General features: G+C 63.0%; 54 protein-coding genes and 3 pseudogenes (1 of these 57 only partly in view). 21 read left to right on the forward strand and 36 right to left on the reverse strand.

Annotated features, from left to right (window positions below):
* Positions 1–928: molybdopterin cofactor-binding domain-containing protein (locus tag IVB32_RS09110; protein ID WP_247410230.1), on the forward strand; the 928-nt coding region annotated here is incomplete at its 5' end.
* The gene (locus IVB32_RS09115) at positions 925–1623 is read left to right on the forward strand and encodes a substrate-binding domain-containing protein (RefSeq protein WP_346731098.1); all 699 of its coding nucleotides are present in this window, start codon (positions 925–927) and stop codon (positions 1621–1623) included. The genes IVB32_RS09110 and IVB32_RS09115, both read left to right, overlap by 4 nt.
* Before the next feature lie 9 nt (positions 1624–1632).
* Here IVB32_RS09115 and IVB32_RS09120 read toward each other — a convergent pair whose 3' ends face one another.
* The 4 genes from IVB32_RS09120 to IVB32_RS09135 form a co-directional block, all read right to left on the reverse strand.
* Positions 1633–2439 (reverse strand): SDR family oxidoreductase, encoded by an 807-nt coding sequence (locus IVB32_RS09120; protein ID WP_247372927.1) that lies wholly within the window; start codon positions 2437–2439, stop codon positions 1633–1635.
* A 23-nt stretch (positions 2440–2462) separates the two neighbouring features.
* The gene (locus IVB32_RS09125) at positions 2463–3755 is read right to left on the reverse strand and encodes a TRAP transporter large permease (RefSeq protein ID WP_247335160.1); all 1293 of its coding nucleotides are present in this window, start codon (positions 3753–3755) and stop codon (positions 2463–2465) included.
* A complete protein-coding gene (locus tag IVB32_RS09130) occupies positions 3746–4294 on the reverse strand; it encodes a TRAP transporter small permease (protein ID WP_026232817.1) in 549 nt (182 codons plus the stop codon). Before IVB32_RS09130 ends, IVB32_RS09125 begins: the two co-directional genes overlap by 10 nt.
* A gap of 86 nt (positions 4295–4380) precedes the next feature.
* A complete protein-coding gene (locus tag IVB32_RS09135; RefSeq protein ID WP_247335162.1) occupies positions 4381–5352 on the reverse strand; it encodes a TRAP transporter substrate-binding protein in 972 nt (323 codons plus the stop codon).
* Positions 5353–5675: 323 nt separating this feature from the next.
* On the opposite strand from IVB32_RS09135, the gene IVB32_RS09140 reads away from it, so the two are divergent.
* Positions 5676–6452, forward strand: a complete 777-nt coding sequence (locus IVB32_RS09140) for a cyclase family protein (protein ID WP_247335165.1) — start codon at positions 5676–5678, stop codon at positions 6450–6452.
* Here the strand turns inward: IVB32_RS09140 and IVB32_RS09145 are convergent.
* Both IVB32_RS09145 and IVB32_RS09150 read right to left on the reverse strand, forming a co-directional pair.
* The gene (locus IVB32_RS09145) at positions 6449–7177 is read right to left on the reverse strand and encodes a Crp/Fnr family transcriptional regulator (protein ID WP_018454810.1); all 729 of its coding nucleotides are present in this window, start codon (positions 7175–7177) and stop codon (positions 6449–6451) included. The two genes, IVB32_RS09140 and IVB32_RS09145, sit on opposite strands and share 4 nt — an antisense overlap.
* A gap of 497 nt (positions 7178–7674) precedes the next feature.
* Entirely contained in the window at positions 7675–8385 is a 711-nt protein-coding gene (locus tag IVB32_RS09150) for a helix-turn-helix domain-containing protein (protein ID WP_247372922.1), read from the reverse strand.
* 148 nt (positions 8386–8533) lie between these two features.
* Here IVB32_RS09150 and IVB32_RS09155 point away from each other — a divergent pair.
* Positions 8534–8847, forward strand: a pseudogene (locus IVB32_RS09155) (cytochrome c).
* Between the two features lie 6 nt (positions 8848–8853).
* Here IVB32_RS09155 and IVB32_RS09160 read toward each other — a convergent pair.
* The 5 genes from IVB32_RS09160 to IVB32_RS09180 all read right to left on the reverse strand — a co-directional run bounded on the left by IVB32_RS09160 (position 8854) and on the right by IVB32_RS09180 (position 15561).
* Positions 8854–9957, reverse strand: a complete 1104-nt coding sequence (locus IVB32_RS09160) for an MlaD family protein (protein WP_247335185.1) — start codon at positions 9955–9957, stop codon at positions 8854–8856.
* Positions 9958–9960: 3 nt separating this feature from the next.
* Positions 9961–10728 carry an ATP-binding cassette domain-containing protein gene (locus tag IVB32_RS09165; protein WP_247335188.1) on the reverse strand — a complete coding sequence of 256 codons (768 nt, stop codon included), beginning with the start codon at positions 10726–10728 and terminating at the stop codon, positions 9961–9963.
* 2 nt (positions 10729–10730) lie between these two features.
* Positions 10731–11867 (reverse strand): MlaE family lipid ABC transporter permease subunit, encoded by a 1137-nt coding sequence (locus tag IVB32_RS09170; RefSeq protein WP_247372918.1) that lies wholly within the window; start codon positions 11865–11867, stop codon positions 10731–10733.
* 103 nt (positions 11868–11970) lie between these two features.
* Positions 11971–14664 carry a bifunctional acetate--CoA ligase family protein/GNAT family N-acetyltransferase gene (locus tag IVB32_RS09175; RefSeq protein ID WP_247372915.1) on the reverse strand — a complete coding sequence of 898 codons (2694 nt, stop codon included), beginning with the start codon at positions 14662–14664 and terminating at the stop codon, positions 11971–11973.
* Positions 14665–14730: 66 nt separating this feature from the next.
* Positions 14731–15561: a universal stress protein gene (locus IVB32_RS09180; RefSeq protein ID WP_085394644.1), complete on the reverse strand. Its 831-nt coding sequence runs from the start codon at positions 15559–15561 to the stop codon at positions 14731–14733.
* 191 nt (positions 15562–15752) lie between these two features.
* Here IVB32_RS09180 and IVB32_RS09185 point away from each other — a divergent pair, with 191 nt between their 5' ends.
* Both IVB32_RS09185 and IVB32_RS09190 read left to right on the forward strand, forming a co-directional pair.
* Entirely contained in the window at positions 15753–17285 is a 1533-nt protein-coding gene (locus tag IVB32_RS09185; RefSeq protein WP_247361481.1) for a bifunctional aminoglycoside phosphotransferase/ATP-binding protein, read from the forward strand.
* Between the two features lie 12 nt (positions 17286–17297).
* Positions 17298–18269, forward strand: a complete 972-nt coding sequence (locus IVB32_RS09190) for a CHAD domain-containing protein (RefSeq protein WP_247335197.1) — start codon at positions 17298–17300, stop codon at positions 18267–18269.
* 36 nt (positions 18270–18305) lie between these two features.
* Here IVB32_RS09190 and IVB32_RS09195 read toward each other — a convergent pair whose 3' ends face one another.
* From IVB32_RS09195 to IVB32_RS09205, 3 genes are all read right to left on the reverse strand, one after another.
* The gene (locus IVB32_RS09195) at positions 18306–18770 is read right to left on the reverse strand and encodes a RidA family protein (RefSeq protein ID WP_247335199.1); all 465 of its coding nucleotides are present in this window, start codon (positions 18768–18770) and stop codon (positions 18306–18308) included.
* 12 nt (positions 18771–18782) lie between these two features.
* Complete coding sequence (locus IVB32_RS09200; RefSeq protein ID WP_247335200.1) at positions 18783–20474, reverse strand: benzoate-CoA ligase family protein; 1692 nt, start codon at positions 20472–20474, stop codon at positions 18783–18785.
* 145 nt (positions 20475–20619) lie between these two features.
* Positions 20620–21138: a MarR family transcriptional regulator gene (locus IVB32_RS09205; RefSeq protein WP_204511875.1), complete on the reverse strand. Its 519-nt coding sequence runs from the start codon at positions 21136–21138 to the stop codon at positions 20620–20622.
* 249 nt (positions 21139–21387) lie between these two features.
* On the opposite strand from IVB32_RS09205, the gene IVB32_RS09210 reads away from it, so the two are divergent.
* A complete protein-coding gene (locus tag IVB32_RS09210) occupies positions 21388–22563 on the forward strand; it encodes an ABC transporter substrate-binding protein (RefSeq protein ID WP_247384078.1) in 1176 nt (391 codons plus the stop codon).
* Between the two features lie 29 nt (positions 22564–22592).
* Positions 22593–23048, forward strand: coding sequence for a cupin domain-containing protein (locus IVB32_RS09215; protein ID WP_247361477.1), 456 nt, complete (start codon positions 22593–22595; stop codon positions 23046–23048).
* A 9-nt stretch (positions 23049–23057) separates the two neighbouring features.
* On the opposite strand, the gene IVB32_RS09220 is transcribed toward IVB32_RS09215, so the two are convergent.
* From IVB32_RS09220 to IVB32_RS09235, 4 genes are all read right to left on the reverse strand, one after another.
* Positions 23058–24308, reverse strand: coding sequence for a flavin-dependent oxidoreductase (locus tag IVB32_RS09220; RefSeq protein ID WP_247369609.1), 1251 nt, complete (start codon positions 24306–24308; stop codon positions 23058–23060).
* Positions 24309–24363: 55 nt separating this feature from the next.
* Positions 24364–26715: a bifunctional salicylyl-CoA 5-hydroxylase/oxidoreductase gene (locus IVB32_RS09225; RefSeq protein WP_247361473.1), complete on the reverse strand. Its 2352-nt coding sequence runs from the start codon at positions 26713–26715 to the stop codon at positions 24364–24366.
* Positions 26716–26809: 94 nt separating this feature from the next.
* Complete coding sequence (locus tag IVB32_RS09230; protein WP_247361471.1) at positions 26810–27646, reverse strand: enoyl-CoA hydratase family protein; 837 nt, start codon at positions 27644–27646, stop codon at positions 26810–26812.
* Positions 27647–27689: 43 nt separating this feature from the next.
* On the reverse strand, positions 27690–28451 hold the full coding sequence (locus tag IVB32_RS09235) for an SDR family oxidoreductase (RefSeq protein WP_247361470.1): 762 nt from the start codon (positions 28449–28451) through the stop codon (positions 27690–27692).
* A 198-nt stretch (positions 28452–28649) separates the two neighbouring features.
* Between IVB32_RS09235 and IVB32_RS09240 the strand changes: the two genes are divergently transcribed.
* The 5 genes from IVB32_RS09240 to IVB32_RS09260 are packed head-to-tail and all read left to right on the forward strand — an operon-like array spanning position 28650 to position 34374.
* Positions 28650–29465 carry an alpha/beta hydrolase gene (locus IVB32_RS09240; protein WP_247410231.1) on the forward strand — a complete coding sequence of 272 codons (816 nt, stop codon included), beginning with the start codon at positions 28650–28652 and terminating at the stop codon, positions 29463–29465.
* Between the two features lie 12 nt (positions 29466–29477).
* Positions 29478–30767: an acyl-CoA dehydrogenase family protein gene (locus IVB32_RS09245; RefSeq protein WP_247361466.1), complete on the forward strand. Its 1290-nt coding sequence runs from the start codon at positions 29478–29480 to the stop codon at positions 30765–30767.
* Positions 30768–30769: 2 nt separating this feature from the next.
* A complete protein-coding gene (locus IVB32_RS09250) occupies positions 30770–32293 on the forward strand; it encodes a long-chain-fatty-acid--CoA ligase (RefSeq protein WP_247361465.1) in 1524 nt (507 codons plus the stop codon).
* Positions 32290–33378: an NAD/NADP-dependent octopine/nopaline dehydrogenase family protein gene (locus IVB32_RS09255; protein WP_247361463.1), complete on the forward strand. Its 1089-nt coding sequence runs from the start codon at positions 32290–32292 to the stop codon at positions 33376–33378. The genes IVB32_RS09250 and IVB32_RS09255 overlap by 4 nt, the downstream gene beginning before the upstream one ends.
* Positions 33379–33381: 3 nt before the next feature.
* On the forward strand, positions 33382–34374 hold the full coding sequence (locus IVB32_RS09260) for a 3-hydroxybutyryl-CoA dehydrogenase (RefSeq protein WP_247361462.1): 993 nt from the start codon (positions 33382–33384) through the stop codon (positions 34372–34374).
* Here IVB32_RS09260 and IVB32_RS09265 read toward each other — a convergent pair.
* From IVB32_RS09265 to IVB32_RS09290, 6 genes are all read right to left on the reverse strand, one after another.
* A complete protein-coding gene (locus tag IVB32_RS09265; protein ID WP_247361459.1) occupies positions 34371–35417 on the reverse strand; it encodes a peptidase M29 in 1047 nt (348 codons plus the stop codon). The two genes, IVB32_RS09260 and IVB32_RS09265, sit on opposite strands and share 4 nt — an antisense overlap.
* A gap of 36 nt (positions 35418–35453) precedes the next feature.
* Positions 35454–36221: an ABC transporter permease subunit gene (locus IVB32_RS09270; protein ID WP_247361456.1), complete on the reverse strand. Its 768-nt coding sequence runs from the start codon at positions 36219–36221 to the stop codon at positions 35454–35456.
* Positions 36218–37003 (reverse strand): ABC transporter permease, encoded by a 786-nt coding sequence (locus IVB32_RS09275; protein ID WP_247361454.1) that lies wholly within the window; start codon positions 37001–37003, stop codon positions 36218–36220. The genes IVB32_RS09270 and IVB32_RS09275 overlap by 4 nt, the downstream gene beginning before the upstream one ends.
* Positions 37000–37845: an ABC transporter ATP-binding protein gene (locus IVB32_RS09280; RefSeq protein ID WP_247361452.1), complete on the reverse strand. Its 846-nt coding sequence runs from the start codon at positions 37843–37845 to the stop codon at positions 37000–37002. Before IVB32_RS09280 ends, IVB32_RS09275 begins: the two co-directional genes overlap by 4 nt.
* 115 nt (positions 37846–37960) lie before the next feature.
* Complete coding sequence (gene ilvD / locus IVB32_RS09285) at positions 37961–39655, reverse strand: dihydroxy-acid dehydratase (RefSeq protein ID WP_247361450.1); 1695 nt, start codon at positions 39653–39655, stop codon at positions 37961–37963.
* Between the two features lie 78 nt (positions 39656–39733).
* A complete protein-coding gene (locus IVB32_RS09290) occupies positions 39734–40717 on the reverse strand; it encodes an ABC transporter substrate-binding protein (protein WP_027566680.1) in 984 nt (327 codons plus the stop codon).
* A gap of 177 nt (positions 40718–40894) precedes the next feature.
* Here IVB32_RS09290 and IVB32_RS09295 point away from each other — a divergent pair, with 177 nt between their 5' ends.
* Positions 40895–41821, forward strand: coding sequence for an NAD(P)-dependent oxidoreductase (locus tag IVB32_RS09295; protein WP_247361448.1), 927 nt, complete (start codon positions 40895–40897; stop codon positions 41819–41821).
* Between the two features lie 25 nt (positions 41822–41846).
* Here IVB32_RS09295 and IVB32_RS09300 read toward each other — a convergent pair whose 3' ends face one another.
* The 5 genes and pseudogenes from IVB32_RS09300 to IVB32_RS09320 form a co-directional block, all read right to left on the reverse strand.
* Positions 41847–42392: a flavin reductase family protein gene (locus IVB32_RS09300; protein WP_247361445.1), complete on the reverse strand. Its 546-nt coding sequence runs from the start codon at positions 42390–42392 to the stop codon at positions 41847–41849.
* A 9-nt stretch (positions 42393–42401) separates the two neighbouring features.
* On the reverse strand, positions 42402–43631 hold the full coding sequence (locus IVB32_RS09305) for an acyl-CoA dehydrogenase family protein (protein WP_247361443.1): 1230 nt from the start codon (positions 43629–43631) through the stop codon (positions 42402–42404).
* 185 nt (positions 43632–43816) lie between these two features.
* The gene (locus tag IVB32_RS09310; RefSeq protein ID WP_247361441.1) at positions 43817–45085 is read right to left on the reverse strand and encodes a CoA transferase; all 1269 of its coding nucleotides are present in this window, start codon (positions 45083–45085) and stop codon (positions 43817–43819) included.
* Between the two features lie 234 nt (positions 45086–45319).
* Positions 45320–45745 (reverse strand): annotated as a pseudogene (locus tag IVB32_RS09315) (GNAT family N-acetyltransferase).
* A gap of 62 nt (positions 45746–45807) precedes the next feature.
* Complete coding sequence (locus tag IVB32_RS09320) at positions 45808–46107, reverse strand: hypothetical protein (protein ID WP_085384722.1); 300 nt, start codon at positions 46105–46107, stop codon at positions 45808–45810.
* Positions 46108–46459: 352 nt separating this feature from the next.
* Here IVB32_RS09320 and IVB32_RS09325 point away from each other — a divergent pair, with 352 nt between their 5' ends.
* The 3 genes from IVB32_RS09325 to IVB32_RS09335 all read left to right on the forward strand — a co-directional run bounded on the left by IVB32_RS09325 (position 46460) and on the right by IVB32_RS09335 (position 48869).
* Entirely contained in the window at positions 46460–46660 is a 201-nt protein-coding gene (locus tag IVB32_RS09325; protein ID WP_247361438.1) for a hypothetical protein, read from the forward strand.
* 81 nt (positions 46661–46741) lie between these two features.
* On the forward strand, positions 46742–47086 hold the full coding sequence (locus IVB32_RS09330; protein ID WP_085384639.1) for a response regulator: 345 nt from the start codon (positions 46742–46744) through the stop codon (positions 47084–47086).
* A 244-nt stretch (positions 47087–47330) separates the two neighbouring features.
* Positions 47331–48869, forward strand: coding sequence for an FAD-dependent monooxygenase (locus IVB32_RS09335; RefSeq protein ID WP_247369599.1), 1539 nt, complete (start codon positions 47331–47333; stop codon positions 48867–48869).
* A gap of 261 nt (positions 48870–49130) precedes the next feature.
* Here the strand turns inward: IVB32_RS09335 and IVB32_RS09340 are convergent.
* Positions 49131–49613: pseudogene (locus tag IVB32_RS09340) on the reverse strand (transposase); the annotation flags it as partial.
* Positions 49614–50205: 592 nt separating this feature from the next.
* On the opposite strand from IVB32_RS09340, the gene IVB32_RS09345 reads away from it, so the two are divergent.
* Positions 50206–51324, forward strand: a complete 1119-nt coding sequence (locus tag IVB32_RS09345) for an acyltransferase (RefSeq protein ID WP_247361434.1) — start codon at positions 50206–50208, stop codon at positions 51322–51324.
* 488 nt (positions 51325–51812) lie between these two features.
* Here IVB32_RS09345 and IVB32_RS09350 read toward each other — a convergent pair whose 3' ends face one another.
* Complete coding sequence (locus IVB32_RS09350) at positions 51813–52127, reverse strand: hypothetical protein (RefSeq protein WP_247361431.1); 315 nt, start codon at positions 52125–52127, stop codon at positions 51813–51815.
* Between the two features lie 38 nt (positions 52128–52165).
* Between IVB32_RS09350 and IVB32_RS09355 the strand changes: the two genes are divergently transcribed.
* Positions 52166–52603 carry a hypothetical protein gene (locus IVB32_RS09355; RefSeq protein WP_247361429.1) on the forward strand — a complete coding sequence of 146 codons (438 nt, stop codon included), beginning with the start codon at positions 52166–52168 and terminating at the stop codon, positions 52601–52603.
* Positions 52604–52864: 261 nt separating this feature from the next.
* On the opposite strand, the gene IVB32_RS09360 is transcribed toward IVB32_RS09355, so the two are convergent.
* Both IVB32_RS09360 and IVB32_RS09365 read right to left on the reverse strand, forming a co-directional pair.
* Positions 52865–53245, reverse strand: coding sequence for a DUF1629 domain-containing protein (locus IVB32_RS09360; RefSeq protein WP_346731097.1), 381 nt, complete (start codon positions 53243–53245; stop codon positions 52865–52867).
* A gap of 383 nt (positions 53246–53628) precedes the next feature.
* On the reverse strand, positions 53629–54405 hold the full coding sequence (locus IVB32_RS09365) for a DUF4261 domain-containing protein (RefSeq protein ID WP_247361426.1): 777 nt from the start codon (positions 54403–54405) through the stop codon (positions 53629–53631).
* A gap of 474 nt (positions 54406–54879) precedes the next feature.
* On the opposite strand from IVB32_RS09365, the gene IVB32_RS09370 reads away from it, so the two are divergent.
* Both IVB32_RS09370 and IVB32_RS09375 read left to right on the forward strand, forming a co-directional pair.
* Complete coding sequence (locus IVB32_RS09370; protein ID WP_018454858.1) at positions 54880–55080, forward strand: hypothetical protein; 201 nt, start codon at positions 54880–54882, stop codon at positions 55078–55080.
* Positions 55077–55283, forward strand: coding sequence for a hypothetical protein (locus tag IVB32_RS09375; RefSeq protein WP_085361080.1), 207 nt, complete (start codon positions 55077–55079; stop codon positions 55281–55283). The genes IVB32_RS09370 and IVB32_RS09375 overlap by 4 nt, the downstream gene beginning before the upstream one ends.
* On the opposite strand, the gene IVB32_RS09380 is transcribed toward IVB32_RS09375, so the two are convergent.
* The 3 genes from IVB32_RS09380 to IVB32_RS09390 all read right to left on the reverse strand — a co-directional run.
* Positions 55277–55546: a hypothetical protein gene (locus IVB32_RS09380; RefSeq protein WP_247410232.1), complete on the reverse strand. Its 270-nt coding sequence runs from the start codon at positions 55544–55546 to the stop codon at positions 55277–55279. The two genes, IVB32_RS09375 and IVB32_RS09380, sit on opposite strands and share 7 nt — an antisense overlap.
* Positions 55547–55741: 195 nt before the next feature.
* Positions 55742–55963, reverse strand: coding sequence for a hypothetical protein (locus tag IVB32_RS09385; protein ID WP_247410233.1), 222 nt, complete (start codon positions 55961–55963; stop codon positions 55742–55744).
* 570 nt (positions 55964–56533) lie between these two features.
* Positions 56534–56644: the 3' portion of a hypothetical protein gene (locus IVB32_RS09390; protein ID WP_247410234.1), read on the reverse strand. Its footprint extends 66 nt past the window's final position; 111 of the gene's 177 nt are visible here — the last part of the coding sequence; the start codon falls outside the window, past its right edge — the gene reads right to left on this strand; its stop codon occupies positions 56534–56536.

Raw genomic sequence — 56644 nt, forward strand, 5'->3', positions numbered from 1 at the left:
GGCGATGGCGATCGAGATCGAGGCCGATCTCGATGCGGACAACGAGATCGTCGGTTGGCGCCACGCGATCTGGAGCAACGGTCACGCGGCGCGGCCGGGGCGCGCGGCGCAGCCCGCGCTGCTCGCCGCAACCGAGATCACGAACCCCTACCCGCGCTTGATCTCGACCAATCCGCCCCCAGCCAATGGCGGCGGCGGCGACCGCAACTCCGTTCCGCTCTACGACCTCAAGGCCTGGACGGTCACGAGCCACCGGCTGCTGACCATGCCGGTGCGGACCTCGGCGCTGCGCACACTCGGCGGACAAGGCAATGTGTTCGCCATCGAGTCCCTGCTCGACGAGGTCGCCGCCCTGCGCGGCGAAGACCCGATCGCGTTCCGCTTGCGCCATCTGCGCGACGAACGCGCGAAGGACGTCATCCGGGCGGCGGCACGACGCGCGCAGTGGAAACCGGAGAAGCAGGCCGGCATCGGTCATGGCGTGGGCTTCGCCCGCTACAAGAATACGGGGGCCTATTGCGCCGCCATTGCGGAGGTCGAAGGCACTGAAGACATCCGCGTCAAGCGGCTGACGCTGGCGGTCGATGTCGGCGAGGCCATCAACCCGGACGGCGTCATCAACCAGATCGAGGGCGGCGCGATCCAGGCGACGAGCTGGGTGCTGAAGGAGCGCGTCCGCTTCGACCGCACGCGCGTCACATCGACGTCCTGGATCGACTATCCGATCCTCACCTTCAGCGAGGTGCCAATGGTGGATGTCGAGATCGTGCAGCGGCCTGAGATCGAGCCCGTCGGCGCCGGCGAGGCCGCCCACGGCCCGGTGACGGCCGCGATCGCAAATGCCGTTTACGATTGCCTCGGCGTGCGCGTGCGCGACCTGCCGATCACCCGCGACAAGATCATTGCAGCCATGGAGCTGGCATGGTGACGACACTGAGCATTTTGAGCGGAGGCGCGGCGCAAGGCCTGGTGCGCGGCCTCAGCGATCCCTTCAAGACGCAGACCGGCTTCGGCATCGACGGCGAGTTCGGCGCGGTCGGCATCATGGCCGACAAGCTGCGCGCGGGGACGGCGGCCGATCTGGTGATCCTGACGCAGGCGCTGCTTGCAAAGCTTGCCGAAGAGCAGCTCGTCAGTCCCGCCTCGATCTCGGATGTCGGGCGAGTCGAAACCGCGCTGGCGGTCCGCAGCCGCGATCCCAGGGTGACAGTGAAGACTGAAGCCGATCTGCGCGAAGTACTGCGCAGCGCCGATGCGATCTACGTCCCGGACACGAAAGCCTCGACCGCCGGACAGCATGTCGCAAAGGTCCTGGATCAGCTCGGCATCGCCTACGAGGTCGCCTCGCACCTCAAGATCTTTTCCAACGGCGCGACCGCGATGCGGGAGCTTGCGGCATCCAGCGCCGCGCATCCGATCGGCTGCACGCAGGCCACCGAAATCATCGCGACCGACGGCATCGCACTGTCAGGAGCGCTGCCGCCGGGCTGCGAGCTCGTGACGATGTACACGGCCGGCGTGACCACGCGGGCCGCACATCCGCGAGAGGCGGCCGCGCTGATCGCGTTGCTGACCGGCGCAGACCGCAAGGATCTGCGCCAGCGCGCAGGCTTTACCGGCTAGATAACCGCCCTATGTGTGCAACTGGGTGAGGCCGGTCGGCGGCCCGTCGACGGCGGTCCAGCCACCATCCACAAACAGCGTGCTGCCGCTGACATAGCTCGCGGCGTCCGAGGCGAGATAGGCGACGGCGGTCGCGACCTCGTCGGCGCTGCTCCAGCGGTTGAACACGGTGTGGCCGGCATAGAGATTGTAGATGTCGGGACGCTGCTTGAACGGGCCGGTCAGCGCGGTCTCGGCGATGCTCGGCGCGATCGCGTTAACGCGCACGCCGGAGCGTCCAACCTCGGAAGCAAAGCCCTTCACCAGCAGGCCGATCGCCGCCTTGGTCGAGCCGTAGACGCCGAGGCCCGGCTCGATCGTCACCGCCCGCACTGAGGAGCAGGCAATGATGCTGCCGCCCTTCTGCTCGACCATGATGCGGCCGAAGGCCTGGAAGAACCAGACCGTGCCCTTGATATTGAGGTTGAGGACGCGGTCGAGATCCTCCTCGGTGTAATCGAGGATGGTCTTGCGGATGTTGAGCCCGGGCGTCGTCACCGCGATGTCGAGCCGCGAAAATTTCTGCATCACGGTCTTGGCCAGCGCGTTGACGTCGGCCGCGCACGCGGCGTCACACGCAGCCGCTTCGGCCCAGCCGCCCTTCTCACGAATGCCGGCGGCAGTTGCTTCGGCGGCGTCAATCGCGCGATCGGCGCAGACGACACGGGCGCCGAGCCCGGCCAGCGCCTCGGCGGACGACTTGCCGATGCCGGAGGCGGCGCCGAGCACCACGGCCGTCTTGCCGGTGAGATCGAAGAGCTTGCGATAGTCGGTCACGGTTAGATTCTCCTGTATTGCTGCTATCCCTTGTAGCCCATCAGCAGGCGGGGCAGCCACAGCGAGAAGGCGGGGACGTAGGTCACGAACATCAGAGCTGCGATCAGGGCGGCGTAGAACGGCAGGATGGTGCGCATCACCGCGCCCACCGAGATGCCGCCGATGGCGCAGCCCACGAACTGCGTCGTCCCGACCGGCGGGGTGTTCAGCCCGAGCGCGCAGTTGATCAGCATCAACATACCGAACTGCACCGGATCCATGCCCGCCTTCATCGCGATCGGCAGGAAGATCGGCGTGCAGATCAGGATGGTCGCTGCCATGTCCATGAACGTGCCCAGCACGAACAGGATGACGTTGATGAGCAGGAAGATGACCCAGGGCTGCGTCGAGACCTTGCTCATCATCTCGCCGGCGAAGTCGGCGACCTCATAAAGCCCCATCAAATACTGGAACATGGTGGACACGCCGATCAGCAGCAGCACCACGCCCGTGGTCTTCACCGCCTTGGATGCAGCGCGCAGGAAGTTCGGCAAGGTCATGGTGCGGTAGATGAAGAACGTCAGCAGGATCGTATAGGTGACCGCGACGGCTGCGGATTCGGTTGCCGTGAACACGCCGGACAGGATGCCCGCCAGGATGATCCCGACGATCAGAAGGCCGGGCAGAGCGGCTGCGAGCGAGCGAAAAACCGCGGGCCAGCCCGGGAACTTGCCGGCCGGATAGCCGCGCTTCACCGCGACCGCGTAAGCGGCGACCAGCATGCACACCATCAGCACCAGGGCCGGCAGGAGCCCGGCGGCGATCAGCGCGCCGATCGAAACCTTGCCGCCGGCGGCGAGCGCATAGATGATCATGTTGTGGCTGGTCGGCATCAGCGCTCCGACCAGCGAGGCATGGGTGGTGACGTTGACCGCGTAGTCGGTGTCGAAACCTTCCTTCTTCATCATGGGGATCATCACCGCCCCCATCGCCGACACGTCGGCCACGGGCGAGCCGGACACGCCGCCGAACAGGGTGCAGGCGACCACGTTCGACATGCCGAGCCCGCCGCGGATGTGTCCGACGAGATTCTTGGCGAGCTGCACGATCTTGTCGGCGACGCCGCCATGCAGCATCAGCTCACCGCTGAAGACGAAGAACGGGATGGCGAGGAAGGAGAAGATGTTCATCCCCGACATCATCTGCTGGAAGATGACGGCGACCGGCAGGCCTTCGTAGAGGATGGTGCAAATCGCCGAGAGGCCGATCGCGAAGGCGACGGGCACGCCGAGAACCAGGAAGCCGAAGAAAGTGGCGCCGAGGATGATCAGTTCCATGAGGGGACGACCTCTTCGCCGCGCAGGAGGGCGATGATGTGCTCGATTGAAAAGGAGACGATCAGGACGCCGGAGGCGATCAGCGGGACGTAACGGATGACCTCGGGCAGGCCCAGATTGGGGATCTTCACGGTTCCGACCGACGCTCCGAGGATCCAGCCGTTATAGGCCATCGCGACGCCGAACCCGGCCACCAGGACGTGGATGACAAGCTCGATCTTCTCCCGCGCGCGATCCGGCAGCATCACCAGCAAACTGTCCATGCCGATATGCCCGGCATCGCGCACGCCGACGGCGGCGCCGATCAACGTGACATACAGGATAAGAACCAACGCAAGGTTCTCCGTCCAGGTCGGGCTGGAATTGAGCACGTAGCGTCCGAACACCTGGTAGAAGACGATGGTGACGATGACGAGCAGCCCGGTCACCGACAGATACATCCCTAGCCTAGCGACGGGAGCATTGATCCGGGACAGCAAGCCGGTGGACGGGCGTCCGGCTACGTCCAGTTCGTGGTCTGCGACGTGAGGGTCTGTCATCCAAGTCTCCTTGCAAGTCTCCTTGCGCGCGTCCAATGCGTCGGTCCGCCGTCGCCAGTCGGCAACGCCGGACCGACGCTATGGCCTTACTTCGTGTCCTGGATACGCTTGACGAGGCTCTTCAGCTTCTCGTCACCCGCGAACTTGTCGTACACCGGCTTCATCGCGTCGACGAACTCCGCCTTGTTGGCGATCGTCACGACTTGAACGCCGGCCGCTTCGACCGTCTTGCGGGACGCCTGCTCGCGTTCGTCCCAGAGCTTGCGCATGACGGGCACCGATTCCTTGGCCGCCTTGCGGACCATCGCCTGGTCCTCCTTGCTCAGCGTGTCCCAGACCGTCTTGGACATCACGAGAACTTCGGGCGCCAGGGAGTGCTCGGTGACGTTGTAGAACTTGGCGGCCTCGAAGTGGCGCGAGGACTCGTAAGAGGGCCAGTTGTTCTCGGCAGCGTCCACCAGACCGGTCTTGAGAGCGGTATAGACCTCGCCATAGGGCATCGGGGTCGGATTGGCCCCGAGGCTCTGGATCATGCCGACCCACAGGTCGGATTGCTGGACGCGAATTTTCAGACCCTTGACGTCCGCGAGCGACTTGATCGGTGCCTTGACGGTGTAGATGGACCGGGCGCCGCTGTCGTAATAGGCGAGGCCGATCAGGCCTGCGGGCGCCATGGCCGCCAGGATCTCGTCGCCGATCGGGCCGTCAAGTACGGTGCGCATGTGCTGCGTGTCCCGGAAGATGAAGGGCAGGCACAACGCGATAGTTTCGGGCACGAAGTTGTTCAAGGGCGATGCGTTGATCCGCATCATGTCGAGGGCGCCGATCTTGAGCTGCTCGATGGTGTCCTTCTCGGAGCCCAGCGCACCGTTGGGAAACACCTTCACGCCGAGCTTGCCGCCGCTCGCCGCGGCGAGCTGCTTGCCCATGAACTTGACGGCCTCGACGGTCGGATAATCGGCGGGGTGGATGTCGGCGGAACGGAAATCGCGTGCGGTCGCCAAGGGGGTTGAGACCGCCAGCAGAGCGGCTGCGACGATGCCGGTGAGTATCTTCATCTGGGCTTCCTCCTGAGGTGATTATGTTCGTTGGGCGGATGCTGCGGGCCGCCTTGGGTCGCTCCACTTCCGGTGTGAAGTCAAGCGCCATTGTCGTCCGTAGGGCGCGCGGCATTCTCTGTCCAAGCCAAATCCGGCATCGATCAATGCTAGAGTTGCATCGATGGATCAGACCGGCTTTGGGCAGACAGCCGGCTCATCGTCCAGTTTTTCCGAAATCATCTGCCGTCGGCCACGGGAAGCGTTCATGCGCGTTGCTTGACGCCGCCGGTGCGGCCCCCTCAAGATGCTGCGAAGCAAAACGACCATCCCGAGGAATGCCCATGCCGCGGAAGCTGATCGACATCTCCGTGCCGCTCAGAAACGACGTGACGGCGGACCCGCCGGGCAATCACCCGACGATCCAGTACATCGATCACCAGCAGGGCCTGCCGCGGATGCTGCAGTTCTTCGAGGGCCTCACGGCGCAGGACCTGCCGGACGGCCAGGGCTGGGCCGTCGAGCAGGTCTCGCTGTCGACCCATAACGGCACGCATCTCGATGCGCCCTGGCACTTCCATCCGACCATGAATCGCGGCGAGCGGTCATGGACGATCGACGAGGTCCCGCTGGAATGGTGTTTTCAGCCCGGCGTGAAGCTCGACTTCCGGCATCTGCCCGACGGCTACGTGGCGAGCGCCGACGACGTCGAGAAGGAGTTGAGGCGGATCGGGCATGCGCTGTCGTCGCTGGAGATCGTCGTCGTCAACACCGGCGCCGGCGCCAGGTTCGGCCAAGCCGATTATGTCAGCTCAGGCTGCGGCATGGGCTACGAGGCCACCATGTATCTGCTCGAACGCGGCGTGCGGCTGACCGGCACCGACGGCTGGAGCTGGGACGCACCGTTCGTCCACACCGCGAAGAAATATGCCGAAACGAAAGATGCCGGCCTGATCTGGGAGGGCCACAAGGCGGGGCGGCACATCGGCTATTGCCACCTCGAGAAGCTGCACAATCTCGACCAGCTGCCTTCGACCGGGTTCACCGTCTCGTGCTTTCCGGTGAAGATCGAGCGGGCCTCCGCGGGCTGGACCCGCGCCGTCGCGATCATCGACAGCTAGCTGTCGAGCCCGCTCTCGGCGAGTTCGCGCAAGGCATTAATGTCGAGCACGACGATGGCGCCGTGCTCGAGGCGAACCCAGTTGCGGCCCGCCCAGGCGCGCAATTGCTTGTTGATGCTCTCGCGCGTCATCCCCACCATCTCGCTGATCTCCTGCTGCGTGATGGCGAGCGTGCCGCTGCCGGAGTCGAACTTGCGCTCTTCGGTGAGGCCGAGCAGCGCGCTCGCAAGCCGGCCCGGCAGATTTTGCAGGATCACCTGCTCGACCTGCTGACTGGTCCAGCGCAGGCGCGCGCAGAGCAGCTCGATGAATTTCATTGCGAGCGCCGGCTGGCTCTTCACGAACGGCAGGAAGTCCCGGCGATCGATGATGTAGAGCTCGCAATTGGTGTTGGCGGTCGCATCGGCCGACCTGGGGGCGCCGTCGAGCACCGCGATCTCGCCGAAGATCTCTCCGGGACCGATCAGATTGAGAATGGCGTTACGGCCGTCGGGCGACGACGAGGAAATCTTCACCGTCCCTGTGATCACCGCGAACAGATTGTTGCCGGGATCGCCCTTGGCGGCGATCGTCGCGCCGCGCTTCACCGTGGTGTGCTTGGCGTAACGGCAGAGCTGATCCAGCGCCTCCGGCTCCAGATCCGCAAAGATCGGGTGCTTGCGCAGGACCGATAATTTATTCCCCGCCGCTTGTCGGGGGTCGTCGCCGGTCTTGTCCTGAGGCACGCCACTGGGCTCCTAAGACTGCGAGGCACTGGGGTCCCTGCGTAGTCAGTGTAGCCCAGTTTTTCAACCGGAAAGCATGCGCCCTATTTGAGGCAAACGCGGCGAAAATGCCGCGGTCAGGCGTGAAGCCGGCAGCCGAAGGATGAGCCAATGCGTCCCAGTCGATGCAGAGTTGCAAGTGCGGCACGCCACCTTGCGTTGAGGCGCTACCAAGCGTCCCGAACTTGCACGGCATAGCCCGCCCCGCGGGCGCCGCAGGATGGGACGGTGATCTCAGAAGCTTCGACGCTTGACGTCCGACTCGGGCCGGCCTGCACTGGTTTGCCGGTCTGCCCAGACCAGAGCCCCGGCGAAGGTGACAAAGATTGCCACGACAATGGTGCTCATAAGCAACGCGTCAGCCGGCATGATGCTCTCCCCTGTGGTTTTGAGCATTATTCGGGGCACCCGGCCGAATGCATTGATCCCGATCAAAATCGAGCCGCGCTGCGTCGGAATCAGGCTGCGGCCAAGGCCTCGACCTTCGCCGGATCGAGCAGGCTGATCCCGCCATGAATGATCTCGATCACGCCGTGGCGCTCCAGCTTGGTGAAGGTGCGGCTGACGGTCTCGATGGTCAGGCCGAGGTAGTCGGCGATGTCCTGGCGGCTCATTGGAAGCGGAACCGTGTCCAACGCCCGCTTCAGGGAGACCAGCCGCTCGCGCCAGCCGAGCAGAAAGGCCGCAACCTTTTCGTCCGCCGAACGGCGGCCGAGCAGGACCATGTGGTCCCGGGCCTGGCTCAGCTCGCGAATCGCCAGCTCGTTGATCCGCCTGAGGAGATGCGGCCGGTCCTCGATGAAACGGCCGAAGGGTGACTTCGCGAACTGGCATACGGTCACCGCGCCGATCGCATCGGCCGAAAAATTGTGCCTGCCAGAAATATTCATCCCCAGGAAATCGCCGGGCAAGGCAAAGCCCACGATCTGCCGGCGGCCGTCGGGCAGCAGCTTGTACAGCCGCATGACGCCCTCGAGGAGATTGTAGAACGAGGTCGTGATGTCCTCCTCGGAGAACACAGTCTCGCCTGAGGAAAAATGGACGCGCCGACCGAGATGCTCGAATTCCCGAAGCTCGGCCGCATCCAAAGACGAACAGACCGCTGATGCGCGGACGGCGCAATCGCTGCAGAGCTGCCAGTTCGGCTCAATCGTGACTACGGGCTTCATCGACCGCTCCAAGCGCCGGCTGCCCATCAGGCCCATCCCGCCGCGCAGCTGCATTTTACTGCAGTGCGCCAAAGCCGGTTGACCCAGATCAATTTTGGAGGGAATTCCCGCCCTATTCTTCTCCCAGACTTAAACGGGGTCACTTTACATGCTGCAAGGAATGCTGCGTCACGGGTTGATCGGGTTGCTTCTGATGACGCCTGTCCTGGCTGCCCCGACCGCCGAACAACGCGGCAAGGCCTTTGCGCGAGCCCATTGCGCGCGCTGCCACGCGATCGACCGTGCGTCAGTCCGCTCAAGATCGCACCGCCGCTGCGGGCCCTGCACCAGCGCTATCCCATCGAGAGCCTTGGGGAGGCGCTGGCTGAGGGCATCAACACCGGCCACGCCGACATGCCGGCCTTCGAGCTCAGTCCGGACCAGATCCACGATCTCCTGTCCTACCTCAAGACCCTGAAATAGCCGGCGTCACACCGCCTGCACCGTCCAGCCGATCAGCTCCTTCGCGATGCGCGTGAAGGCCGTATCGAACGCTGCGACCGCCGTGGCCGGCACAATCTTGTCGAGTTTTTCGCTGGTCTCGACGAGACGCGAGGCGATCACCTTGCCGTTCTTGTCGACGATCCGCGCCGACAGCCCGATCTCGACCCGCGTCTCCCCCTCGGTGGCAATGCGGAAGCGCCTGATGTCGATCAGCAGCTGATAGTCCGCCTGCCCGAGATCGGCCGTGCGCAACGGCGCGTGGGCGATGTCGTAGTTCTCGAAACTGTCGATCAGACGCGCCTGTATCAGCTTGGGAATGCTGTCGGCCCAGAGGAAGTCCGCAAAGCCCGGATTATCGCCGCCCGGCGCGAACAGCATGCGCTGGGTCTGGAGCATGGCGACCGCTGTCGGCTCGGGGATGGCCAGTGACGCCGAGAGCGTCTTGCCGCCCGGACCGAGGTTCTGCGGCGTGCGCAGATCATAGGTGACTTTCTGCGCCGGCGTTCCGCCGCCGGTCATCTTCTCCAGGCCCGCCAAAATGCCGTCGATCTTGCCGGTGTTGCGCGCAAGCCCGTCTGAGAAGGTCTTGAGATTGGCGATGGTGTCCTTCAGCGGGCCCGAATTGTCCTCCAGCACGGTGTCGACCCGCCGCAGTGCATCGCGCGCGGCCTGCGTCATGCTCTGGCCCGCACCGGCCTCGGCAATCAAGGTCGGGGGCTCGCCGGATTTAGTGACGATGACGCCTCCCTCCAGCGTCACCACCGGCACGCCGGTCAGCCCCTGGAAATCGAGCCCGACCCTGCTGTCGGCACGCACCGGCGTGGTTGAAGCAACCGAGATCGTCGCATTGACGAAACGTGGATTATCCGGCGCAAGCCCGAGCTGGGTGACCTCGCCGACGCGGATGCCGTTGAACAGCACGCCGGCGCCGACCAGAAGACCGGGCACCGGGCCCTGGAATTGCACGTGATAGCTCGTGCGCGGCCCGATGCCGCCGGTGTTGTTCAGCCAGTAGACGAAGCCGAACACCGCGAGGATCGCGGCCAGGACGAAACTGCCGATCAGCACGTAGGGAGCGCGGGTTTCCATGTCTCATCTCATCTCGTGTTGCAGCATCTGCGAGCGCTTGCCGTGGAAATAGGCGCGCACCCAGGGATGCTCGGATTGCAGCAGTTCGCGCATCGGACCGATCGCCACGATCTTGCCGTCGGCGAGCGCGGCGACCCGATCGCAGACCGTTGTCAGGCTCGCCAGATCATGGGTGACCATGAACACGGTGAGGCCGAGGGTTTTTTGCAGGGTCCCGATCAGCGCGTCGAAATCGCCCGCCGCGATCGGATCGAGGCCCGAGGTCGGCTCGTCCAGGAACAGGATCGGCGGATCAAGCGCGAGCGCGCGCGCCAGCGCCACGCGCTTGGTCATGCCGCCGGATAGCTCCGCCGGATATTTATCGGCGTCCTGCGCCTGCAGCCCGACCATTTCGAGCTTGGCGATCGCGATCTCGTCCATCAGCTCCTGCGACAGGACGAGATTTTCACGGAGCGGAAACTGGATGTTCTGCCGGACCGTCAGCGAAGAGAACAGCGCGCCCTGCTGGAACAGGATGCCCCAGGTCGTGGCCGCGCCTTCGGTGCCGCCGCCGATTGGCCGTCCCGTAACCTCGATGGTCCCGCCTTGGCGCGGGATGAGGCCGATGATGGTTCGCATCAGCACCGACTTGCCGCCACCGGACGCCCCCACGAGCCCGAGGATCTCACCCCGGCGTACGTCGAGCGTCAGATGATCGAGCACGGTCTGCCGGCCGAAGCCGACCACGAGGTCGCGGACGCGGATCGCGAACTGCTCTTGCGATTCGCCCATGATCACATTCCGATCGAGGCGAAGAAGATCGCGAACAGGCCGTCGAGCACGATCACCAGGAAGATCGACTTGACCACCGACGTCGTGGTCTGTCGTCCCAGCGACTCGGCGCTCCCCTTCACGCGCAAGCCCTCGCTGCAGGCGACTACTCCAATCACCAGCGCCATGAACGGCGCCTTCAGGATGCCCACCTCGAAATGGGTGACCGAGATCGCCTCGTGCAGCCGCGCGATGTAGATCGCCGGCGCCATACCGCCGTAGAACTGCGCGACCAGGCCGCCGCCATAGAGTGCGGCAATCGATCCGATGAAAGCAAGGATTGGCAGCGCAATCACCAGGGCCGCAACCCGCGGCAGAATCAGAACATGGACGGGATCGAGTCCCATGGTCGAGAGCGCATCGATCTCCTCGCGCATCTTCATCGAGCCGAGCTCGGCGGTGTAGGCGCTTCCCGAGCGCCCGGCGACCATGATGGCGACGATCAGCACGCCAAGCTCGCGCAGCACCAGGATGCCGACCATGTCGACGGTGTAGGACTCCGCGCCGAACCTGCGGAAATGGAAAAATCCCTGCTGGGCGATGATGGCGCCGATCAGGAAGGTGATCAGCACAACGATGGGGATGGCCTGCCAGCCTATGCGGTAGAGCTGATAGATCAGCGATGTCAGTCGCAGCGAGCGCGGCCGGCGCAGCACGCCGATCAGGGCCATGAACAGCGCGCCCAGCATTTGAAGAAAGATCGTGATGTCTTCGCGCGCGCCGACCGTTGACTTGCCGAGATCGTTCAGCCCCAGCAGAACAGGGTTGGGTGCAGGCGCCGGCGGCGGGGTGTGGCGGTTGACCTGGCGCACCTCGTCCATCAGGCCACTGAAATGGTCGGCGACACCGACAAATTCGGCCGGTCGACCGGATGATGAGGCCCTGCGCGATAGCTTTTCCAGGACCCAGGCGCCGAGCGTGTCGAGCGCACTGACGCCCGACAAGTCCAGCGTCACGGCTCTGGATCGATCGACGTCCGCCCCGACCGACCGGGACAACGTCTCCAGCATCGACACGTTCGCGGCAATCCACGGCCCTTCCGGGCACAATTTCAGCTCTTCGCCGGAGGGCCTCGCCAGCAACAGCGGTTCGGAGTTCACGATTCCACCTCATCGGGACAACCGGGGCCCGTTCAGCCGGCAGTTCTAGGCCAGCATGGGGCGGCCGGCTTGACCTGTCTCAAGGCCAGCTGTAGCGGCGCACTCAGAGCTTCAGCCTGACATCGCAGATATCCGGCTCGGTCGGATCCGGCTTCACATCGAAGCCGAGCTGGCGACACATCTCCAGCATCGTGGTGTTCTCCCTGAGAACATCACCGGAGATCGCTTTGAGGCCCTCCGATCTCGCGTAGTCGATGATCAGCTGCATCAGGGCCCATCCCAGCCCCCTGCCCTTGAGATCGGACCGCAGCAGGATCGCATATTCACCGCTCTCGTAGACCGAGTCCGAATGGAGTCGGACCACGCCGACCATCTCACCGGTCGCCTCGTCGAATGCGATAAAGGCCATCGCGCGCGCATAGTCGAGCTGGGTCAGGCGCGCGATGAACTCGTGGGTGAACTCCTTCATCGGCGCGAAGAAACGCAGACGAAGGTCGTACGCCGTGACATGACGCAGGAATGCGTGGATGGTCGGCTCGTCCTCCGGACGCAGGGGCCGCGCGAAGATCCGCCAGTCCTCCTTGAGCTTGAGGTGGCGCTCCCATTGCGACGGATAGGCCCGAACCGCGAAGTTGGCGGCGCCGGAGCCGGCAAACTTCCGTTGCGGCGGCCCGACCGCGACGCGGGCATCGACCGCGGTCACGCCGGTTTCATCCGCCAGCAGCGGATTGACGTCGAATTCGCGGATCTCGGGAATGTCGGCGGCCATCTGCGCCAGCTTGACCAGGACCATGGCGACGGCGTCGGGCTTCACCGCCGGCACGTCCCGGTAAGCGCGAAGCAGCCGGGACACGCGCGTGCGGTCGATCAGGTCGCGGGCCAGTTGCAGATCGAGCGGCGGAAGCGCAAGCGCCTTGTCGTTGATGATCTCGACCGCGGTCCCGCCGCGGCCGAACACAACGACCGTGCCGAAGGTCGGATCGTCGGCGAGGCCCAGAATCAACTCGCGCGCCTTCGCCTTCACCACCATCGCCTGCACGATGACGCCCTCGATGCGAGCTTCGGGACGCAGCTTTCTCGCCCGAGCGATAATGTCGGTGGCAGCGGTGCGCACCGCCTCAGGCATGGTGAGATTGAGCACGACGCCGCCGACATCGGATTTGTGGACGATGTCGCGCGACATGATTTTCAGCACGACGGTGCCGCCTTGCGCGAAGATTTCTTCCGCGTAGGCCACCGCCTGCTCGACATCGGCCGCCGCGTATGTGGGCACCATCGCGATATCGTAGGCTTCGAGCAGGTGCTTGATCTCGACGGGTTCGAGCCATTGGCGGCCGTCCGCGATGGCAGCAGCTACGATCTGTCTTGCGGCACGTGCGTCCGGCACGAACGTGTCGGGCATTGCGGGTGGGACCTGGCTCAGTTCCTCCACGACTTCGCGGTGCCTCACGAGGTACATGAAGCCGCGCACGGCGTCATCCTCGGTCGGATAGTTCGGGATGCCGGCGCCGGACAGTGTTTCGATGATGTTCTGGTCTGCTCCGATCCACGAGGCGAGCACGGGCTTGGCCCAACTGCGGTGCTTCTCGCGATATGCCTTGACTCGTTCGGTCACCATCGTTGCGATATCGGCAGCCGAGGCGATCGCGGTCTGCACGTTGAGGACGAGGACCGCATCGTTGTCGGGATCGGCAAGCAACACGTCGAGCGCCGCCGCATAGCGCGACGCATCGGCGTCGCCCACGATGTCGACGGGATTTGCGCCGGACCAGGTCGGCGGCAGCACCTCGTCGAGTTTCTTGCGCGCGTCCGCCGAGATGGTCGCCGGAATGCCGCCGAGCTCGACCAATCGGTCAATAGCGAGAACACCGATGCCGCCGCCATTGGTCAGGATGGCGAGGCGCTTTCCCGCCGGCGACTCGACGCGGCCGAGCGTCTCGGCGCAATCGAACAGCTCGCGCAGATCAGAGACCCGCAGGACACCCGCGCGGCGGAACGCCGCGTCGTAGACGGCGTCGGCGCCCGCAAGCGCACCGGTATGGGTGGCAGCCGCCCTCGCGCCCTGCGCCATTCGCCCGGACTTCACCACGACGACGGGCTTCACGCGCGCCGCAGCGCGCGCGGCCGACATGAACTTGCGCGCGTCCTTGATAGCTTCGATGTAGAGCAGAATCGCGCGGGTCTTGTGATCCATCGCGAAATGGTCGAGCAGATCGGCAAGATCGACGTCGATTTGATCGCCGATCGAGACGATGCCGGAGAAGCCGACGCCGCGCTGCGCGGCCCAATCGACCATGCCGGCCGCGATCGCCCCCGATTGCGAGATCAGCGCGAGATTCCCGGGCCCCGGCATGTGCGCGGCAAAACTCGCGTTGAGGCTCACGCCGGGCATCATAATGCCCAAGCAGTTCGGCCCGATCAGCCGCATGCCGTATTTGCGGGCCGCAGTGACGGCGGCCTCGTGCAGGGACCCCGGTCCGTGGCCGAGCCCGGCCGAGACGATCAGGGCACCCGCCGAGCCGCGCCGCCCGGCTTGATCGACAATGCCGGGAACCGCGCGCGCCGGCGCGGTGATGATCACAAGCTCGGGCAAGAACGGCAATTGATCGAGGCTGTCCACGGCCGCGACGCCGCCGATCTCGGCATGGCGCGGATTGACGAGGCCGAACTGTCCCGTGAATCCGGCCTTCCGGATGTTCTCCAGAACGGCGCGTCCAACGGAGACCGGGCGGGCGCTCGCACCGACGAGCGCGACCGAACGCGGCGACAGCAGTTTCTTCAGACGATAGGTTGACATGAAAGCAAATGCGCCCGGTCGGTGGCGGTTCCGATGGTTGACGATCAGGCCGATAAACTGGACCGCCTAGTACGAGAGCATAACCCAGCACGGTGGTTCGCCAATGACGGTCTTTGTCACGCCGCCCCAAACGATCTCGTTCAGGCGCGAATGATGGTAGGCGCCCATCACGATCGCATCGATGGCATGGGAATTCGCCCAGCTTCCGAGCACCTTGCCAATCGAGCTGCCGTTGCCCTTCGCGGTTTCGAACGAGGCGTAGACCCCGTGTTCCCTCAAATGATCGACCAGAGCCGTGCCGGATTGCACGATCGCGTCGGACTTGTCGTCCGCCACGGTCACCACGCGGACCAGGGCTGCTGCCTGAAGGATAGGCAGCGCATCGCCGACCGCCCGCGCCGCACGCGCCGAGTGATCCCAGGCGATCATGACGTTCTCGAATTCCGGTCGCAGTTCGTCCACATGCTGCTCCGGGCAAAGCAGCACTGGCCGCCCGGATTCGAACAGGAGCGTCTCGATGATGTGCTCGGTTCGGCTGTCGTGCGGCTTCACGGGGAGCAGCGTGAGATCGCTGAAGCGTCCGTGTTCGGCCAGGACTGACGCGATCTGGTCTGCCGGCACCTTGGCCGACCGGCTTTGGGCGCGAATGCCGGTGCGGGAGGTTGCGCGGGTGAACGCATCCAGGAGATGCTGACTGTCGCCCGCCCCAAGCGAGCCGTTTGCCTCGGCCGCATCGGGGAGCATCACCTTCGGCCGCACGAAGGCATCCTCCTCGAGTGCAACCGCGGTGATCCTGGCGCCGAGGTCGGCGGCAACGGCCACGCATTTCTCGATCGCCGCAAGGGCCGGGCCGCGTGGCTGGCCGACGAGCGGCAGAAAGACGTCCTTGATGGGCATCGGGATTCTCCTCAGGCGCCAGAATAGGCCGGCTTTGGTCGGGACGCTTGATCCTCGTCAAGCCCGGGAACTGCGACCGCTCGGAAGGAGACAGGCGTTGACTGAAGCCAAGGACTGGCCGCGATCTGCTTCTATGGATTACCCTGTTCGCCCGCGAGCCGCCTTCCGACGCATCTGGACGTACCAGCTGAATGACAGACGATTCTGCGACCCAGGACCGGATCTTTGCGGCGCTCACCGATTCCGCGGGTCATCCGAACGTGAGGCGGATCGATACGCACGCAGCTTCGGTCTTTCTTGAAGGCAGACGCGCTCTGAAGATCAAGCGCGCCGTGCAATTTCCATTCCTCGATTACTCCACGCTCGAGAAGCGCAAGGCGGCGTGTGAGGAGGAGATCAGGATCAACCGGCCGCTGGCGCCGCAGATCTATCACCGCGTCGTGGCGATCACGGAAGAGCCCGATGGATCGGTGAAGGTGGACGGAAGCGGCCGGCCGATCGAGTATGCGGTCGACATGTTGCGCTTCGACGAAAGCCGGACGCTGGATCATCTGGCCAAGGCCGGAGCGCTGGATGACACTTTTGCCTCGGCTGTCGCCGACGCGATCGCGGCTTCGCATGCGCAGGCTGTTCGCGCCGACGGCTACGCATGGGTTTCCTCCATCCCCGGCCTGATCGATGGCAACAGCAATGGCCTGCGGACCGGCAATCATTTCGAAGCCGAAGAGATCGCAGAGCTCGGCAGAGACTCGCAAGCAATGTTCCTCCGCCTCCGGCCTTTGGTCGAAGAGCGCGGCCGTCAAGGCTTCGTGCGCCGGTGCCATGGCGACCTGCATCTTGCGAACATCGTGTCGATCGACGAGCGGCCGGTGCTGTTCGACGCGATCGAGTTCGACGCCCGGATGGCAACCACCGACGTGGTCTACGATCTCGCATTCGGATTGATGGACCTATTGCACCACGATCAGCCACGCGCGGCCAATATCGTGCTGAACCGCTATCTCGCCGCGACTCCGGTCGAAAATCTCGACGCGCTCTCCGCACTGCCGCTGTTCATGTCCGTCCGGGCGGCGATCCGCGCCCAAGTCGCGCTGGCACGGCTGAAGCCGCCGCATTCCGGTGATCCCAGTATTCTCGACGGTGCACGGCGCTATTTTGGCCTCGCCCGCGCGCTGATCCAGCCGCCCGCTCCCCGACTGATTGCAATCGGCGGATTGTCAGGCACCGGAAAGACGATTTTGGCACGCGCGCTCGCGCCGGACGTTGCGCCGCAGCCGGGCGCCGTCGTGCTGCGCAGCGACCTCGTCCGCAAGCAGATGTTAGGGGTCGAGGAAACGGACCGGCTGCCGGCATCCGCATACACACCCGAGGTCACGTCCCGCGTCTACGACACGTTGGCTCAGCACGCCGGGCGGGTGCTGGCGCAAGGCCATTCAGCGATCATCGACGGCGTGTTCGCCCGTGAGGACGAACGAGACGCGGTTGCCGCACTGGCGCGCGAGCGCAACGTGCCGCTGAGCGGCCTATTTCTGGTTGCAGACCTCCCGACCCGGCAGGCGCGGATCGGGGGCCGCCGGGGCGACGCATCCGACGCCACGCAAGAGGTTGCCGCGTTGCAAGAGCACTATAATATCGGCCATGTCGGTTGGGCGACCATCGATGCATCCGGGACGCAAGAGCAGACGCTCCAGAACTGCCGGGACGCGATCGCCGAGAGCAAGTAAGGCAATCTGCAAATGGCGCGACCCAGCACGAGTTCGACGGCCGCGCGCGTCAAGCCTGCGGCGAGGCGCAATGCCCTGCCTGGCCGCCTCAGCCCCGGCATGGTCTGCGACACGGCGTTCCGGATCATCGCCCGCCGTCACCTCGCCGCCGTTCGCGCCCAGCATGACGGCACCTGCCGCGGCGATCCCGAGGCACTGCACCAGATCCGGATTGCACTGACGCATCTGCGCACCGCCATCCGCTTCTTCTCGCCGATGGTCGATGACGCCCTTCGCCCGGAGGTCTGGACCGAACTGAAATGGCTGAATAGCCAGCTCGGCGTGGTACGGGACCTCGACGTGGCGATCGAACGGGTCATCGCCGAAAGTGGCGGCGAGTTGACCGTGATTGCCGAGCTCCAGCACTGGGATGAGAAGCGCGCCGAGAGCCATCGCCAGTTGGCGCGCGCGCTGCAATCCGCGCGGTATCGCCATCTCGTCGAGCAGACGTCAGCCTGGATCGAGAGCGGCCCCTGGTCGACCCGGCGCAGCAAGGAAGCTATCAGGCTACGCCGGTGCACGCTCGCCGACCACGCAACAGCGAAACTCACGGAATGGGAAAAGACGCTGCTCAAGAAAGCGCGAAAATTGCGCGAGCTCGACGTCGAGAAACGGCACAAGCTGCGGCTTCTCAACAAGCGGCTGACCTATTCGATCGAGTCGCTCGAGGACCTGTTCGCAGACGAGTCGCTGACAAAGCAGCAGTCGATCCTCAAGCAATTGCGCAAGGCGCAAAAGTCCCTCGGACGATTGAATGACGATGCGCGAGGGCAAACCTTGGCGGCGTCATTGAACGAGGCCGTTCCCGAGGCGGGCATTCGCTTCCTCAACCGCAAGCGCGAAAAGAAACTGTTGCGGACCGCCTCGCGCGCCTACCGGAAACTCGACAAGGCCAAGCCGTTCCGCTCCGCCGACCTTGCGCCGAATGCGGAGCCTGAGGATTAGACACTCTCGCCAAGACGAGTTGGGCCAGCCGTCGGCTCAGCGCGGAATGACGGCGGTGGCTTCGATTTCGACGCGCGCCGCCTTCTCGACGAGCCGGACGACCTGAACCAGCGCCATCGCCGGGTAGTGCGCGCCGAAGATCGCGCGGTAGGCCTTGCCGAGCTCTTTCAGGTTCGTCAGGTACTCGTCCATGTCGACGACGTACCAGGTCAGGCGCACCAGATGCTCGGGCTGCGCGCCGGCCTCCGCAAGGATCGCGGCGATGTTGCCTAGGGTTTGGCGCACCTGCGCGACAAAACCCTCCGCGAGACGCTCCTCGTCATCCCAGCCGATGACGCCGCCAGTGACGACGATGCGTCCCTCGGCGGCCATGCCGTTGGCATAGCCTTTCGGTACCGGCCAACCGGACGGCTGGAGCACCTGCGCCCTGGAGCGGGTTTTATCCTCGGCTGTTGTCGGCAGCACCGCGAGGTGCGGGCCTTTCGGCGTGGTCACTGACAATTTTCTATCCTTCTATTCCGCCGCGACGCCGGAGGACGGCACCGCGGTCTGCGCCAGTTGCCGCAGGGCAAAGCGCTTTAGTTTGCCGGTCTCGGTCTTCGGTAGTTGCGTCACGAACTCGATCGCGCGCGGATATTTGTATGGCGCGATCTCGCGTTTGACATGCTCCTGCAACGCAGCCACGAGCTCGGCATCCGGCGTTACGCCCGGCGCGGCAACGACATAGGCCTTCACGATCATGCCGCGCGCCTCGTCTGGCGCGCCGACGACCCCGCATTCGACGACCGAGGGATGCGTGAGCAGCGCCGCCTCGACGTCCGTGCCTGCGATGTTGTAGCCGGCCGACACGATCATGTCGTCCGAGCGCGACTGATACCAGAAATAGCCGTCGCTATCCATCAGATAGGTGTCGCCCGTGATGTTCCAGCCGTTCTGGACGTATTTGCGCTGCCGCTCGTCGGCGAGATAGCGGCATCCGGTCGGCCCGCGGACCGCGAGCCGTCCCATCGTGCCCGGCGGCAAATCATTGCCGGAATCGTCGACGATCTTCGCTTCATACCCCGGCACCGGCTTGCCCGTCGCACCGGGGCGGATCTCGTCCTCGGTCGCGCTGATGAAGATGTGCAGCAGCTCGGTCGAGCCGATGCCGTCCATCAGCTTGATGCCGGTCGCCTTTAGCCAGGCATCGAATGTCGGCTTGGGCAGCGTCTCGCCGGCGGACACGCATTTGCGAAGCGAGGAAATATCGCGGCCCGGAAGCTTGCCAATCATCGCCCGGTACGCGGTCGGCGCGGTGAAACAGACCGTGGTCTTGTACTGCTCGATCGCATTCAGAATGTCGTCGGGCGCCGTCTTCTCCAGAACGACAAAGGAGGCGCCGATGTGCATCGGAAACAGCACGCCGCCGAAGCCGAACGTGAAGGCGAGCGGTGCAGAGCCGACGAAGCGATCCTTCTGCTCCGCCCGCAGGATGTTGCGCGCATAACCATCGCAGACCGCCAGCATGTCACGGTGGAAATGCATGGTGCCCTTGGGATCGCCGGTCGTGCCCGACGTGAACGCGATCAGGCAGACGTCGTCGGATGCAGTATCGACGGCTTTGAACTCCGGACTTGCATCCCCCATCAGCGCCTCGAGCGAGTCGCCACTGGCGGTGCCCCAATAGACCACGCGCTTGAGGCTGGGGGCTGCGGCTTTCGCTTTCTCCATTTCCTCGGCGAGCTTGCCATCGCAGAGCGCGAGTGTGATCTCCGCCTTCTGGATCGGATAGGACAGCTCCTTGGCGCGCAACAGCGGCATCGTCGCCACCACAATGCCTCCGGCCTTGATCACCGCCAGATAGGTCGCGACCATCATCGGATTGTTGGCCGAGCGAAGCAGCACGCGCCCGCCGGTGACGAGACCAAGCTTGCCGACCAGCACATTGGCGATGCGGTTCACGAGCGTTTGCAGCTCACGATAGGTGTAGCTGACGGCGGGGCTGATCACGCAGGCAGCGTCGCCATGTCCCTGCTCGACCCAGCGGTCTAGGAAATAGCTGACGCAGTTCAGGCGGGGCGGATATTGCAGTTCCGGTCGTGTGAAGATGAATTCCGGCCAGAGCTCGCGTGGCGGAAGATGCTGCCGCGCGAACGCATCGACATGGGCTGTCGCGGCATTGTCGTCATGCGAGCCCGAGATTTGAACCTTGGCGGCGTTGGCCATCGCACGCTCCTTTCAGCATGGAAAGCACCCGGCAGCACTCACTCGGAAACATTTTAGGCTTAAAGCAATTTCGCGCAATAGCGGATTTTGGGCATCCCGTGCTTTTTCCGGCGGCAACGGGATTGGTGGTGCCTCAGCCGCGGACCTACGCCCGGCGGCGAGCGGCCGATTTCTGCGCCGATGCCTTGGTCTTGGCGAGCAGCCGCATCAATTCGCGCACATCCTTCGGCGTCAGATCGGCGAAGAGATCGGCGATCCAAGTCTCGTGTTCCGCGGCCATTCTGCGAAACTCGGCGCGACCGAGTTTAGTCAGCCGGATGACCTGGACGCGGCGGTCGGTCTCCGACGTGCGGCGGTCGAGATGACCGGATTCCACGAGGCGCTCGACCAGACCGGTGACGTTGCCGTTCGAGACCATCATGCGCTTGGAGACGTCGGACAGCGTCATGCCGTCGGGTGCCTTGTCGAGCTGCGCCATCAGGTCGAAACGGGGCAATGTGACGTCGAAGCGCTGCCGCAACCGGCCACGAACCTCGCCCTCGATCAGGGTCGTGCAGGTCAAGAGGCGCAGCCACAGCCGAAGCTCTTCGGCGTGATCCTCCGGAGTTTCGACGGCCTTGGTCTCGGAATCGAGCATGTTGATGCAGTCACTCACGGCCGGCATTGGCGCCCGGCACGGATCCCCACGTTTTGAGCTTCAAATAAATCGACGCCGGCTGCAAGCGTAAAGCCGCAACAATCAACCCCATGCCGATTTCTTTAGGCTTCAAATAATTGGCGCGCCACTTGCATGCACCGCTGCCCGCCGGATGACGACGCTTTGAGCTCGCTTGCCGCGGCAGCAATCATCGGCATAAACTTGGATTGGAGTAGCGGCTTGCAGCGCAAGTCCTGTTGTCACGGGGGACAGATCATGAAGACGCAAATGACGTTGGCCGCAGCCGCCTTGCTGCTTGGCACCGCGGTGAGTCCTTCCCTCGCCCAGGAGAAGATCAAGCTGGGGGTGATCGTGACCCTGTCGGGACCCGCCGCTGCACTCGGCCAACAGGTTCGCGACGGCTTTGCGCTCGGGGTCAAGGATCTCGGCGGCAAGATGGGCGGCCGCGAAGTCGAGGTCGTAGTGGTCGACGACGAATTGAAGCCGGACGCAGCGGTCACCAAGGTCAAGGGGCTTCTGGAGCGCGACAAGGTCGACTTCGTGGTCGGCCCGATCTTCTCCAACATCCTTCAGGCGATCCACCGGCCGGTGACGGAATCGAAAACCTTCCTGATCAGCCCCAATGCCGGCCCATCCACTTTTGCCGGCAAGGATTGCAACCCGTTCTTCTATGTGACCTCGTATCAGAACGATCAGGTGCACGAAATCCTCGGCAAGGTCGCGCAGGATCGCGGCTACAAGCGCATGTATCTGATGGTGCCGAATTATCAGGCCGGCAAGGACTCGGTCGCCGGCTTCAAGCTCGACTACAAGGGTGAGATCGTCGAGGAATCCTACATGCCGCTCAACACGCTGGACTTCCAGCCGGAGCTTTCCAAGATTTCATCGCAGAAACCGGATGCGCTCTTCACGTTCATGCCCGGCGGCCTCGGGGTCAATCTCGTCAAGCAATACAAGCAGGCCGGCCTCGCCGACACCATTCCGGTGCTCTCGGCTTTCACGGTGGATGAATCGACCTTACCGGCGCAGCAGGACGCGGCGGTCGGCATGTTCGGCGGCGCGAACTGGGCGCCCAATCTCGACAATCCCCAGAACAAGAAGTTCGTCGCCGCCTACGAGGCCGCCTATAACGGCGTGCCCGGCACCTACGCCTTCCAGGCGTATGATGCCGCGATGCTGATCGACAGCGCCGTCAAAGCCGTGAAGGGCGATCTCTCCAACAAGGATGCGGTCGCGGCCGCTCTGAAAAAGGCCGACTTCACCTCGCTGCGCGGCGCCTTCAAGTTCAACACCAATGGTTATCCGATCCAGGATTTCTACCTGACCAAGGTCGCCAAGCGCGCGGACGGCAAGTTCCAGACCGAGATCGTTCAGAAGGTCTTTGAGAATTACGGCGACCGCTACGCCAAGGACTGCAAGGCGGCGAACTAAGCCGCACGTCGCGTTGAGGGAGGATCACAATGAAGAGCGAAATCACCGGCATTACACGGGCCAATGAGGGTATCCAGGGCATCTCCTGGAACATTCTTGGCCAGACCTATGTGCCGAAGAGCAACACGGAGCACAGCTTCTCCTGGCATGCGACGCTGCCACCGGGCACGTTCGTGCCGCCGCACATCCATCCCGACCAGGATGAATATCTCTACATGCTGGAGGGCAAGCTCGATTTCATGCTCGGCAATTCCGAGTCGCAGGCGACCGCGGGCGACCTGATCCGGCTCGGCATGGGTGTGCCGCACGGCATCTTCAACAAATCGGGGCAGACCGCGAAGGTGCTGTTCTGGGTGTCACCGACCCGCAAGCTGTTCGACCTGTTCTGGGGCCTCCACAACATGAAGGAACAGAAGCCCGAGGACGTGGTGGCGATGGCCGCCGAGTTCAACATCCACTTCCTGCCGCCACCTCCCGGCGGCTAGCAGGGCATCTTAAGCCCGCACCGCCGCAAGTCCCGGCACTGCGGCGAAGCCAGCCTTGGTGGCATAGCCGCGCACGATCGCCTCGCGCTGGGAATAGCTCAGCACGTTGTCGACATTGTCGAAACCATCAGGCGCGAGCTGCTCGACGGCGTCGATGACGCCCTCGGGACCGCCACGCCTGTTGGAGCGGACGATATCCGCGGTCATCGGCAGGCGCTTCTTCTCGTATTCAAGCAATGCCTGGCGCGGATGCTCGGCGCGCACCAGTGCGTCGGCGAGGCAGCGCGCATCGAGGATCGCCTGCGAGGCGCCATTTGAGCCGACCGGATACATCGGATGCGCGGCATCGCCGAGCAGCGTAACTCTGCCCGACGACCAATAGGGCAACGGATCGCGGTCGCAGGTCGGATATTCGTAGAACTCGGGCGTGGCCGAGATCAGGCTCTTCACGTCGACGTAGGGCACCGAGAAGCGCGCCACATGCGGCATCAGCTCCTCGCGCCGGCCCGGCCGCGACCAGTCTTCCTTCCGCGGCGGCGGGGCATTGCCCTCGCCGACCTTCACCAGCACCGCCCAGTTGGTGAGACGGCTCGCCGGGCTCGATCCCTCCGCGATTGGATAGATCACCACCTTGGCGTTGAGGCCACCGGCCACGATCATCGATTTGCCGGTAAGGAACAGTGGCCAATCCCGCGCACCGCGCCACAGCATCAGGCCGTTCCAGCATGGCGGCCCCTCGCTCGGGAAGAGCGTGTCACGGACCCGCGAATGGATGCCGTCGGCACCAATTAGAATGTCGCCGCGCGCGGTATGGATGTGCGCGCCTGAGCGGTCGAAGAAGTAAGCGGTGACGCCGCTCTCGTCCTGCGTGAAGGCACCGAGGCGGCAGCCAGTGTGGATGGCCTCCGGCCCGAGCCGCTCCTCGACAGCCCGATGGATGACGCCCTGAAGTCGACCGCGGTGGATCGAGAATTGCGGCACATCGTGGCCGGCGTCGATGCCGCGGGCCTCGCGCCAGACTTCCTGGCCGTGACGGTTGAGGTAATAGAGCTGGTCGGTGCGGATCGCGACATCGTCAAGCTGCTGGAGCAGACCAAGGCCTGCCAGCTCGCGCATGGCATGCGGCAGCGTGTTGATGCCGACGCCAAGCTCGCGGATGGTGTCGGACTGCTCGAAGATCTCGCAAGCGAGGCCCCGCGAGCGCAGCATCAACGCGGTGGTGAGACCACCGATACCGCCACCGACGATAATCGCCTTCATCGCCCTCACTCCACTCGGTACACACCAGGCAACGCGGCCAAATTCGCACGGGCGGTCACTCCGCCGCAAGCGGCTTCGTCGCCTCCGCCTTGAGCTCGGCCCGGGTCTTGGGCTTAGCCTTAATTCTCAGCTCCTCGAGATCCTGCCGGTCGCGCACGCTGTTGCGGAAAATCTGATCTTTTCCGGGAAGATATTGCGGCGGGCAGAACGCGTCGTCCGCCCCGTACCAGGCCGCCGCCCGCATGGTGAAGAAGGGATCGACCAGATGCGGCCGCCCGAGCGCGACCAGGTCCGCCCGGCCGGCAGCCAGGATGGTGTTGGCCTGGTCCGCCGTCGTGATGTTGCCGACGCACATGGTGGCCACGCGCGCCTCATTGCGGACCTGGTCGGAAAACGGGGTCTGGAACATGCGCCCATAGATCGGCTGCGCATCGCGCACGGTCTGCCCGGTCGAGACGTCGACGAGATCGACGCCGGCTTCGGCAAAAGCCCGCGCGATCGCCACCGCGTCGTCGCCGCCGATGCCACCCTCGGCCCAATCGGTCGCGGAAATGCGCACCGACATCGGCTTGTGCGACGGCCATACGGCCCGCAGCGCCTCGAAGATCTCGAGCGGGAAGCGCAGGCGGTTTTCGAGCGAGCCGCCATACTCATCCGTGCGGGTGTTCGTCAGCGGCGAGATGAAGCTCGCAAGCAGATAGCCGTGGGCGCAGTGCAATTCGAGCATGTCGAAGCCGCAGCGTTCGCCGCGCTCGGCCGCCGCGACGAAAGCATCTCTCACTACGTTCATGCCGGCCCGATCGAGCTCACGCGGAATCTGACTGTCGGGGAAATAGGGCAGCGGCGATGCCGAATACACCTCCCAGCCGCCCTCCTCGAGCGGACGGTCCATGCCGTCCCACATCAGCTTGGTCGCACCCTTACGCCCGGCGTGCCCCAATTGCAGGCAGATTTTTGCGGCTGAATTCGCATGGACGAAATCAACAATGCGCCGCCAGAATGCCTCCTGCTCGTCATTCCACAGTCCTGTGCAGCCGGGCGTGATGCGGGCGTCGCGGGCAACGCAGGTCATCTCCGTGAAGATCAGACCGGCGCCACCGATCGCACGCGATCCGTAATGCACCAGGTGGAAATCGGTCGGCACGCCCTCTTTCGCCGAATACATGCACATCGGCGACACCACGGCGCGATTGGCTATCTCCATCTCGCGCAGCCGGAATGGCTGGAACAGCGGCACCATCGGCTTCTCGGTGTCAACTTCGAAACCGCTGTTGCGAACCTGCCTGGCAAACGACTTATCGACTTCAGCCACGAAGTCGGGAGCGCGGAGTTTCAGATTGTCATAGGTGATCGCCTTCGAGCGCGTCATCACGCCAAAGGCGAACTGCACGGGATCGAAATCCCAGAATCGGTCGACATGCTCGAACCAGACCAGCGAGACGTCAGCGGCGTGCTGCGTCTTCTCGACCTCTTCGCGGCGGCCGTGCTCGTAGACGTCCAGCGCCGCCTTGATGCTGGGCGCCTTGTCCATTGCGTCGGCCAGCGCGATCGCGTCTTCCATTGCGAGCTTGGTGCCTGAGCCAATCGAGAAATGCGCGCTCGCCTTGGCGTCGCCGAGCAGAACCATGTTGTCCTTGACCCAGCGCTTGCTGCGGATCATCGGAAAGTTGCGCCACGTCGAGCGGTTGGTGAGCAGTTGGTGACCGTCGAGGAACCAGCCGAAGATCTCCGCCATTCGCGTAGCCGACTGGGTCTCGTTCAGCCCTGTCAGCCCGGCGCGTTCGAACGTCTCCGGATCGGTCTCGAAAATCCAGGTCGAGTGCCCGGCTTCATATTGATAGGCATGGGCGATGAACGGCCCCCACTCCGTCTCCTGGAAGATAAACGTGAAGGCATCCAGCGGCCTGGTCGAGCCCATCCAGGCGAATTTGTTGGCGCGCAGATCGACCTCCGGCGCGAAATGATCGACGTATTTGTCGCGAAAGCGGCTGTTGATGCCGTCCGCGACCAGGATCAGATCGGCGTCGGCGAAGCGGGATTCGTCCTCGACGTCCGCTTCGAAATTCAGGACGACCCCCAGTTCGCGCGCGCGCGCCTGGAGGATCAGGAGCAGCTTCTGCCGCGAGCAGCCACAAAAGCCGTTGCCACCGACCCGATGGACCGTTCCCCGGAAGTGAACGGCGATGTCATCCCAGTAGGCGAATTCCTGGGTGATGCGGCGATAGCTGGGAAGATCGTGCTTCTCGAAATTATCAAGCGTGGCGTCCGAGAACACCACGCCGAAGCCGAAGGTGTCGTGGGCGCGGTTGCGCTCGTATACCGCGATCTCGGCGCTCGGCCGCTGCTTCTTCAGGAGGATTGCAGCGTAGAGACCCGCAGGTCCGCCACCGATGATCGCGACTTTCATGGGAGCCTCGCCAATTCAACCCGGCGAAACTATTTTAAGCCTAAAATAATCTCGCGCAAGTCCCCATTGCAGCAGGCTGCCGGCAAAGCCCGGCTTAGTCGCCCCTGAAGACCGGCTTGACCTTGTTGGCGAAAGCCTCGAAGGCCCGTTCGAAATCGGCCGTCGTCATGCACAGCGCCTGAGCAATAGCTTCCGCCTCGATCGCCTCCTCCACCGACATCGCCCATTCCATGGCCAGCATCCGCTTGGTCATGGTGTTGGCAAAGGTCGGGCCCTCCGCGATTTGCTTGGCGAGCAGTTGAGCCTGCGGCAGCACCTGCTCCGGGGTGACGAGGCGGCTGAAGAAGCCCCAGCGCTCGCCCTCCTCCGCGGTCATGAACCGGCCGGTGTAGAGCAACTCGGAAGCGCGGGACTGTCCGATGATCCGCGGCAGGATCGCGCAGGCGCCCATGTCACAACCTGCAAGGCCCACCTTGTTGAAGAGGAATGCGACCTTGGCCCCGCTCGCCGCTAGCCGCATGTCCGATGCCATGGCGATGATCGCGCCCGCGCCGGCGCAGATGCCTTCAACAGCGGCAACGATCGGCTGCGGACAGGCCCGCATCGCTTTGACGAGATCGCCGGTCATCCGCGTAAACGCCGTCAGCCCCTTGGTGTCCATCTTCACGAGCGGCCCGATGATCTCGAACACATCGCCGCCGGACGAGAAATTGGCGCCAGCGCCGGTCATGACGATGGACTTGACCGCATCGTCGAACGCGCAGGCGCGAAAGAAATCGGTCAGTTCGCGATAGCTATCGAAGGTCAGCGGATTCTTTCGTTCCGGACGATTGAGTGTCACGGTTGCAACACCATCGACGACGGCCAGCAGGAAGTGCTGCGGCGAATAGTCCGCAAGCGGTAAGGTCACGGGATTGGCTGGTCTGCTCATACGATCTCCTTGGCTTCCTTGCTCCGCACCTTTGCCATGCGCGCTAAATCTCACCACCGGCAACAGCGATTGCCTGCCCGGTGATTGCGCCGGCGCCCTCGCCGCACAGCCAGAGCACGGCATCCGCGACCTCGCGAGGAGAGATCAATCGCCCTTGCGGATTATGTTTCGCGAGATCGGCAATGGCCTGCTCGCGGCTGCGCCCCGTCTTTTTCATGATGTTCTCGATGCTGCCGGCGACGAGATCGGTGTCGGTGAAACCGGGACACACCGCGTTGACGGTCACGTTGCTGCCGGCCATCTCGAGAGCGAGAGACCGCACGAGACCGACCACAGCGTGCTTGGCTGCGGTGTAAGCACTGACATAGGCGTATCCCTTGAGCCCCGCCGTGGACGCGATCGCGACGATACGACCATAGGGACGGTCCTTCATCCCGGGCAGCACAGCGCTGACAGCATGGACCACGCCCATGAAATTGACGTCCATCATGCGCGCGAACAGGGCGCTGTCGGATTTGGAGAACGGCGCGGACTCGGCGCTTCCCGCGTTGGCGATCAGGATATCGATCGGCTTCCGCGCGCTCGCTTCAGCGATGGCGACTTTCATTGAGGTTTCGTCCGAGACGTCGGCGACGGCCTCAAAATGCGCTGCCCCTGCGCTGACAGCCTCTTCAAGCGTCGCAGCGTTCCGCCCAAGGACGGTCACCGTGGCACCGGCCTCGACGAGCGCTGCTGCGATGGCGCGACCGATGCCGCGACCGCCACCGGTCACCAGCGCGTGCGGCGAATGCGGTAATCCGGACATGCGCTGGCTTCCTTGCATTCTGCTGATCGCTCTTCCCGATATATTTTAACCTTCAAACTTTTGCAAACGAAGCTCGACGCGGCCCCTCGAACAGCCGCACGTCGAAGACCGGCCCGAAAATTGCTTTAAGTATAAAATTATCTCTTCCCATCCCTCACAGGCCTGTTAGCATCGAAGGGCCGAGCAAAAGGATGTCGCGTGTCGCAGCCTGCGCCAATGATAACAAAGGACGGCCGCTTCGCCTATGAAGCAGCGGGCGATCCGGGCGGGACACCTCTGATTTTCCTGCATGGCATCGGCGGTGCGGCACGGGCCTGGCGGCAGCAGCTTGCCACATTCGGTGACCGCTTCCACGCGATTGCATGGGACATGCCTGGCTATGGTGGGTCGGCATCGCTCCCCAGCGTCAGCATCGCTGCCTTGGCGGACGCGCTTCAGCGATTCATCGAGCAGCTTGGTGCTAGAAAGCCAATTCTGGTCGGGCATTCCATCGGCGGCATGATCGTCCAGAAATGGCTGGTGCAATCCGCGAAACCGGCGCGCGCGATCGTGCTGGCGCAGACCAGCCCGGCCTTCGGCAAGGCCGACGGCGATTGGCAGACATCGTTTATCGCCGCACGGCTGGGGCCGCTCGATCGCGGCGAAACGATGAAGTCGCTGGCTCCCTCGCTGGTGAAGGAACTGGTGGGCGACGATCCTGATCCCAGGGGAATGGAGCTTGCACGCGAGTGCATGGCAAGCGTGCCCGAGGCGAGCTATCGCGCCATGATGCTGGCGTTGATTGGCTTCGACCAACGCAGCACCCTCAAGGACATTTCCATCCCGACGCTGCTGCTGTCCGGCTCCAAGGACAACAACGCACCAGCCCCAATGATGGCGAAGACGGCGACCTACATTCCATCTGCCGAGTATGTCGAGTTGGCCGGTGTCGGCCATCTTGCAAACCTTGAGCGCCCCGATGCCTTTGACGAGGCCCTCGGCCGGTTCCTGAACTCCGTCGCGATCAACACGTAGGATGACTGCGCCATGACCATGCAAGTCAGCAAGACCATCGGCGCGACTGACAAGGTCGCGCTGGATGCACCGATCTTCGATCCCGTCGCATTCCGACTGAGCGAGGAGCAGGCCGGCATCATCGCGCGGGCGCGCGAGATCGGCCAGAGCGTGTTCGCCAGCCGTGCCGCGACTTACGATCGCGAGGCGATCTTCCCGTCGGAGAACTATCGCGACCTGCATCGCGTCGGCCTGCTCGGTATTGCCGTGCCCAAGAAGCATGGCGGGCTCGGAGCGAATTATCAAACCTACGCCCTCGCGGCAGCCGAAATCGGCCGCTATTGCGGCGCGACTGCGCTCACCTGGAACATGCATGTCTGCTCGACGCTGTGGTCGGGCCCGCTCGCCGACGATCTCGACATGGATGCAGAGACTCGCGCCGAGCACGAGCAGCGGCGCGCAGTCCACTACAAGCGCATCGTCGAGGATGGCGCGATCTATTCGCAGCCCTTCTCGGAGGGCGGTGCGGCAGCGGCAGGCGGCGTCGCTTTCGGCACGCAAGCACGGCCGATCGAGCGCGGCTGGATCGTCAACGGCAAGAAGATCTTTGCATCGCTCTCCGGCCATGCCGACTATTACGGTGTTCTCTGCACCGAGATCGAGGAAGGCGAGAAGGCTTCCCGCCGCAATACGCTTTACCTCGCCATTCCTGCAAAATCGGAAGGCGTTTCGGTCGTCGGCGACTGGGATCCGCTCGGCATGCGCGGAACGGTCTCGCGCACGCTGCTGTTCAAGGATGTGTTCGTGCCGGCAGATTCGGCGCTGATGCCGCGGGGTGTCTATTTCCAGGCCGCGATGCGCTGGCCGCACATGTTCCTGACGCTGTCGCCGACCTATATGGGCCTTGCTCAAGCCGCCTATGACTTCACCGTGCGATATCTGCGCGGCGAAGTACCGGGCATGCCGCCTGTCAAGCGCAGGATGTATCCGACCAAGCAGATTGCGGTCGCGCAGATGCAGATCAAGCTCGAGCAGATCAAGGCAATCTGGTTCCAGGCGGTCACCGAGGCGCGCGCCAACCCGAGCAAGGAGCAGGTGCTGCGCGCCTATGCCGCGCAATATTCGGTGATGGAGGGCGCCAATGAGCTCGCCGCGCTCGCGATCCGCACCTGCGGCGGTCAGGCTATGCTGCGCTCGCTGCCGCTCGAGCGGATCTATCGCGACAGCCGCTGCGGCTCGCTGATGCTGCCCTGGACAGCCGAGCTCTGCCTCGACCGGATCGGGCGCGAGGCACTGTACGAGGCCGGCGAAACGGACGACTGACGGTGGACCTCTGTAGTCTGATCGATCGCAACGCGGCGTTCGCGCCAGACAAGACAGCCATTGCCTTCGAAGGCGAACGGTTGAGCTATGCAGCGTTCGCTGCGCGGATCGAACGGACCGCGGCGACATTGAAGCAGGAGCTTGGCGTAGGCCGGGGCGACCGCGTTGCCATCCTCAGTCTGAACCGGCCGGACTATCTGGTTCTGCTCTATGCCTGCGCGCGGCTCGGCGCGATGCTGGTGCCCCTGAACTGGCGTCTGGCTGTCGCCGAGCAGCTTTTCATCCTCAATGATGCCGGCGCCAAGGTCCTGGTGCTCGAGCAGGCCTTTGAGGGAATTCTTGCCGAGCTCGAGGGCACTGCAATTGTCGGGCTCGATTTCGAGCCGCCTCACGGCACGACGTTCGAAAACCTGTTGGCTCGAAGCCGGGGCACCGGCCGCAACCCGCACACCGATCTCTCCTGCCCGCTCCTCATTGTCTACACATCGGGAACGACCGGACGACCGAAAGGCGCGGTGCTGCGCCAGGAGGCGTTGTTGTGGAACGGCGTCATGAGCCAACACATGCACAACATGACGTCTGACGACCATGTGCTGACTCTGCTGCCATTCTTCCACGTCGGTGGCCTCAACATCCAGACCACGGCGGCGCTCCAGCTAGGCGCGATGGTCACGGTTCACGCACGCTTCACGCCGGACACCGCGCTTGCAGCCATCGAACGGGAGCGGCCGACCTTGACCGTGATGGTGCCGGCGATCATCCAGGCCGTGAGCGAGCATCCCGCCTGGACCACGACCGACCTTTCATCACTCAAAGCCGTCGCGACCGGCTCGACCATCGTGCCGCCGCATCTGATCGACCGTTTCGTCGCGCGTGGCGTCCCGGTGCTCCAGGTCTACGGCTCGACGGAAACATGCCCCATTGCAGTCTACACCCGGCTTGGTGGCGATCTCTCGCGCGCGGGATCGACCGGGCTTGCCGGCCTGTGCTGCGAAGCGAAAGTGATTGATCAGGCCGGCAACGAGGTGCCGGCGGGCGCACCGGGCGAGATCGCGGTGCGCGGCCCGAACGTGTTCTTCGAATATTGGGGCAATGCGGACGCCACGCGCGATGCGCTGCACGACGGCTGGTATCGTACCGGCGATATCGGCCTGTGCGACGCGGATGGCTATTTCTGGGTGCGCGACCGCAAGAAGAACATGATCATTTCCGGCGGCGAGAACATCTATCCGGCGGAGGTCGAACGCGTCCTGCTCGAACATCCCGATGTCAGCGAATGCGCCGTGATCGGCCGGCCCGATCCACGTTGGGACGAGGTGCCCATCGCCTATGTGATCCCGCGATCCGGCTGTCGGCTCGAAGCAGACGCGTTGAAAGTGCATCTTCAGGCCCAACTCGCCCGCTACAAGGTGCCGCGCGACATCGTTTTCGTCACGGACCTGCCGCGCACCGCGTTGGGCAAGGTCCAGCATTTTCTGCTGAAGCAGCTTGATGCGCAGTCGCGCGCGCAAGGAGAAGCATCTTGAAGATTGCGGTTCTGGGTGGGGGAAACGGCTCTTTCGCGGCCGCGGGCGATTTTGCGCTGTCGGGACATGAGGTCCGGCTCTGGCGCCGCGACGCAGATCAAGTCGCAGCACATCGCGCCGCCGGCTCGCGCATCCTGGTGAAGGATCATAACGGCCGTCACGACGTGAAATTGGCGCTGGTGACGACCGGCATCGCCGAGGCCGTCAACGGCGTAGAGCTGATCCTGTGCCCCGCCCCCGCCTTCGCGCAGACTGATATCGCGCGCCTGCTTGCTCCACATCTGCGGGATGGACAGGTCGTGTTTCTGCCGCCGGCCACGTTCGGCTCGATGATCTTCGCCCAGGCTGCGCGGGATGCCGGCAACCACGCCAAGGCGTGCTTTGCCGAAACCGGGACCTTGCCCTGGCTGACCCGCAAGCACGGACCATTCGAGGTGGCGATCACCATCCGCGCCAAGCGACTGCCGGTCGGCGTTTTCCCGCTCGATCAGGCGCCGCGCGCACTTGAGGTGATCGGACAGGCTTTCCCCGGCGCGGTCGAGCCGTGCGGAGATGCTCTCTCCGGTGCGCTCATGAACGCAGGCCCGATTATCCATCCGCCGCTGATCGTGATGAATGCTGGCCCGATCGAGCATTTCGAGAAGTGGGACATCCACAAGGAAGGAACGCAAGCCGCGATTCGCCGTGTCACCGACGCGCTCGATGCCGAACGGATGGCCGTGCGTGAGGCGCTCGGGTATGGCGCGCCGCATTTTCCGCTCACCCATCACTATGCCAAGGAAGGCGAGATCTGGATGTATGGCCGCGGCTCGCACGACCGGCTGACCGATTCCGGCGACTGGCGCGAGCAGATCGTGCTGACTGAGCACCGCTACATGAGAGAGGATTTGCGGCTTGGGCTATCGCTGCTGGTCTCTGTCGCCGGCCTCGCGGGCGTGGCTACGCCGCTGGCCAAGGGATTTCTGGCCATCGGTGGCGCAATCTGCGGTGAGGATTTTACGCAAGGCGGCCGAACCCTCGAGACGCTGGGCCTCGGCAATCTCGACAAGGCCGCTTTGCAGACGCTTCTTCGCAAGGGATTTTGACCGATGACCAACCGAGCCACAATCGCCTGTCTCGGGGCCGGCCGCATGGGCCGCGGCATCGCCGTCGCGTTTGCATATGCCGGGCATATGGTCACGATGATCGACATCAAGGCCCGTTCAGCCGAAGATTTCGCCAGGCTCGAGGCAGATGCGCTCGGCGAAGTCAGCAAGACCTTTGCCAACCTGGCGAAGCTGGGGCTACTGACCGAGGCGGATGTCGATCCGCTGATCGCGCGGGTCTCGGTGGTGCCCGCCAGCCAGAGCGATGCGGCACTGTCCGATGCGGGAATAGTCTTCGAAGGCGTCCCCGAGATCGTCGAGCTGAAGCGGGACGTGCTGGGGGCGGCCTCAAAACAAGTCGGCCCCGATACGATCATCGCATCGACGACGTCGACCATCCTCGTCGACGATCTCTCAGGCGCGATCGTGAATCCTCGCCGCTTCCTCAATGTGCACTGGCTCAATCCGGCCTATCTGATTCCGCTGGTCGAGGTTTCGCCAGGCAAGGCCACCGATCCAGGCATCATCGAGGAGGTCAAGGCGCTACTCGAAGGCATCGGCAAGGTGCCGGTGGTCTGCGCAGCGTCTCCCGGCTTCATCGTCCCGCGCATCCAGGCGCTGGCAATGAACGAGGCCGCGCGCATGGTCGAAGAAGGCGTCGCCAGCGCCGAGGAGATCGACAAGGCGATCCGCTACGGTTTCGGCTTCCGCTACGCCGTGCTTGGGCTGCTCGAATTCATCGATTGGGGTGGCGGCGACATTTTGTACTACGCCAGCCGCTATCTCGAGGGCGCACTCGGCAGCGACCGCTATCGCGCACCGGACGTCATTAGCCGCAACATGCACGAAGGCCGGATCGGCCTGCGCACGGGCGCAGGCTTTCTCGATTATTCCGGCATGGACGTCGACGCCTATCGAGCAAAACGGCTTCAGGCCATGGTCGACCTGCTCCGGCACTTTGACCTGGCTCGCCCGCCTGTGCTCGATCGGACCTAGCCGAAGACGTTCTGAAGCACCCCTTCACGCACCACCGCGACGCCATCGAGCTCGATCGTCGTCCCCATTATCGGCAGATCGAAATGACCCGCCGTGTAGCGGCCAGCGAATTCGTTGGCACCGGTCGAGAACAGAAAGTTGCCGGAGACAGCGCGAATTTCGGTGCCGTTGGTGTCGCGCTGGTCATACATCGACAGCGCCTCGTAGCGCGCACCCGGATTCATGCCGAACCCGACATGCGAGACCGCATAGGCTTCCCGATCGCCCCAGGCGGCAAGATAGGCACGCATCATTGCGGCATCAGTGCCCTCGCCTTCCAGCTCGACGACATAATCGTCCTTCAGTGTCATCTTCACCGGCGAGGTCAGGTAACGCTTGAAGGTCAGGTTGATGTCGCCGGGCGCCATCACCAGCGTGCCGTTGATCGTTCCGCTCTTGGGGAAGCTGACGACGATGCCCCCTGGCCAATGCGCCAGCGTACCCGGCTTGTCCGTCCAGCCCCAAACGCCGACCGTGGACGCGCCGACCATATCGACGTCGAGCGCCGTGCCGGCTTTTGACGTCACCCGCATCCGCTTGGTCCCGCGCAGCATCTTCGCCGCCGCGCGAACGCGCTTCTCGAGCGCGGAATCCGGCACCATCCGCTCCAGCGCTTCGGGATGCTCGTTGGAGATCACCAGGATGCGCGCGCCGGCTTTGAGGATCTCGGGTGTCTCCACCGCATGCATCAGGCCCTCGATGGTGCAATCCACCACAAAGCCGGCCTGTTGAAGCGCCGTGATGACCGGGCCGAGCCGCTGGATCGCCTCGCTCGCCCCTGTCGAGCGAACCGGAACGATATTCCGGTTACGCGGGGTCGGCATGACCACGTGAAACGGTCGCGCGCCCAGGCGCAGCAGCGCGAGCTCCGCCAGGTGAACATTCAACGCACGTGACTGGGTTTCCGAGAGGATCGCCGCGGTATCGCCGGCCTTGACGGCGCATCGCTCAAAAATCTCGCAAAATGCGTCGATCCATTTTGCCTCAATGCGATCAGCCAGCATGGCCTACTCCCGTCTTTCTGTTTCTTCTTCGTCAGTTCATGCTTCGGGGAAACCCCGCAGCAGATACGCGCGCACTGCCCCCAGCAGACCATTGAGGATCAGGCCCAACAGCGAGATCGTGATCAGCGGCACGAACATGTCGACGGCCTGAAAGGTCCGGGCCGCCGTGACGAGCACATGTCCGAGCCCGTCGCTCGACGTGATCATCTCCGCCAGAAACACCACGATGCAGGAAATGACAAGGCCGATCCGGCAACCGGTCAGGATCGACGGCATCGCGGCCGGCAGCACCACTTTGAACAGGATCTGATAGCGCGGCGTTCCCGCCGCCATGGCCGACCAGATCAGCTTCTGCTCCACCGTTGAAGCGCCGTAATAAGTAGACAACAAAATGGGAAAGAGTGCATCCGCCGCGACCAGGGTGATCTTCGATCCATGACCGAAGCCGAGCAGCAGCAGCAATGCTGGATACAGCGCGACCTTGGGCAACGGCGCGAGCACGCGCACGATCGGCCGGACCACGGCGTTGATAGCCGGACTGGCGGCGGCCGCGATGCCGAAGCTGACACCGAGCACGACCGCAATCGCGAAGCCGGCAAACAACCGGATCAGGGTCGCCGCGATCTCCTGCTGAAACGACCATGTCACGAGTTGCTGCAGCAACCTGCCGAAGACATATCCCGGCGGCGGCAGCAACACCGCAGGCGCAAAGCCAAATGACACAAGGCCCTGCCACAGCGCGATCACCAGCACAATCGGCGCGAGCCCAAGGATGATGCTGGTGGAGCGAAGCTGCGGCATCATGAGAAGCTCAGCGGCATATCGAACTGCGGTTCAGACCAGCGCACCAGCCTTGCGCGGACCCGCTCGAAGATTGCATCCAGGCAGATTCCCATCGCGCCGACGATGATGATCATCGCAAAGACGGTGTCGTATTGGCCCATGTCGAGTGCATTGAACAGGATGTTGCCGGCGCCGGACTGACGCGCGATCATCTCGCTGGTGATCATCGTGATCAGCGCCAGCACGAGTCCGGTGCGGCAACCGGTCAGAATTTCCGGCAGCGCCGCCGGCAGTACGATCCGGACCAGCCGTTGCGCAGGCGAAAGCCCCATCGCCGCGCCCGACCATAGCATCTTCTCTTCCACCGCCTTGGCGCCCTCGAAGCTGTGATAGATCACGGGCAGGCTGACGCCGAGGAAGATCACCAGCGTCTTCGTGATGTCACCAACGCCGAGCCACAGCATGATGATCGGCATCAAGGCGGCCTTCGGCACCGGATAGATCACCATCAGGAGCGGATTGAAGAAGGCCGCGACGGCCCGGCTGCGGCCCATCAACAGGCCGAGCGGGATCGAAACCGATACCGCTATGCCAAACCCGACCGCCATGCGGCGGAGCGAGGCCAGGATGTTGATCAGCGCTTCCTTGTCTCCGAGGATGTCCGGGATTGCGCGGATTGCCTCGATCGCCGTCGGAAAGCTGTCGTTCTTTAGCGCGAGTGATGCAACCTGCCATGCCGCAAGAAGCCCGATGCAGGCAAACACCGGGGCGGTACGCTTGGCCAGGGCCGTCAGCGATGTCATGACGCTGATCCCGTATCTTCGACCTCGTCGAACATCCGCTCGATGTCGACAACGTATTTCTGGTAGCGAGTGTCGAGCAGCAGCTCGCTGCGGCGGCGCGGCCGCGGCAGATCGATGTCGATGACCTCGCGGATGCGGCCGGGGGATTTCGACATCATCACGACCTTGTCCGACAGGAAAACCGCTTCGTCCACCGAATGGGTGACGAACAGCACCGTCTTGCGATCACGCTCCCAGATACTCAACAGATCGTTCTGCAGGCGCGTTCGCGTGTGAGCATCGAGCGCGCCGAAAGGCTCGTCCATCAACAGAACCTCAGGATGGTAAGCCAGCGTTCGAGCCAGTGCCACGCGCTGCTTCATGCCGCCGGACAGCTCCTTGGGATAGAAATTCTCGTAGCCCTTGAGCCCGACCATTTCGATAAGAGCTCGGCTCTGCGCTTCCGCCTCGGTGGTGGGCACGCCCTGCTGGCGAGGGCCATACATCACATTGCCCAGCACGGTCTTCCACGGAAACAACGCGAACTCCTGGAATACCGGACCGCGATCCGGCCCTGGTCCCGTGATTATCCGTCCCCTGATCTTTGCAGAGCCGCTGGTTGGGCTGACGAAGCCGCCGACAACGTAGAGCAATGTCGACTTGCCGCAGCCGGACGGACCAAGGATCGAGACGAAGGCTCCCTCCTCGATCGCCAGAGAGATGTCCGATAGCGCCACATGATCCTTGCGCGCCGAGGTCTGAAATACCTGGGAGACGCTCTCGATCTCGATGATTGCAGAAGCCGGTTTTTGCGGCGTCACCGGTCTCACCCATTCGCTCGATCTCGAAGGCACTACCTTCATCCCGTCTCACTTCGTTCGCGAACCCTGCGCAACAGGCTTGCTGAACATCCGCCAGCGACACGAGCTTAGCAAGAAACTTGCCAGACCAGTGGCTGTTTCCGGCAGGTTCGCCGCGTCATCCGAACCAGGGCCATTCTGCGGGCCCCTCATGTGTGACGGCCCCGCCCGGTGCCTGGCCAACCAATCGGGCATATTTCGCTAGCGCGCCTGCACGGTGACGAGGCGGACGCGGCTTCCAATCGTGTCGGCGAGCAGTGAGTTCCTGCTCGTCGACCAGCATATCCATCCGCCGGTTCGCGGCATCGATCCGGATCCTGTCGCCATCGCGTACCAGCGCCAGCGGACCGCCGATGAAGGCCTCGGGAGACACATAGCCCACGCACATTCCGCGGGTGGCGCCGGAGAACCGTCCATCCGTGATCAGGGCCACCTTCTCGCCCATGCCCTGGCCATAGATCAGCGCGGTGACGCCGAGCATTTCGCGCATGCCGGGGCCGCCGACCGGTCCCTCGTTGCGGATCACGAGCACATCGCCCGCCTTGTAGCTGCGTTCGCGAACCGCTGCGACACAAGCCTCTTCGTCTTCGAAGATGCGCGCCACACCTTCAAACAATTGGCTCTTCAGCCCCGCGACCTTGATCACCGCGCCATCAGGGCAGAGGTTTCCCTTCAGCACTGCCACACCGCCATCTGGCATGATCGGCGCGCGAGCCGCGTAAACGACCTCTCCGTCAGGAGCGTTGGAGGCGCTATATTCTTCGGCAAGCGTACGGCCCGTGATCGACAGGCAACTGCCATCAATATGCCCGCTCTGGATCAGCTCCCGGATCACCACGGCAGCGCCGCCGACGTCGTAGACATCCTTCGCCGTATATTTGCCTCCAGGCCGCAGGTTTCCGATCAGCGGCGTCCTGGCAAAAACCTCGCCGACATCGTCGATCGTGAATGCGATCCCGGCCTCGTTCGCGATCGCCGGCAGATGCAGCGCAGCATTGGTCGAACCGCCCGTGGCAGCCACGATCGCCGCACCGTTTTCCAGGGATTTCCGCGTCACGACGTCGCGCGGCAACGGCCCACCGCGCTCCAGCATCTCCATGATGAGGCGGCCGGCCCGCCTGGATATCTGCGCGCGCTCGGCATAGACACCCGGCACCATCGACACATTGGGAATGGTGAGGCCCATCGCCTCCGACACCATCCCCATGGTGTTGGCAGTGAATTGGCCGGCGCACGCGCCGATGGTCGGCAGGCAGGCGCGCTCGATCCGCTCGAGCGTGGCGCCGTCGATCTCTCCGGTCATGAAGCTGCCGACAGCCTCGTAGGAGTCGAGCACGGTGAGGGTTCGCCCGTCTATGCGGCCCGGCAGCGCGCTGCCGCCATAGATAAAAATGGACGGGACGTTGCACCGGACCATGCCCATCATCACGCCGGGAAGCGTCTTGTCGCATCCGCCGTATCCGATCAGCGCATCGTAGGCGAGACCATGGACGACGGCTTCGATCGAGTCGGCAATCAGCTCCCGCGAAAAAAGGGAGAACTTCATCCCTTCGTGATTCATGCTGATACCGTCGGAAACCGACACGGTCGAAAACTCGCGCGGCGTGCCGCCGGCCTCTTCGATACCGGTCTTGGCCGCTGCGACCTGAAAGTCGTGCGTCATGTTGCAGGGCGTCTGCTCGCCCTTCATGCTGACGACGCCGACCATCGGCTTGGCAATCGCAGCGTCGTCGAGCCCCATGGCGCGCATGAACGCGCGGTGCGGAGCCCGGTCGAGGCCATCCGTCGTGATCCGAGATCGGAGCTTCTTCATACGTGCATCTTCTTCATGCAACGTCCCGGATCATCCTGGACGCGGCGACGTTCTCGCTCGGTTCATTCGCCCGATCGCCTATTGCAGCGGAGCGACAATCGTCGAATGCTTGAATTGCGCGACATCCAATTTTGGCAGCATCCCTGTCTCCGCGTAGATGTCCAGCATCTTCTGGATCGCGGGGAAATTCGGTGCCGCGCCCGGATCGCGGCCGAAATCGTTGTCCTTAAGCAGATAGGTCTCGAGAACCGGAATAGGTGCTTTCAGGACTTCGTTGACGACCTTCAACGTCTCTTCGCGGTTCGCCAGCGCTTTCTTCATGCCAGAGGTAATGTCACGCACGTAAGCCTTCACCAGTTCCGGGTTCTTGTCGACGAAATCGGCACGGCAGGCTTCCAGAATGTGCACGATGTTCGGCATCGCCTGCGACAGCGAGAACAGTTTGCGCGTGCCGCCCTTTGCCTCCGCGCGCGCGGCAAATGGCTGGTTCATGTTGACCGCATCGACGCGGCCCTGCCGCAACGCATCTTCGGAGACGGCAAAGCCGACCTCGACCAGCTTGATGTCCTTGGCCGGATCGATGCCATTCTGCTTCAGCAACAGATTGAACGGGCCTTGGGTGCCACCGCCGATCACGGAGATTCCGACCGTCTTGCCTTTGAGATCGGCGATCGTCTTGATCGGGGAGTCGTCCATGACAGCCCAGTAGACCGAGAAACCACCGGCCTTCTCGAAGACATGCTGCGCCACGATGTAGGCCTTGAGGTTGCCGCCAACCACGCCGTTGGCGAGCGACAGCGGCGCCTGGGTCGCGCAATCCAGCGCGCCGGCCGCCAAGGCCTGCGTCATCGGAGCGGTGCCCTGAAACTGGGTCCATTCGATGTTGTAGGCCTTGCCGATGTTGGGAAACTCAGCCGGGCGGCGCATCATCCAGTATTTGGATTCTTCGGCCGGAATCGTCCAGCCGACGCGAATTGTCTGCTGTGCCCATGACGAGCCTGCGCTCGCGCTCACGGCCGCTGCCGCCCCCAAAGCCAGGATCCACTTCGAAACGGTTCGCATCGTGCCCACTCCGCTGCCCAGGCGCCGACCGGCGCCATCCAACCCGACCGTGGCAAATGTTTCATGGTTCAAACAATCAAGCAAGCCATGCAGGCCCTGCGGTTTCGTCGTGGGATACGCCATGTATGGTAGTGCAGCGACCGCGCGGCGTCGCGGAGCAACAGATGGAGGCAACCTTTGGCTGAAGCGAGCAAGACAAACCCGCAGGGCGTCGAGCGGCTCGGCTATCTCGGCCTTGGGCTGATGGGGACACCGATGAGCCGGCGCCTGCTCAAGGCCGGCCATCAGGTCACTGTCTGGAACCGTTCCGAAGGGAAGACGGCCGCGCTCGTCGAGGCGGGTGCCAGGCGCGCAGCCACCCCCCGCGACTTGATGGAGAGCTCCGACATCGTCTTCATGTGCGTGACGGATGCGGCTGCCGTGGAAGAGGTGATCTTCGGGCCCGAGAGCATCTCAACTGCGCCCGGCGCGGGCAAGCTCGTGGTCGACTTCTCGTCGATCCATCCTGACGCCGCACGAGACCTTGCAACGCGATTGTTAGCTGCGAACGGCGCGGGCTGGATCGATGCGCCGGTGTCCGGTGGTACCAAGGGGGCCGAGGAAGGCACGCTTGCCATCATGGCCGGCGGAAAAGCAGGCGATATCGAGCGGGTCCGCCCCTACGTGCTCGCCATGGCACGCAGGTTCACCCACATGGGCCCGACCGGCGCCGGCCAGACCACAAAGCTATGCAACCAGGTGATCGTCGGATGCGCGATTGCCGTTCTTGCGGAGGCAACACGCCTTGCCGTGAACGCCGGAATCGATGCCAACCGGTTACCCGAAGCCCTCGCCGGCGGCTTCGCGGACTCCATTCCGTTGCAGCTGTTTGTGCCGCGGATGGTCCAGGGCATACACTCACCGCCGCTTGGTCATATCGCTACGATGCTCAAGGACCTCGATACCGTCGTCGACGTCGCGCAGTCGACGTCGACGCCGGTGCCCATGGCCTCGCTCGCAGGACAACTTTTCAGGCTCGCCAAGGCCGCGCGAGGCGCGGATGCGGATGCGCTCGAAATCTACAAGCTTTCGGCCGGGAGCGCTGAACCGTCGAGCGCGAAGTGAAGCACGCTGGCTGTGACTGCTTGTGCTAGCCGTCGGCGAGAAATCGGCCGAACGCGCCGCGCGCGAAGAGCAGCGGCTCCTTCGCATTGTAAGTATAGGCCTCGACCGCACCGAGAAAGATCACGTGGTCGCCGCCGTAATAGCGATTGACCGAGCGGCATTGAAAATTGGCGACGCTCTCGGCGAGCACCGGCGCGTTGCCGAGGCCCGGCGTCCAGCCGACACCGGTGAACTTGTCATCAGACGATTTAGCGAATTTGCTCGCAAGCGCCTGTTGCGAAACGCCAAGAACGTTGACCGTGAAATGACTGGCGTTCTGGAAGGTGGTTAGACTAGAGGAATAGACGACCAGACTCCAAAGAACCAGCGGGGGATTCAGCGAGACCGAGGCGAACGAATTGCACGTCAGGCCATAGGGCTTGCCATCAGGAGCCGCAGCCGTGATGATCGTCACCCCCGTGGCGTAGGTGCCGAGCGCGCTGCGAAAATCACGGGGATCGATCGGCGAGCTGTCGCTCGCGAGTTCGTTGGCCGGATCGGGAACGGCCGGCTGCTTCGGCAGATCATTCATCGGCCGGCCTCACAGCGTGAGATTCTCGGACGGCAGCCCCAGCGCCACGCGTCCATAATTGGTCCCGGCCGCATCGAAATTGAACGCGAGATGCGAGTTGATCGCGTGCGCATCGCGGAACTGCCGCTGCAACGCGCCCGTCGTGAACAGGCCCCGTGCTCCGCTCGCGGCAAACAGCATCGACACCGCATCCGTGCAGAAGTTTACTGAAAAAGCGCCGTCGCGCCGATATCGGGTCTTGGTCGCCATATCGGGGATATGACCCCGCCTTGCATCCTCCATGGCATTCAGACAGGCCGAGCGCATGATCAAGCGTGCAGCATCGATCTTCGCCGAGGCCTCGGCGATCTTGATCTGGGTGCTTTGAAAGTCGCTCAGGCGGGCGTGGTTGTAGGTAGAAATGCGATGACGGACGACCTCCGCATAATCGTCGAGACACGCCTGCGCGTTCCCCAGCGCGACGCCGGAGAGGACGTAGGGAAACAGCGAGAACACGGGGAGCTCATACAGCGGGTTGGGATTGAGCTTGCTTCCCGGAGTCGGACCGCCGTCAAGATCGCCGACCGCGACCGTCATGTCGTCGGGCACGAAAGCGTCCCTGACCTCCACGTCGCAGGACCCGGTCCCGCGCAGCCCCGCGACATTCCAGGTGTCGAGGACCTTGTAGTCGGCTTTCGGCAGCAGAAATATCCGATACTCGATGCCGTCTGCCTCATCGTCGGAGTAGACGACGCTTGCAAGCATGTTCCACGCGCAGGAGGCAACGCCCGAGGAGAACGGCCAGCTGCCGTGGAGCCGGTATCCGCCCTCAACTCGCGTGGCACGTCCGGCCGGAAAAATGAACGAGGACGCGATCAGCGTGTCCGGATCACGACTCCAGACCAGATCCTGCGCCGTCGGTTCGAACATGCCGAGCATCCAATGATGGCTCGCCAGATTGGCCAGATTCCAGGCCACCGAGGCGTCTGCTTGTCCGAGCAGGTCCGCGCAATCGATCAAGGCGACATAATCGAGCTCGGCGCCGCCAATGCGCCTAGGCTGAAGCATCCGGAACAGGCCGGCGTCGTGCAGATCCTTCTCCGTTTCCGGCGGCAGATGCCGCAACTCCTCTGTCCGGGCCGCTCGCTCGCGCAGCCGTGGGACGAGCGCCCGGGCCTTCGCGATCATTGCCGCATGGGCAGGTTCATCGGATTGCGCCGCTGCGGGCCGGCCCACGCTCCGCTCTTGACCAGGCGCCATTCGTATCCCTCGCTTTCATGCATTTATGCGGCGAGACCCTTGCCAAATCAAGCCGGGGCAGCGCTGTCTGAGTATGGCCGTCCTGAACAGGCGCGGGAAGGATGCGATACAGCGAAGGTGGCGGCATTGCCAAGCGATGGTCCGCCAGCCGCGCGAGGCCTGGCCTGTAGGATCGCCCTTCAGGCTCAGCCCGACGTCGAGGGTTTGCCCGACCCGAAAACGCCCTTTTGGGTGAACTGCGATATCCGACGCTCGTCGTAACCGAGCGTATCACGCAAGACCTGCTCCGTGTGCTCGCCCAGCAACGGAGCAGCCACAGGATCAACCGGGCCGGTCAAGCTCATGGCAATCGGCGGCTCGATGTTCGGGACCCACCCCGCCGTACGATGCGGAATCCGGTTCAAGCGATGGCGCTCTCGCGCCTCCGGTGCATTGAACCCCTCCTCGACCGTTCGGAGATAGCCGACCGGAATATTGGCCAGCTTCATCTTGGTCATCCAGTTCTCGAGAGTATCGCTCGCAAAGACCTCCGCGATGGCTGCTCGCAAAAGCTCCTTGTGCTCGGAGCGGGCTTTGCGCGTTGCAAACTGCGGATCGGTGATGAGATCGGGCCTGTTCAGCACTTCAACCACCAGCCGGCGATAGAGCCGGTCGTTCGCGCAGGCCATGTAAAGCGGTCCATCGGAGGCCTCGTACACGCCGACGGTAGGTGAGCCACTCGGCGAATTACCAAACCGACCGGGATTTTCGCCGTTGATCAGATAGGCCATGCCATAGAAACCGGTCATGCCCATCGCGACGTCGAACAGGGCGACCTCGACATGCTGGCCGCGACCGAGCCGATCCCGCGCCAACAGCGCCATCAGGATGGCGTTGCAGGCAGACATCCCCGTCGCCATGTCCACGATGGGCGGTCCGGTGCGAACCGCCGGGCCATCGGCAAATCCGTTGAGCGACATGAAGCCGCTTTCCGCCTGCGTGATCGGATCAAAGCCGGGACGCGATGCAAACGGCCCGGTGCGCCCGTAGGCGGAGATCGAGCAATAGACCAGCCGCGGATTGAGCGGCGCAACAGTTTCATAGTCCAGGCCAAATTTCTTCATGACTCCGCTGGAGAAGTTCTCGACGACCACGTCGGCCTGGCGAATCAAATCCAGCGCGATCTCACGAGCCTCCGGCACGGTAAGGTCGAGCGTGATGCCACGCTTGTTGCGATTGAGGCTCAGATAGGCAGCACTCTCTCCACCGATCTCGGCGTGTTCATACGCACGCGTGTCATCGCCTCCGTCTGGATTCTCGATCTTGATGACGTGCGCGCCGAAATCAGCAAGCGTCTGCGTACAGGCCGGGCCGGCAACCACACGCGTGAAATCGACGACCAGCAGACCATCGAGCGCGGTAGGCGCGCCCGTCGCCCGCGACGAACGTTCCGGCAATTGAGGCTTGGTGGGCATCGACGGCGCTCCCTTACATCGGCTTATCGTTGCCGAATTTTCCGCAGGAGCAAACTTAAAGCCCGGCACCGCGGACTTCGCAAGTCCTTCGCCCGCATCGCTTCAATACGCAAACAGGGCCGGCAGCTGTCAAGCTGCCGGGCCTTGAACGTTCCGTGTTTCGCTTCATCTCGCGCGAACCATTTTTGCGTTGCGTGAATCGCGTTCCGCACCACGGGAAACTTGGCTCCTCGTTCAGCGAAGCCACTTTCGCCAGTACCGTATGCGGCCAAGCCCAGGGCACATGGGGTTCGAAGAGCCGATAGCCCGCCCGGATGAATTATTGGCAGACACCGGATTGTCCGTCGTATCCGGGACGATGCTGTCCCGTCCAGTACGCCGTGCCCTTGCCTCGATCACCCGCATCAGCCTGCACTGGAGGTCACGTCCCCGGTGCCGCTGCAACACACCGACTCTGGAGAAATAACCGCCATTTCGAATGTGCGTTGACGGCACGATACCGGCGAAGGCTACTGGCTCAGCGCCGTGATAGGCAAGCCACCACGCCCCTAACTTGAATTGTGGCAAGGGAGCCGCATTGAAGTACGTCAACCGGTGAAGGTCAACCAATGTATCGGCGATGTCGCCATCGGATGCATCGACGATGCGAATTCTGTGCATGAGACGGTCCGTTGGGTAAGGACGACGTGAGTGGAATGCAGCAATGTCGTCGCGGCTGAGGCTCACTTGCCGAGCACGACCTTGACGCTTAGCCCAACCACACCCATCAGACCGGTGGCGATCACCGTAATCACGGCCTTGAGCGTGTAGCTCTGCGCCTGCTCGACGCTCGTTCGCCATCGGCGCAGATGCTGAAAATCCGCCCTTAGCTCCTTTCGATCGTCATTATCAATTCCGAAAGACGCCAGCACCGATGCCACCGTCCGCAATACGATGGCATCAAAGTTCGCCTGCTGAAGCCTATGTTGCTCAGCCAGCATCTCGGCAACCATCGCCCTGACTTCATCATCTGTCATCTTCACCGCTTGATGATCCTTTCAAAGTTCTCGAAGCCGCGCGTAGCGAAGTAGGAGACAACCAGATTGGCTCCGGAGACCGCAGCGGCGCGAGCACTGGCCCAGCGCCGTGGGCCGGCACGTTCGCGCGTACGCGGCCAGCAATGGTACGGCCGGCGGCGCACCAGGTTCGACGAGTGCGTGGCCGCAACGCGCCGCGGCCGTCCGATCTCGATCGAGACGAAAAAACCCGCGGCGGAAGCTTTCCGCGCGGGTGAACCAAACTCGTTTCGATGATGCCATTCTGCCAGTGTTTTCGCAGACGTGTCAAACGAACGAATTCGCTTAAGCCGCGTTAGGCGATCAGGAGGGCCGGCAGATGACACTCAAGACGACCTCACAAAACACGTCGCCAAATCTTCCTGGACGAAAGCCGCGCAGCGACAAGGAGCGGGACACGCAGGAAGCCGTCGTTGAGGACGCCGGCGACATGGAGGACAAGGACTGCGATCTCGTGAATGGCGAGGGCGGCCCCATCGACCTTCCCACCAAGCCCGGCGATTTGTCGAAGGACGATTAGGCCGCTCCGCAGACGGGGCGCATCTCGCCGGAACTTACGCCACGGCGGCCGCGTTTATTCCTTCAGAAGGAACGTTGTGCGATGAGCCATACCGTACTGGTTGTTGACGACGATCCCAGCGTGCTCGACGTCATCGTTGACATGCTGGAAGATCTCGGCTGCGAAGTCATCAGCGCCCGGAGCGGCCACGATGCGCTCGACCGGCTCAAGCAGAACCAGGATATCTCCATCCTCATTACCGACATCAACATGCCTGGCATGGACGGTCATGAACTGGCCGAGCGGGCCAGGCGAGACCGCCCGGAACTGAAGATCCTGCAATTGTCCGGGCGTGAACCCCGGCGCGACGGCCTTCCCATGATCAGAAAGCCGTTTTCGTTCGAGGAACTCGCCAGCACCATGCAGCGGACCACCGGCATCTGCTGAAGGTCGCAAGCCCAGAAAACGCAAAACAAAACCCGCAGCGGATCGCGTCCGCGCGGGTTGAACCAAACTCTTTTTCGATGATGGCATTATGCCGGTGTTTTGCCCGACGTGTCAACGCGGCGAACGCGGACAAAGGATTCTCTCTCCCCACTCAGATATGTGGTGTGCAACGGGCTTGCTTCAAGCCCCCGACCCTGCCGTAGAACCCTCGACCCGAGCACCATTCAACACCAAGGGTCATCACATGCCTGTACTGCTTCCGACGTCCCGGAAGCGCGGCCACGCCAAAGGGGCTGGCGCCCGCCACGCGCAAGACCAAGTGAAAGACCACGCGGTGGTGATCGCCGGCGCTGGCCCGACCGGCTTGATGCTGGCCGCGGAGCTCGCGCTCGCGCGTGTCGACGTCGCCGTGGTCGAACGGCGCGCCGACCAGGAGCTAACAGGCACGCGCGCCGGCGGCTTGCACGCGCGCAGCATCGAGATCCTCGACCAGCGCGGCGTCGCGGATCGCTTCCTGCGCGAAGGACAGATCACCCAGCTCGCTGGCTTCGCCTGGACCAGGCTCGACATCAGCGACCTCCCCACCCGCCACGCTTACGGGCTCGCCCTGCGGCAGAGCCACATCGAGCGCATCCTGGCTGACTGGGTCAGCGAGCTCGCGGTGCCGATCTATCGCAACCGCGAGGTGACGGGTTTTGCGCAGGACGAGACCGGCATCGACGTGACGCTCTCCGGCGGCGAGACCTTGCGCGCAAACTATCTGGTCGGCTGTGACGGCGGCCGCAGCCTGGTGCGCAAGGCCGCCGGCATCGACTTCATCGGCACAGGTCCGACGCTGAGCAACCTCATGGCCGAAGTCGAGATGCGAGTGGAGCCGGAATGGGGCCTGCGCCACGACGCGCTCGGCTTTCACGGCCTCAGCAAGACCGCGAGTGGGCGCGTGCTGGTGGTCGTGACCGAAGCGACGCTCGATCGCACGGGCGCGCCCGGCCCCCGCGATCTCAGCGAAGCCCTCGTCGCCGTATACGGCACCGACTTCGGGCTCCAAAACCCGTCCTGGATCTCCCGCTTCACCGATGCGGCACGGCAGGCCGCGTCCTATCGCAGCGGACGCGTGCTGCTCGCCGGCGATGCCGCGCATATCCATCACTCCGTCGGCGGACAAGGCCTCAACACCGGCGTGCAGGACGCCGTCAATCTCGGCTGGAAGCTCGCGCAAGTGGTCAAGGGCCTATCGCCCGAAACCCTGCTCGACACCTACCATGCCGAGCGCCATCCCGTCGGCGCGCGGACCTTGCGCAACACCATGGCGCAAATCGCCTTGCTCCGCCGCGGCGAGGACGGCCTCAAGGCCGCGCGTGAGGTCGTCTCCGAACTGCTCGGCATGGACGAGCCGCGTAAGCGTTTTGGCGCGATGATGAGCGGGCTCGACGTGCACTATGATCTCGGCAAAGGACACGCACTGCTCGGGCGCCGCATCCCCGATCTCGATTTGACAGTCGAAGGGCGTCCGCTGCGACTATTCACGCTGCTGCACGACGCGCGGGGCTTGCTGTTCAATTTTGGCGAGAAGAATAGCTTCGATACCGCACCATGGGCTGATCGCATCAAAACAGTGGATGTCGAACACGACGGCGCCTGGGAGCTTCCGAACATCGGACAAGTCGCAGTACCAAGCGCCGTGCTGGTGCGGCCGGACGGGCACGTGGCCTGGGTGAGAGATCAAAGTCATCACGGACTTGCGGACGCGCTGACGAGGTGGTTCGGGGCGCCTGCGGCGTAACGAGAAGCAGTGCACCCGCCGCCGAAACAAACAGCCCGCGGTTCGCCGCAGGCTGTTGAGTATCAGGTTTTTGCAACCCGACTCAAGATTCGGATGTTGCGCCGCTCGTCGGCTTCCGGTGCGGCTGCGTTTCCGGGCAAGCCAAATTCCAGAGCCGGCCTTTCCGATTCATATGCTAGCCCATCGGCGATCCATTGTGGCCATCCGGTGCCCCTACCTGCTTCAACGCGATTTAGACGCCCTTTCGCTTCCGTGCTCATGCCTCTTCATCTTGGCCCCTGCGAGGTTTTTGTCCCGCGAATTGACGGCCTTGAATTTTGACCCGTCGATGGCGATGCCCGCCGCACTGAACAGCTCAAGCTTTCGGCACAACGCTACGAACTCGCGACAGACCTCACGAATGGCCTTGCCATTGTCCTTGCGGAACTTAAAGATCGTCTTGAAATCCGGCGCCAGCTGGCCAGTCAACCAGATCATCTCGATATTGCGCTGGCATTCCCGCTCCAAGCGTCAGCTCGACGGAACCTAATTAAGATAGCCGTAGATGTAAGCTTGAGCATCGTACCCGGGTGATGGCTGGGTCGGCCCATGGCTGGACGCCGATGAACCCGAGCTTGCCGAGATCTAGACTCTCGACGAACACGTCGACCGCCGCACTGGATTATCCACGGTCACATAGTCATCGAGCGATGCCGGAAACAGCATGCTTTGCTCGCGATCTGCCCTTTTAACAAAGCGCTTCATTGAGCAGACATACGCGGTAGCTCGCCGATGGCCCCTGAGATCACGCGAACGGCCTTGCGACCGGCGCGGCCTTTAATCCATACGAGGAGGCGCAACTAATGCTCACCGGCGACCAAGCAGTCAACGCATCTTCCACGGGCGCATTCGGCGACCAGAGGACCATGAAGGCGGCCCAATGCGAACTCGCGTCCCTGCGGCCGGCCACTTTAAACGATCATCAGTTCCACTAAGGCTTTGCTAACCAAACAATCCATTCTGAGAGAAATTGCCCATGGCAGAACCGCTCCTTATGAAACTGGAAGGATTGCTCGTCTAGGTTGATCACAAAAATGAAGTCGCAGCGCCTTCAAAGACCTCAACAGCAAAAGCGATCGCGTGAAAAACGACACTATCGGCACGTCGGCCGATCCCGGCCTCTGCATCAGGCCTAACGAGACGTTGCCCACGAACTCGGCGTGCCGCTTTGCTTCTCGACGGCGAAGTTGATAGTTCGCAGGGCTGACGAGTCCGAGATTGTCATCTATCGGAACGCCGCACTCCAGGCTCAGACCGAAGACTTGGTCCTAGCATATCTGGTCAATTTAGACCGAGCATGGTTCGTGATTTCATGAAATCCAGCAGTGGCTTATATTTTTCTCGCCTCGATCACATAAGAGCTCTGGCGGCCTACCTCGTTTTCGTGTGGCACTTCACCCATTTAACTACTCAATTTCCGGTGCCGTTCTCGACCGTGCCGCCGTTCCCTTTCGCGCTGGTGGAAGAGGGCCACGTTGGCGTTGGGCTCTTCATGACACTGAGTGGCTACCTATTCGCCAAGCTGGTCAACGGGCAAGCGATCAACTATCCCGCGTTTCTTTGGAGTCGAGCAGTAAGATTAGTACCTCTGCTCGCCGGGTCTTTGGTCGCTTGGTATATTCTTAGCAAGCTTCACGTTGGGTCTCCAATTTACTTTAATCAGATCTGGCGCGGAGTCCTGTTGCCGACATTGCCGAACGGAGCGTGGTCAATCACGGTCGAATTTCACTTCTACCTGCTGTTCCCGTACCTACTTGCGCTGAGCAACCGCTTTGGGCCTTGTGCCCTACTCATCGGCATCTGTCTAAGCCTCTGCCTGCGTGCGCTCCTCTGGGTAAAATACGGAGAGGTCCAGCTCGTGGCGTATTGGACCATTGTCGGGGCGATCGACCAATTTCTTATGGGCATGTTCTTCGCAACGGCTGGACTTGGCGTAAAGGCACGTCGCATCTTGGCTTTCACGTGTGGGCTGCTGTTCCTGGTCTTCTGGCAAATATTCGATGCCAAGGGCGGCTTCTTCAACCTCGATGGGGCCTATCCGTCTCCCTCAGCATTGTGGATAATAATACCGTCGGCGCAGGCCGTCGCCTTTGGCAGTTTCGTGGCGTGGTACGACAACTCAGGAATAAGCGTTCCTCCAAAGGTTGATCTCTGCCTTCGCAAGGTCGGAGAGTGGTCATATTCGATTTATCTCCTGCATTTTTTCCTGCGCGAAGTCTCGATACCCCTCATCGAAGACCGTGCCGGCCAAGACGCCAATTTTTGGTGGGCACTCCCAGCTGCGAGCGTGCTTTTCGCGGCATTCGCACCGTTGGCGGGGCTGTCATTCGAGTTCTTCGAGAAACCGCTTCTACGACTGCGGAAGGCCTACATCGTGCGATCTAAAACGGGTTCGGCGGCGCCGCATACGCATTGAAATCCTGTCCGCTACCTCAGGGGCAGCTATGTCTGAGGTCTGCTATGGGTCCGCCCTTAACGGACTCCAGCCGGCGGCGGTGGCCTGCCTCCGCCTCATTGAGCCTGGGAGATCGTGCGTTTCCTGGGCCAGCCGATCAAAGCGGGCGGCACACCAAATCCAATGATGACCAGGATTATCGCCCAGTTTCGCGGGATGTAGCCTTCGAAGACAAGTATTCGAGCCACGACCACTAAAAAAGCCCGGCACCAGCTGCAGTCCACTGCGCAGGCGTCAGATCGAGTCCTTTGTTGATCGGCAACCTCACGGCTATTTTCTTTCCGAGGGCGGTCCCGGTGAGATCCTCGACTGACGTTGCAGACTAGTGGTTCCTGGCGCTTTCGTCGACCCGATGGCCGCGGTGCGGGCCTATCTCGAGGCGGAAAGGTCTCCTGAGTTCACAAACGAAGTGCAACACTTCCATCTGGAGGTGTTGCCATGGGGCGGACTTACAAACAGCTCTCCTTGACGATCGATGCGAGATTGCCCGCCTTTCGGCCAATGGCAGCTCGGTCTTCGGCGAAGTCGATTGACACGGCCCCGTCGGCGCCCAGTCCCACAGATCCGTCGCGCGGATCGCGAAGCCCGATCGTGGCCGCCGGCCTCGACGAGGCGGCCTTCTCCGGACATTCGATGCGCGCCGGTTTCATCACGTCGTCGTTGGATAATCGCGTCGATCCGCTGCTGGTCAGAAGTAAGTCCGGCCCAAGAAACTCAAAACGCTGGTGATCTACGACCGCCGCGACAACGAGCTCGAAGATCATTTCGGCGGTGACTTCCTCTAATCCCACGAGAGGCAACCATGAACGCGAAGACGAACGCCAAGCCTCCGGAGATGCGGGCCGATCAGGCGCCGCCGGCAGACGCAAGCGAGGCTGTGACCGAGCTGGGCGGCGTCGAACTCAACGACCGCAAGCGCCCGCGCATAGGCGAGATCAGGGCGGCCGAGGCCGCGTTCCTCGATCTGATCGCCTTTCTCGCGCCCAATGGCAACCCGATCCGCGAGCTCGACCTTTCCAAGACCAAGGTCGAAGAAGCCGCCATGTGGGCGTCAAGGGTGTGGTCGCGCAGTAAAGGGTTCGCACCCGTCTGTTCTGGAGGCATCATGTCAAACCTCTATCGATCTGGTATCTCCGCTTCGGCGAGCTTCCTTCGCCAGCATTCCACTCCTTTCAGGGCAGTCGCTGCTACCCACTCTCAGGGGAAGAGCACTGCAAGAACGCCGTCGACGAAGGCCTGACACTCAGCGTGCGTTTTGAAGGCGCCCTTGTACTTGCCGAACAGGAAAACCGTTCGGCCGTGTCCCTTTCCGAAGAAGTATTGGCCCACGTGCTGGCCGCTACCATCCTTGAGTTCAATGGTTAGGAGGCTCTGGGCTGATTTGAGGTCCGTTTCGGGTAGCTTAATCTGCACGGTATGTGTCCCCAGGATTAAGCTGCCCCGACAGTTTAGTATGGCCTGCACTGACTATGCATCAGACCGGCCGACTTGCAGGCATCCTTCATGTCTTGATCGCATACGACGTCAGCCTCGCTATGAGCCATACGAAAGATATGCGCTTTGCCGACTGCAGCCTCAGCTTGGAGCCAAGCATGGTCAAGTAGACCTTCTTTCCAAATTTGAGGGAGCGAGGATCGTCCTCAGTTCGGATGGTCAAACGCGATTGCGCTTCATCAAGTGCATCAAGGACGCGAACAACATCGCAGAGCCAATAGTCCGGGCCATCGTAGCTACCATGCGGCACTCGCACCGTGCACTGCACAAACACAAAGGCCTCCGGATCAAGCCACTCCAATACTGCTTTTGCCCGACCCGAAATGAGCCACCAGCCGTAGTAAGGCTCCAGGTCAATTGGCGAGCTGCCAGCCGATTTATCAAACACGAACCGCGCAGGCGCGGTAGAAGCCGGCAGACGGAATACCCTGTACGGAGGAAGGATACTTTCGTCCTCGAGCCAATACCCCCTTTGCCTCCCACGCTGTAGTAGGGACCCATTTCGTAAAAGCTGTGGTTTCGCGCTCTGGGTCGTTTCGCAATAGAAACTGCCCTATCCGCGCCCATGACTACGTCCCATTGAACATCATGCCCATCGGGGCACGACGAAGAACGGCCATCAACTGCCAACAAAAAAGCCCGCGGCAACCCCCGCGGGCTCGATCCAAATTCATCTCGATCATGCCATTCTGCCAGTGTTTTGCCCGACGTGTCAAATGACGTATCCTGAATGGGACGCGCGCAACTCTCTCCGCGTATCGTTACAGTCAATTATGCCGAACCATCGGTACAGAAAAGAACGGGCAAGCCTTCGAATCGATCGGAGGCCTGATAACGAGCCGAGAAGCGCTCGCGCGAGTCGCGACCAAACGTATCGCCGTCTTTGACCACAAGCCCGTGCTCAACCAGATAGACGGCAAGACCGTCCACCTTATTGACCAGCGTGGGAAGTGTCAGCTTGTGGGTCTCGAACTCGATTTCACGCTCAGCGAATGCTGACAGCCCCATCGTTACCGCTCCGATGCCTGTCTTTGATCGGAACGGCAATATGTCCACCCACAGTGAGGAAGGATAGTCTGGATACGGCGCAAACGATCGGCTGGACATGTCCAACCATAGATCGGCGGATCGTGCGACCTTGCCATTCCATACAACAGCGCAACATTCCGGCACCGTCGCAATCAATGCGCCGATAACGGCAGTCGTGAGACGAGCGGCGGGCAACGGACGCTGATTTTGGCCAAGCACAGAGACGATCAGATGCCCTCGATGTCGCGCCGCGGCCGCCTTGGCCTGCGGCCATGTCGTGGAAGCGCGCGACCACAAGCCGAGATCGTCAGGAATGGGCGCCGGCATCGACATGACGGCAACAAGCTCGTTGCCACAGCGAATGAGCGACGAGTTTGCCTGAGCCTGTTGCGCGTCTCCATGCTCTGCAACCTCAGTTGCCAGTTCAGGATGTCGGGCGCGGAGGGCCTTCGCAAGCGCCGCCATGTCCGGCGTTGCCGGCGTGTCCAAAAGGACCAAAGCGAGCAGTGAATTGCTCATCGGCTACCCCGCACAAATTTTGGGAGCGAGATCAGATACACTGCTCTTCGCCCCGAGGTGAATTTTTGCCTTGCTAGAACAAACGCGAACACTGTCAACTCATCCTCTCGCCCGCATCGGGTGGCGAGCCACACGCACGTTGTTCTGAAATCTTCTCGCGCGTGACGATGACATCGGCTTTGCTGCACTGAGCTGGGCAGCGCTCGAGCCGGCGCAGAGACCACACATTCCACGCTGATCATCCGGCGCGTCCCTTCCCGCCCGAGCTGAGCTCGCCTCTGTCCAAAAGTGAACATTGCCTCAAGTTGAGTAACCCGCTCAAACCACTGAACCTGCTCTCGCAATTTAATCCACCGACATATCATATGATATGTCTTCTTCTCAGACGACGGCTGTAAGCTTTATCCATTGGCATCTGCCGGTGATGAGAACGCCCAACAGCGCTCCCGCCCCACGCGAACGAGGGAGACGTGCATGCAGAAGCGACGACGATTCAAGCAGACCACGACACTCGACGAACGGCTCGCCGCGGAGGCCGCGCGGCTGCGCGAGGAGGCGCGCACGCTCGCGCCGGGGCGCCGCCGCGAGATGCTGCTGCGCCAGGCGCGGCAGGACGAGACCGCCATGCATATTGCCGCCTGGCTGCAATCGCCGGGGCTGAGGCCGCCGACATGACCCAGCAATATCGCGCTTACCTGGTCGGCGACAACGGCGTGTTCCGCTCCGCCGAAGCGTTCGAGGCCGCGTCGGATGCGATCGCCCTCACCTTCGCGCAGCAGTTCACGCGGCACGGCAAGGTCGAGGTCTGGCAGCTCGGCCGCAAGATCGCCGTGCTCGAGCCCGAGTCATCCCCGCCGGGCGTTCTCACGCGTCAATGATCGCGTGATACCGCAGGCGTCCTGAAGGTCTCGATCGCAAACGAGAACTTGACCTGCATCACGGGACCCCTGGCATCGCGAACGTCGATCGCCATCGTCTGCCTGCCGCCCGCGGCAGGCGCGGAGAGGATGGCATCGCGCGCCATGTCCGCGACCGACTTGGCGGCCTCCGCCTGAACGGCGCGCCAGCTGGCCAGCTCCAAGCCTTCCTCGTCGAGCGCTACACCGGTGTCGTCGCGCAGGTCGAAATAATATCGGGGCATTGCAGCATCCTTTGCCCTAATAGGTCCGAAGCGGACAAAGGGTTTCTGGAGCCGCAAAAAAATCTATGGGGGATCAATGGGTTCCGGGAACTTCCCGGTTCCCTCCTGCCGCGTTCGTGCCTCTTCAGGAAGCCGGAAGCGACACGGGCGAAACGACATTCGGCCCCCTCACTCCTCCGCAAGCTTCCCGACGATTTAGGCATCCACCGTTTCCGCGAACGAGCGCTGCACGCCGACCGCAGTGCCATGCTGGTCGAGCGCGTCGCGCTGGAGCACGCGCAGGCCACGGCCGCGCATGCACACCGGCGCGGTGTTCAGATATTGATCGATGGCGCCTGTCGCGAGCGGGATGGCCTTCGGGTCGCCCCTTGCGATCAGAAGCCGCAAGAGGCTCTGGCATTCGGCCAAGCCTGGCATGGGATCAGCGCCTCACGCCTGCCGCGATTTCGCCGGCCGCTTGACCGGCTGGGTGTGGGTGCCGAACAGAGCCAGCAAAAACGCGACTTCTTCCTTCGAACCAACCTGGATCATGATGATCTCCTTTTCGCTAGGTTGGTCGGACGCAGCCGGCGGGGCGTTCGAGACAATCGGCTTTCAGAACTGTTTCAGGCGTGTTTCATCGGGGCGCGCGATGTCCACGCTCGCCTGAAATAGGAACAGCTTTCGGGATCAAAAAGTTATTCGCGCGTCGGTCCGGATGCACGACCGGCGCCCCCACGGCCTCAGCTCGCCCCCCGGGCTGGGGCCGTTTCTTTTCGACGCCTTAGTTTCGGCTTTGGCTTTGGCTTTGGCTTTGGCTTTGGTCTCGCCCGGGCGTCTCCCAGAACAGCTTGTTGCACTGGGAGCACCGAAAGATGGCCATCGCGCCGTCCGGTGAACTCACCGCGTCGATGAATGTCATGGGTTTGTTGCACGCAGCACAAATTGGCCGCTGCCTGGTGTCTTGATCCGCCATGCGCGCAAACGCGGGAACGGCGGAAGAGGTTTCTATCGTTCTGGACGTTCAGGGTGCCAGATCTTCGGAACTTGCTGCTGAAGCAGTGAGATCGATGCCGCGATCTGCTCCCGCGAACGGCGCAGCAATTGTCGTGTCGTTTG

This window comes from Bradyrhizobium sp. 23 (genome assembly GCF_023073295.1).
Classification (GTDB): Bacteria; Pseudomonadota; Alphaproteobacteria; order Rhizobiales; family Xanthobacteraceae; genus Bradyrhizobium; species Bradyrhizobium canariense_D.

Excerpts from the sequence above, each read along its gene's own strand:
- IVB32_RS09385 (WP_247410233.1), bottom strand. The coding sequence starts at position 55,963 with ATGCCAGGCTTGGCCGAATGCCAGAGCCTCTTGCGGCTTCTGATCGCA.
- IVB32_RS09305 (WP_247361443.1), bottom strand. The coding sequence starts at position 43,631 with ATGGCGCCTGGTCAAGAGCGGAGCGTGGGCCGGCCCGCAGCGGCGCAA.
- IVB32_RS09310 (WP_247361441.1), bottom strand. The coding sequence starts at position 45,085 with ATGCCCACCAAGCCTCAATTGCCGGAACGTTCGTCGCGGGCGACGGGC.
- IVB32_RS09220 (WP_247369609.1), bottom strand. The coding sequence starts at position 24,308 with ATGAAGGCGATTATCGTCGGTGGCGGTATCGGTGGTCTCACCACCGCG.
- IVB32_RS09135 (WP_247335162.1), bottom strand. The coding sequence starts at position 5,352 with ATGAAGATACTCACCGGCATCGTCGCAGCCGCTCTGCTGGCGGTCTCA.
- IVB32_RS09185 (WP_247361481.1), top strand. The coding sequence starts at position 15,753 with ATGACAGACGATTCTGCGACCCAGGACCGGATCTTTGCGGCGCTCACC.
- IVB32_RS09290 (WP_027566680.1), bottom strand. The coding sequence starts at position 40,717 with ATGCGAACCGTTTCGAAGTGGATCCTGGCTTTGGGGGCGGCAGCGGCC.
- IVB32_RS09335 (WP_247369599.1), top strand. The coding sequence starts at position 47,331 with ATGCCTGTACTGCTTCCGACGTCCCGGAAGCGCGGCCACGCCAAAGGG.
- ilvD (WP_247361450.1), bottom strand. The coding sequence starts at position 39,655 with ATGAAGAAGCTCCGATCTCGGATCACGACGGATGGCCTCGACCGGGCT.
- IVB32_RS09180 (WP_085394644.1), bottom strand. The coding sequence starts at position 15,561 with ATGCCCATCAAGGACGTCTTTCTGCCGCTCGTCGGCCAGCCACGCGGC.
- IVB32_RS09140 (WP_247335165.1), top strand. The coding sequence starts at position 5,676 with ATGCCGCGGAAGCTGATCGACATCTCCGTGCCGCTCAGAAACGACGTG.
- IVB32_RS09355 (WP_247361429.1), top strand. The coding sequence starts at position 52,166 with ATGAACGCGAAGACGAACGCCAAGCCTCCGGAGATGCGGGCCGATCAG.
- IVB32_RS09245 (WP_247361466.1), top strand. The coding sequence starts at position 29,478 with ATGACCATGCAAGTCAGCAAGACCATCGGCGCGACTGACAAGGTCGCG.
- IVB32_RS09215 (WP_247361477.1), top strand. The coding sequence starts at position 22,593 with ATGAAGAGCGAAATCACCGGCATTACACGGGCCAATGAGGGTATCCAG.
- IVB32_RS09225 (WP_247361473.1), bottom strand. The coding sequence starts at position 26,715 with ATGAAAGTCGCGATCATCGGTGGCGGACCTGCGGGTCTCTACGCTGCA.
- IVB32_RS09260 (WP_247361462.1), top strand. The coding sequence starts at position 33,382 with ATGACCAACCGAGCCACAATCGCCTGTCTCGGGGCCGGCCGCATGGGC.
- IVB32_RS09370 (WP_018454858.1), top strand. The coding sequence starts at position 54,880 with ATGCAGAAGCGACGACGATTCAAGCAGACCACGACACTCGACGAACGG.
- IVB32_RS09350 (WP_247361431.1), bottom strand. The coding sequence starts at position 52,127 with ATGATCTTCGAGCTCGTTGTCGCGGCGGTCGTAGATCACCAGCGTTTT.
- IVB32_RS09365 (WP_247361426.1), bottom strand. The coding sequence starts at position 54,405 with ATGAGCAATTCACTGCTCGCTTTGGTCCTTTTGGACACGCCGGCAACG.
- IVB32_RS09345 (WP_247361434.1), top strand. The coding sequence starts at position 50,206 with ATGGTTCGTGATTTCATGAAATCCAGCAGTGGCTTATATTTTTCTCGC.
- IVB32_RS09330 (WP_085384639.1), top strand. The coding sequence starts at position 46,742 with ATGAGCCATACCGTACTGGTTGTTGACGACGATCCCAGCGTGCTCGAC.
- IVB32_RS09160 (WP_247335185.1), bottom strand. The coding sequence starts at position 9,957 with ATGGAAACCCGCGCTCCCTACGTGCTGATCGGCAGTTTCGTCCTGGCC.
- IVB32_RS09380 (WP_247410232.1), bottom strand. The coding sequence starts at position 55,546 with ATGCCCCGATATTATTTCGACCTGCGCGACGACACCGGTGTAGCGCTC.
- IVB32_RS09125 (WP_247335160.1), bottom strand. The coding sequence starts at position 3,755 with ATGGAACTGATCATCCTCGGCGCCACTTTCTTCGGCTTCCTGGTTCTC.
- IVB32_RS09300 (WP_247361445.1), bottom strand. The coding sequence starts at position 42,392 with ATGAATGATCTGCCGAAGCAGCCGGCCGTTCCCGATCCGGCCAACGAA.
- IVB32_RS09270 (WP_247361456.1), bottom strand. The coding sequence starts at position 36,221 with ATGATGCCGCAGCTTCGCTCCACCAGCATCATCCTTGGGCTCGCGCCG.
- IVB32_RS09265 (WP_247361459.1), bottom strand. The coding sequence starts at position 35,417 with ATGCTGGCTGATCGCATTGAGGCAAAATGGATCGACGCATTTTGCGAG.
- IVB32_RS09325 (WP_247361438.1), top strand. The coding sequence starts at position 46,460 with ATGACACTCAAGACGACCTCACAAAACACGTCGCCAAATCTTCCTGGA.
- IVB32_RS09235 (WP_247361470.1), bottom strand. The coding sequence starts at position 28,451 with ATGTCCGGATTACCGCATTCGCCGCACGCGCTGGTGACCGGTGGCGGT.
- IVB32_RS09275 (WP_247361454.1), bottom strand. The coding sequence starts at position 37,003 with ATGACATCGCTGACGGCCCTGGCCAAGCGTACCGCCCCGGTGTTTGCC.
- IVB32_RS09130 (WP_026232817.1), bottom strand. The coding sequence starts at position 4,294 with ATGACAGACCCTCACGTCGCAGACCACGAACTGGACGTAGCCGGACGC.
- IVB32_RS09205 (WP_204511875.1), bottom strand. The coding sequence starts at position 21,138 with ATGCCGGCCGTGAGTGACTGCATCAACATGCTCGATTCCGAGACCAAG.
- IVB32_RS09200 (WP_247335200.1), bottom strand. The coding sequence starts at position 20,474 with ATGGCCAACGCCGCCAAGGTTCAAATCTCGGGCTCGCATGACGACAAT.
- IVB32_RS09175 (WP_247372915.1), bottom strand. The coding sequence starts at position 14,664 with ATGTCAACCTATCGTCTGAAGAAACTGCTGTCGCCGCGTTCGGTCGCG.
- IVB32_RS09375 (WP_085361080.1), top strand. The coding sequence starts at position 55,077 with ATGACCCAGCAATATCGCGCTTACCTGGTCGGCGACAACGGCGTGTTC.
- IVB32_RS09210 (WP_247384078.1), top strand. The coding sequence starts at position 21,388 with ATGAAGACGCAAATGACGTTGGCCGCAGCCGCCTTGCTGCTTGGCACC.
- IVB32_RS09150 (WP_247372922.1), bottom strand. The coding sequence starts at position 8,385 with ATGAAGCCCGTAGTCACGATTGAGCCGAACTGGCAGCTCTGCAGCGAT.
- IVB32_RS09280 (WP_247361452.1), bottom strand. The coding sequence starts at position 37,845 with ATGAAGGTAGTGCCTTCGAGATCGAGCGAATGGGTGAGACCGGTGACG.
- IVB32_RS09190 (WP_247335197.1), top strand. The coding sequence starts at position 17,298 with ATGGCGCGACCCAGCACGAGTTCGACGGCCGCGCGCGTCAAGCCTGCG.
- IVB32_RS09230 (WP_247361471.1), bottom strand. The coding sequence starts at position 27,646 with ATGAGCAGACCAGCCAATCCCGTGACCTTACCGCTTGCGGACTATTCG.
- IVB32_RS09165 (WP_247335188.1), bottom strand. The coding sequence starts at position 10,728 with ATGGGCGAATCGCAAGAGCAGTTCGCGATCCGCGTCCGCGACCTCGTG.